The sequence below is a fragment of the Kaistia algarum genome, from assembly GCF_026343945.1.
GTDB classification, from domain to species: Bacteria; Pseudomonadota; Alphaproteobacteria; order Rhizobiales; family Kaistiaceae; genus Kaistia; species Kaistia algarum.
In genome coordinates this window covers 225,203-278,902 of record NZ_JAPKNJ010000001.1, presented here as the reverse complement: position 1 = coordinate 278,902, position 53,700 = coordinate 225,203, and the positions used below count along the sequence as shown (strand labels likewise).

Genomic DNA, 53,700 nt, shown 5'->3' with positions numbered 1-53,700 from the left:
AGCGGTAGCGATCCTCCCAGTCATCGAGAAAGGCGAAATCCTCGAGGATCTGGTCGATGGGCGGGGTGGCGGCACGTGGGTCCATGGCAGTCATATAGCGTCGTCGGACGGCAATCGGAACCACAAGCAGAAAAACGCCGTGGACGAGGGCAGGACCCGTCGACGGCGCCCTGCGAAGTGCCGCTGGGAAGCGTGCAACTGCTGTCAGGCCTTGCCCCCGACCGCCGGCGCGCGCCAGGTTGGGCCGAGATCTTCCTGCCGAAGCGTTCCGCGCGCCGCCTCGTGGGCCGGATCGGCTTCCTGCCCCGGGTTGCCTGCGAGCTTGCTGTTGATGACGCCGTAGATCAGCGAGACCCCTTCGCGTGCCTTGCTGCCGAAGGTCGCGAGCGCAGCGCCGCCGTTCGAGCAGACCTCCGGCTGGCGCGTGCACATGCCGGCCATGTCGATGATGGCGCCGCGTGCTGCGACGATCGCATCGAACGCGTTGGCGCCAGGTCCGGACGAACCGTCCTTGGAGTCGAGGGGGAGGAGAAAGACGACGAGGGTGAGCCAGAAGGCGGCGCGAAACAGGAACATTACAAGCCCTTCGGTACGCACGATCGAACCACAACGTCACGGTTTTCCGTGATCTTGATGCCGTTGTACAGGTGCCGGTTGAAGGGCCGGTTCAACAGAAGGTCTGTATTCGATTCAAATTGTATCGATCCCGGAAACCTCCCCTTGTCCCGTTCGGTACCCTTCAGCGTTCCTTAAGCCCGCACCGCCACAATGGGTGCATTCCGGAGATCAACTTCCGGCGTGTTGCCGTAGGCCGGAACTGGGCGTTGCCTGTCGTGTTGCGTATGACGTTTTCCCCCGAACCGGTGCTGCGGATCCTGGACGGCATGGTCCACGAATCGGTGGGCAGTGACATGCAGAGAGCCTCGCGGCACCGCGCCTTTCTCGCTGGACATCTGCTCGCCGGGCTGCTCGCGCTGCTGGCGCCGACGCTGTTCCTGGCAGTCGCCGGACGGCCCCAGCCGGAAACGGCCGTCGCCTTCCTCTGGCTGCTGGCACCGCTGCCGATCGCCGCGTTTCTGTCACGGACTGGCCGTCTCGAAGCGGCGCATCTCCTGTCGAGCGGCGCCTTCGCCGGCTTCCTGGCCTATCTGGCCGTGCTGACGGGCGGTATCCTCTCGCCGGTTCTCATCTGGCTCGCCGTCGTGCCGGCAGAGGCCGCCCTTTCCGGATCGAGGCGAATCACCATCGCCGGCTCGGCGCTCGCGGCCCTGGCGCTGCTCGCCGTCGCCGCGATTGATTTCCTCGGGCCGATCCACGTTCCCATCCTGCCGGACCGCGCGCTCGCCATCACCGTCCTTGGCGGGGCGATCCTCTATGCCGGTGGCCTCGCGCTTCGCATCCAACGTATTCACGCACGGGCCGAGAAGAAGGCGCGGGAGGGCGCGGGGCGCTACCGCCTGCTGGCTGACAACGCCACCGACCTCATCACGCGTCACGGCGTTTCCGGCGATGTCGAATTCGCTTCGCCTGCCGCCCGCGCCATCGTTGGCTGCGCATCGGCCGATCTGATGGGCGACGGGCTCTTCAACCGCGTCCACGTCGCCGATCGGCCCAAGTTCCTGCAGGCACTGTCGGAGGCCGACCGTACGGGCAAGGCCGTCTCCGCCGAGTTCCGCCTTCGCCGCGGCGACCTTGCTTCACGGCCTGAATTCATCTGGCTCGAAATGCGCTGCCGCCCGGCGATCGACCCGGCGGATGCCGGCCGGACGTTGGTTGCCGTCACCCGCGACGTCACGGTGCGCAAGGAGTACGAGGCGGCGTTTGAGGACGCGCGCGCCGAGGCGGAGCAGGCGAGCCACGCTAAGGGCCAGTTCCTTGCCAATATGAGCCACGAACTGCGCACGCCGCTGAATGCCATCATCGGCTTCTCCGACATGTTGCAGCAGGACATGGCCGGAAAGTTCGATGCAGCCCGCAAGCGCGAATATGCGCGCCTCATTCATGCTTCCGGCGAGCACCTGCTCGAAGTCGTCAACAGCATCCTCGACATGTCGAAGATCGAGGCCGGGCGGTTCGAGGTAGCCAGGGAGAGCTTTGCGCTGGGCCCGGTCGTCGATGCCTCACTGGAGATGGTGTCGCATCAAGCATCCGTCCGCAGCTTGACGCTGGTCCGCGATGTGCAGGCCGATCTGCCGGAGATTGTCGCCGATCGCCGCGCCTGTCGTCAGATTCTTGTAAATCTCCTCTCCAATGCCGTGAAATTCACGGAAGCCGGTGGCCGCGTGAGCGTGGTGGTGCGTCTGGAGCGCAACCATTTCGTCATCGAGGTTTCCGACAACGGTATCGGCATATCCGCCGCCGACCTGCCGCGGATTGGAACGCCCTTCCTGCAGGCCGACGCCAACTACGACCGCCGCTATGAGGGCACCGGCCTCGGCCTCTCCGTCGTCAAGGGCCTCGTCGCCCTGCATGGCGGCAGCCTCTCGATCACCAGTGTGCTCGGTCGCGGCACGACGGTCAGCATCCGCCTGCCGGCGGGCGTTGTCGCGATCGACCGGGCTCCCGTGGACCGGATCCAAGTGAGGGAGCGCAAGATTGCCTGAACCCTCCCGCCGCAACCGCCCGCTCGCCCGCCACCGGGATGTCTATACCGAGGCCGACGGCCTTTTCGGCCGACTGGCCGATCTCGTGATCGAGAATCCTGTCCGCTCCGGTGGCTTTGTCATTATCGCGCTCATGTCCGGCGCGATCATCACCAACGCCGCCTTTTTCCAGACGGCGCGGCATCCCGATCCGTTTTTCGTCACGCGGCCGGAGCCCTCGGCGAGCGCTCCGGCACCAGCGGCTGTTCCGGCCGCCGCTCCGTCTGCTGGTGCCGCGACCCCGGCTCCCGCTGCCGGACCGTCGGCGACGCTCGTCCAGCCTGCCGAAATGCCCGCGCAGCCGCAAGATCCCGCGCCCGCGGCACTTCATCAATCGGCCAATGGAACGCAGCCTCCCGTCCGGCCGAAGGCGAAACCCGTTGCATCGGCCCCGAACAGCACAGGGGTCTCCAAGCTGGCGGCTGCCCCCGAGGTGTCCGATCCAGCCGCCATCGCCGGTCTCGTCGGCGACACGCAGCGCGCGCTTGCTGCCTCGAATTTCTATGATGGGCCGGTGGATGGCCGGCTCGGGCCACAGACCCGCGCTGCCATATCGAGCTTCGAAATGAAGATCGGCCTCATCCCGACCGGCCAGCCGACGCCGCGCTTGCTGCAACAGATCCGCCGCGGCTATCCGCCTGTCGCCGAACCTGCATCCACGGGGTCGATCGGAGCCGCGGATCCGAGGCTGAAGCGCATCCAGCGCGCGCTGAACGAGATTGGCTATGGACCGATCCCGGAAGATGGCCGTGACGGCGCGAAGACTGCAGCAGCGATCCGCCGCTTCGAGACCGACAACCGTCTGCCGCCGACCGGCCGCGCTAGCGACGCTCTCGCTGCCAAGCTGGTGCTGATCGGCGCCATGCCGTCGGCCTGATGACCATGTCGGCGCGAGTCACCTCGGCATTCTGGATGTCCGCCTATGTTCGGCGCGTCTTCGTCGAAGGCGCGTTCGCGGCCGTGGTTCGCCGCGGCTCCGAGGAGGCAGGTGCCATCTTCGTCATCGTCGACCGTCTCGACGGCACGGCCGATCTCTATAGCCAGGCGCCACAGTCGGCGTTTGGCGATCAACGGCCGCGGGACCGCCTGTTCATGCGAGTAATGGAAGCGGCCGAGCGGCCGGACCTTTCCAAGCGCATCGAATCGGAGCTGCGCTTCGATCCGGATCTCTGGCTGGTCGAGATCGAAGAGCGTACGGGTCGCAGCTTCCTCGAGACCATCGATCCGGACAAGCTCTGAGGCCGTTGGGCTTTCGCCGAGCGTGGTCTGTTCCCGTCTCGATCAAAGGCGCCTTAACCCGCCGTCCGCCTCTCCGCCGCGGGCTCTTCCGGGCGCCGCAATGTCTCGGCGCGCAGCGTGCTTCGAAGAGGCAGATCGGCGAACATAGGTTGATGCGCCCGCGCTCGCGGTTGACCAGATTCCTCACGCCAACCGCCGACAATGCGACCGGCCGCCTCCCGGCCCACTTCGCCAGTGAGGCGCGCGAGACGGAAGAACGCATCGACCGCGCTCGATATCACGGGATTGGCGAATAGAAGGATCTGATGCGTTTCGGCGTCGGAGAGGCCGATCGCGCGAAGCAGCACCACAAGCGCCTCGCCGGAAGGATCGTCGGCGATCGCGGCGACATCGTCCGCGCCCAGCTTCAGTCCCGTCGCAAGGGTGCGAAGCAGGGCATCCCGTTGGCGCTGGCGGGCGAATTGTGAAACGCGGGCGCTGCTGAGCGCGATGCGGAATGCCTTGTCGGCATCCAGAATGGTCAGCCCTGGATCCGCCGGCCCGACGCGGCCGCAAAGGCGGGCGAGCGCTTCCGTGCGGCCCCGCGCATCGAGCGACAGAAACTCGGCGAGGCGGACTGAGTTCGTATCCGCCGGTGCCGGTTCCACCGGCTCGGCTTCCGCTGGCGCGGGCTCGGCGGCTTCTGCGGCCGGCCGGTCTATCTCGGTACTCGCCTCAACGAGCGATGGCGGCTCATCTACCGTGCCGTCGAGGTCGACCGCCGGCTCGGCGGTATCGCTTTCGGGCGCTACGATGGTTGTTGCCACGGCAGGCTCGACGACCGCTTCCCGCTTCGGGATTGGCCGCAAGGCCGAGAAGCTCGCCATTTCGAGGCTGAGAGCAGCCGTCATCGCTCGCGCGGCCGCGAATACCTCCCGCGCCTCGGGCGTGCGCACCGCGGCAGGGGGCAGGGTCGGCTCAGCAGCGACAGGTGCAAGTCTTGGCGCGGGAGCAGGCGGCGCTGCGGGGACGGCCGGAACCGCCATAGCGGGCGCTGTCGGAGCAACGTCTTGGCGGGCTGCAATGGGGCTTTCGGGATAGTGGCGCAGCAATTCGATCGTCTCGGCGTCACCGACGAGCCGCAAGGCGCCGACCACCGGTGCCGGCAACTCTGGTCGCTGCGCGATCTGGCGGTGATGCGCCGGGCCGGTCGAGGAAAGAATCGAGAGCAGGTCGATCTCAGAGACCGTCTCCGAGCGGCGGAGGATAGGGGAGGCGATCTCGATCAGGTCCTTGCCAAGCATGCGAAGCACGGAGGCGGGCGCATCCTTGGTCTTGGACAAGCGCTCGGCGACGAACGCCCGGTCGCCGGCCGAAACCTTGCCGAGGAAATGGGTCGCCAGTTCCTCGAAGCGCCGTATCTCGTCCGGGTCGTGCCGGGACGCAAGCGAGAACAGCTCGGTCGTCGCCCGCAGCAAGGCTGCATCTCGGCTCTGTTGATTGGAAACGGCCATGGCCATGAGACCATCCGAGGGAAAGGAAGGATGCATGATTACGCGGGTACCGGAGAGCGTCGGGCTCGGTAGTCATTCTGGACGCCAAGTCGTTAGCGGACTGTTAACCTTGCTCGGAGGTAAATGAATTGTAGACAGATGCGAGAGACCGCCGGACAGTTGGGGCGTCGATCCAGTCAGACGGATCTCCGAAGGAGGTCGTATGGCAGTGATACTTCCATTCGCGCCGGAGAAGCGGCGAAGGTTCAGCCCGGCTCGGCCGGGAGAGCGGCGCGGCGAGATCGTCATATTTCACGGCGTCCGCATCGACCGGCTCCCGACGGACAAGCAGGAAACGCCGGAACCGGGACAGCGCAGGCCGAACCCCGGAATTCGAAGCTGATGAATGCGACACGCCAACGCCGCGAGCTAAGGCTGTGTGGGCAGCGCTGGAGCCGGGGCGGCAGGAGGCGGGGATAGGTCGGCCGCGCATTGTGCCGCCGCCAGCGCCGCGTGGACGCGCGCGGAATCCGCCGCGTCCTCGATGAACGCTCGTATCAGCACGAAGCCCCGGCTCGCCGGAACTTCGATCACGATCGACTGGTCCAGCGTGCTGATCGGGTTTTCGCGCAGCTTGGTGAGCTGCAGCGATGTCGCGATCACGAGGTCGATGTCGGTCCGCTCCGCCGTCCGGTCGTTGAGGCTGTAGATATTGCTGCCGCGCCGGTCGAACACGGCAAGCGACCAGAACGCGTCCGGCATGGTGGCGCGGATGCGGATGGGGTCCTTGTCGAGTGAGAAGCGGCAGACGGCATGCGCCATGCGTGGATCGAGATAGGGCAGCGGCTCGGTGCCGGGCTCCGATAATGGCAGCACATGAAAGGCGCCGTCGGCGCCAAAGCGGCCCATGGATGTCCAGGCGTCGCGATTGGCGAAGTCGGGGATGAACAGGACCACGGCGATATGAATGATGCCAGCGAGCAGGACGCCGCCTACGACGAAGAGGATCGTGCGGATCATCGGCACGGCCCCCGCTTAATCGCCGGCAGCGCCGCGTCCCCGATCCCCGAACTGGTCAGTGGCGTATCGTAGAGCCGCAGCACGAGCCGCAGATCGGCATCGCTCGCCACCGGCAGCCAGTTGCCGGGTTGGACTTCGCTCGATACTGCGATTGCGAAGCTGCCATCCTCCCGGCGCAGGATCTCGCGCGAGGTGAACGACGTGCGCCCGGCCGGGTTGGCCATGAGGTGCCCCTCGCGATCATAGACGGTGAGTGTCCACAGCCGTGCCAGCGGCGTCTGCCCATCGATGCGATAGAGGCAGCGGCCGGACAGCCGCCGCCCTTGGGCATCGTGATCGGCGATGAAGGCTAGGCCTTCGCCATTGCCGAGCGGCACCTCGCCCGAGCGGGCGAGGATCGCCTCGCTGTAGGGATCGGCGTTGGGGCTGCCTGACTCGGGCCAGGCCGTCCATTCGCCGCGCGTCACCGCCCCGAAGAGACTGTCGCGGTCGAGCACCAGCATCACCGAGCCGAAGCCGAGGACGGCAGCGACGGCGATGGCGATGGCAAGGTCGATCAGCAGCCGCAAGGAGCGCCTCGAATAAAGAGCCGCACGCCGCGCGGCTGATCTGCGGCGCCATGGAAAGCTGGGGGATGGCCGCGCGTCAATGGGTTCCGCGTCGCTTCTTCAGCCATAGACGGCGCGGGTGATCGCCTTCGGATAGTCGCCGATGCAACCTTCGACCGCCGTATTGGTGAAGGAGATCACGGTCAGGCGGCGCGCGGGATCGACCAGCCAGTCATGGCCATAGACACCGCCCCAGCGCCACGAGCCGACCGAGGCAGGCGTCTCCGCCAGCGCGGGATCGAGCACGATCGACCATCCATGGGTGAAGCCGACGCCGGGGCGGCCCATGTCGATGTCGCCGAGCGCGTTGCTCGACAGGAGGGCGAGGCTGGCGTCCGACAGGATCGGCGCGCCGCCTTTGCGGATGGCCTCCAGGAAAGTGAGAAAGTCGCCGGCCGTTCCCGCCATGCCGGCGCCGCCGGAGGGGAAGGAGGCAGGATCGAGGATACGGTCCGGCGCGAAGCCGAAGGCGATATCGTCGCGGGCGACCACTTGGAACGGCGCCATGACGACCGGCGGCGTACCATCGGCATAGGCCTTGGCGAGGCGCGAGCGGTCGGCGACGGAGAACGCCGTATCGGCCATGCCGAGGGGGCCGGTCACCTTGTCTGCCACGATCTCGGGAAGGCTCTTGCCGGCGGCTTTCTCCAGCAAGCCGCCGAGGACGTCGATCGAAACTGAATAGTTCCAGGCACTGCCCGGCGCGAATGCTAGCGGATGCGCGCCGATCTTGGCGAGGTTTTCCGCCATGCCGCGGCCCGGCTTGTCGAGTCCTTCGGAAATATCGGCCTCAGGCGGATAGCCATAGATGAGGCCGCTGGTATGCGTCAGCAGATTGCGGATCGTGATGACGGCCTCGCTTCCGTCCGCAAGCTTCGGCCGGAAATCGGGCAGGAACCGCGTCACCGGATCGTTGAGCGAGAGGACGCCTGCCTCGGCGAGCGCCAGCGTCGCCGCGGCAACCATGGGCTTGGTAACCGAGGCGAGGCGGAAGATCGTGTCGAGGCGAGCCGGGATACCGGCTTCCCGGTCGGCAAAGCCGGCGGTCCGGGCATAGACCAGCTCGCCATCCTCGGCGACCAGCACCACCGTACCGACAATGCCGCCGCCGTCGATCGCCGCGTCGATCACCCGATCGAGCCGTCCGGAGGCTTCACTCCGAGCTGTCGCGGTGATGTCCATCATGATAGGCCTCTTGCAAAGACGAGAGAATTCAATGTTTTGCGGAAATATTCCGATTCAGTTCGGCAGGCTCGCGGGCGTCCGTTGGCCGGGCACCTCGCCGAGGTCGGCAAGGCCTGACGAGATCGCGGCGTCGAGCGAGACCGTCTTCAGCGGCTTGATCGGCGGCGCCGCCTCGAAGATCTTCTGCAACGCCATGAGCTGGGCAGTGGTCTTCGAGGAGAGCAACAGCGGCTGCTGGTTGGCGCCGTCATTGGAAGCGATGGCCGGAGCGGGGCGGTCGCCATCCTGCGGGCCGACGTCGAGATAGGGAATCGGCTTCAGCTCGATGCCGTTATGAGCATAGGTCATGACACGGTTCCAAGTCTGCGCCGGCAGGGAGCCACCCGTCATATTGTTCGTCGAAGTAAAATCATCATTGCCGAACCAGACGCCGCCGACATAATTGCCGGTGAAGCCCATGAACCAGGCATCGCGATAAGCATTGGTTGTTCCGGTCTTGCCGGCGGTCTTGATGCCCTGGAGCTTGGCGGCCCGGCCGGTGCCGCGCTCGGGAACCTGGCTCAGCATGTAGTTCATCATCCCGACCGTCTTCTCGTCGAGCACCTGCTCCGGCGGGCCGACATTGCGCTTGCGATCGAACACGACCTTGCCCTCCGAATTGACAATCTGCGTGAAGGCATAGGGCTTCGCCCGGAAGCCGCCATTGGCGAAAACCGCATAGGCGCCGGTCATGTCGACGACGTTGACCTCGGTCGCGCCGAGGGGCAGCGACTTCGAGTTCACGATATTGGTGGTGATGCCCATCTTGTGGGCGAGTGCGATGATCGTTTCGCGGCCGACCGCTCCGGCGAGCCGAACCGCGACCGTATTCAGCGAATGGATCAGCGCGGTGGTGAGCTGGATGTTGCCCATATATTTGCCGCCGTAATTTTTCGGCGACCAGTTGCCGATCGAGATCGGCGCATCCTTGACGATCGATTGCGGCGTGTAGCCCTTCAGCACCGCGGCGGTATAGACGAAGGGCTTGAACGACGAACCGGGCTGGCGCAGTGCATCAGTCGCGCGGTTGAACTGGCTGTCGCCATAGTCGCGACCGCCGACCATGGCCCGCACGGCACCATCCGGCTCGGCGACGACCATCGCCGCCTGGCTGACGCGGTAGCGCTCGCCGGATTCGCGCAGCGCATTCTCCACAGCGTCGTCCGCCACTTGCTGCAGGTTCATGTCGACCGTTGAACGGACGACCAGCGTGCGGTCACCGTCCGGCACCTGCTTCTTCACTTCCGTGAAGGCCCAGTCGAGGAAGAAGTCTGGCGAGGTATCAGCGGCGGCGCGCACCACGTCGGCCGGCTTCCGCCTGGCGCCCAGCACCTGGCCCTCGGTCATGAAGCCGGCCTGGACCATGTTGGTCAGCACTTCATTGGCACGGGCGCGGGCGGCCGGCAGATTGATGTGCGGCGCATATTTGGTAGGCGCCTTGTAGAGCCCGGCGAGCATCGCCGATTCGGCCAGGTTCAGATCGGTGACCTTCTTGCCGAAATAGAACTCCGACGCCGCCGCCGCGCCGAAATTGCCACCGCCCATATAGGCGCGGTCGAGATAGAGCTGCAGAATATCGTGCTTGGAGAGATTGCTCTCCAGCCAGAGGGCGAGAAACGCTTCCTTGATCTTGCGGTCGATGGTCCGCTCGTTCGAGAGAAACAGGTTCTTGGCCAGCTGCTGGGTGATCGACGAGCCGCCTTGCACCACGGCATTGGAGCGCAGATTCTCGAACAGCGCGCGGAACGTGCCGAACACGTCTATGCCGAAATGGGTGTAGAAGCGCCGGTCCTCGGTCGCGAGCGTCGCCTTGATCAGGCTGTCCGGCATTTCCTCCAGCGGGACGGCTTCGGAATGGCGCACGCCACGCTTGCCGATCTCGACGCCGTTCTTGTCGAGAAAGGTGACGGCATAGTCCTGCTGCGCCAGCCAATCCTGCTTGGTGGCGTCAAAGGCGGGCAGCGCCAGCATCAGCATGACGATGCCGCCGGCCGCGCCGATCGTCAGTCCGTCGCCCAGAAGCTCGACCGGAACGCGCGCCAGCCCCGTGAAGCGAAACCGCCGCGTGAAGCGCGACAGCGCCTCGGCGCCGGCCGCGAGCGCGGTCCAGGCGGCGAAGAGCGTCGAATCGATCAAGGCGTCGACTTCGATGAGCCGGAGCTTCTGACGCGGCGCCGCCGCCTTTGTCGGATTGGGCGCCGCGGGAACAGCACCCGGCGCCGGCGCGATGACGGCCGGCTGGCTCATCTCGCCGACCGGCGGCGCGGCTGTTTCCTCGGCGGGCGCAGCGCTTGGCTCCCTCCAGAGACGGCGACGCACCAGCGCCATGTCCGGCGCCGACCCGCGCCTCCAGGGCACGAGTCGCGCGAACCCGTCCAAAAGCTGCCGGCGAAGAATGCGAAGACGTTCCAAAACCTGCCTTCCGGAGGAAGCCGTCAGACGAGACCTGTTCCAAAGAGGCGCCAAAGCCTGCTAGGACGGAGGTCTTCTCAGCGATTTCGCAAGGATACGCAACTTCAATGCCCGTGCAAAGAGACGCAGGCCCCGCCGCGCCGGCCGACGCGCTTCCCTCCAGCGAAGCGCTGCCGTTCTGGAAGGTGAAATCGCTTGAGGAAATGACGACGAGCGAATGGGAATCGCTCTGCGACGGCTGCGCGCGCTGCTGCTTGAACAAGCTTGAGGATTGGGACACGGGCGAGATCGTCTGGACGGCGATCGCCTGCGAACTACTCGACGACGACAGCTGCCGCTGCGGGGATTATCCAAACCGCACGACCCGCGTCCCCGACTGCATCCCCCTCGATCCGCACGCTGTCCGCACGCTGACCTGGCTCCCCGCCACCTGCGGCTACCGCCTGGTCGCCGAAGGCCGCGACCTCTACTGGTGGCACCCCCTCGTCTCCGGCGACGCCGAGACGATCCACGAAGCCGGCATCTCGGTCTCAGGCCGGACCGTCAGCGAGGCGGATATCCCGGTCGAGGAATATGAGGATTTTGTTGTTACGTGGCCGGGGGAATTGCCGGAGGGGTAGCGGGCGATCGGCATTCGGCCTATGTCGGACTGCAAAGGGTCGGCGAAACGCACGGCAGCGACCGAGCCCCGCACTCCGCCGTCATTCCGTGCTTGATACGGGACAAATTCAGCCGAAGCGCGAGACGGCGGGGCCGAAGCGACAGGCCGGCCTGCGCCGCGGTCGCATGAATTCCGGCATTCGTGGCGTTCGACGAGGAGGCTGAACTGTTTCATGGCGAAGTGATCCATCTGCGCGACGTGATCACCTTCCAGGGCGCAACCGTGCAGGAGCTGATGCAGGCCTTCGTCGGGTCGGTCGAGGACGATCTGGCCTTCTGCAAGGAACGCGGCGAACAGCCTCGTCCTTGAACCCGCCCTCCGGAGGCGGGTTCAAGGGGAGATCGTGGCGGGCTTCGTGATCGGTCCGCCGACGCTTTTCGCCTCAACCGGCAATCACCGCACCCAACAACGAATGAACCTCCTCCCCAAACGGGTTCACGACCGTCACGCCGCCCCAGGTGAACCCATCCTGCATATCCTCGGTAAGCAGCAGGCAACATCCGGTGCGGGAGGCGGCGGAGAGGATCACCGCGTCCCAGATTGCGAACTGGTGATCGGCCGCGAGATCGGTGGCTGCCACGAGCCCGTCGGACGAGGTCTCTATGATTTTGTAACTTTCCTGCCAGGCGAGGACGGCGTCGCGCGCTTCAACCCGAGTCCGCACAGCCTTGCGCAAGAGGACGTTGAACAATTCGCCCAGCATCTGCGCCGGAACGATAACGTCTTCCGTCCGTAGCTTCTGGAGCAGACTGATGGCGAGGTCGCGACGCTCACCTTGCCCGCGGAGCAGCCGACCTGTAGCAATAATCATAGACTATCTTCATCCGTTGCCTGGGAGGACTGGATTCATGTCTCGCTTTGCAAGAATTTCGACGCTTGTCGGCGGTGTTTGGGTCGCTGCGTGTCTTGCATCTTCGTTGGCGGGCGCGGCGGAACATAAGATGTTCAAGATCCGCCAGGATGCGCCGACGCTCACCCAGGTCGATGTTGGTCAGTCGGGTGCCTCGCATGGTGATATGCTGGCCTTCGAGGCCGGCCTTACCCTGGAGGATGGCAGCAAGGGCCTCATGTCCGGCATCCTGATCACGGTCGATCTGCCAGACGGGGCGGATCTCTTCGAGGACCGCGTGGGCCAGATCGTCTTCAATGTCGGGTCCGGCAATGAGATCGTCGTGGCCGGCATATCCAACTACGCCAAGGACGCCGCGGAAATGAACGCCGGCCAGCCGCAGGTCCGCGCCGTGATCGGCGGCACCGGCCAGTATATCGGCGCCAGGGGCCAGGTGACGACCCGCCGCAATCCGGATGGCAGCTATGAGCATGCCTTCGAACTGATCGACGACTAGGCGGCGGCGCCCGGCCGTCGCCGTACCATCGCCCTGAGCACCAGCGTCAACACCCCCGCGATCGCCACGGCTGCCGCCAGCGCTTCGAAGCCGGCGGTGAAGCCGCCCGTCTGGCCCTTGATCCACCCGACGAGATACGGCCCCACGAAGCCGCCGAGATTGCCGATCGAATTGATGAGGGCGATGCCGGCGGCCGCTGCCGTGCCGCGCAGGAAGAGGGGCGGGACCGACCAGAAGGGGCCGAGCGCGGAATAGATGCCGATCGACGCGACGGTCACAGCGGCGATCGCCAATAGCGGCGAGGGCGCGTGGACGCTGGCGAGCAATCCGGCGGCGGCGAGGAAGGCCGAGGCGGCGACATGCAGCGAGCGCTCCTTCGTCCAGTCGCTGTGCCGGCCCCAGGCGAGCATGGCGAGCGCGCTCAGCCCATAAGGGACGATCAGCACGAGGCCGATCTGGCCGGTGGAATAGCCCATCGCCTGGATCACCTGCGGCAGCCAGAGGCCGATGCCGTAGAGCCCGACGACGATGCCGAAATAGATCAGGCCCATCAGCAGCACGCGCGGATCGCTGAGCGCCGGCCAGAGCGCGTGATGCGTGGCGCCGGCCTCACTGGGGTGGTCGGCGGCAAGGCGGGTGGCGATCGCCTGCCGTTCCGCCGGGGTGAGCCAGCGCGCGGTCTGCGGTCCGTCGGGCAGGTGGAACCAGACAACGAAGCCGAGGACGCAGGCGGGGATGCCTTCAAGGATGAACAGCCACTGCCAGCCGGCGAGGCCGAGAAAGCCATGTGTCTGCATCACCAGCGCCGAGAGCGGCGAGCCGACGGCGCTGGCGATCGGCACGGCGGCCATGAACAGCGCGACATAGCGGGCGCGGACGGAGAGCGGGAACCAGTAGCCGAGATAGAGGATCATGCCCGGCAGGAAGCCCGCTTCCGCGGCGCCGAGCAGAAAGCGCAGGATGAAGAAGCTGGTCGAGCCGGTAACGAAGGCCGTCGCCGCCGAGATCAGCCCCCATGTCACCATGATGCGGAAAATCCAGAAGCGCGCGCCGACTTTTTCGAGCACGAGGTTGCTCGGCACCTCGAACAGGAAATAGCCGATGAAGAAGATGCCGGCGCCCCAGCCATAGATCTCGGGAGAGAAGCCGAGATCGGTATTCATGGTGAGCGCCGCGAAGCCGACATTGACCCGGTCGAGGAACGACACGAGGTAGAGCAACATCATCAGCGGGATCAGCCGCCGCACCACCTTCGCAAAGGCGCGTGCTTCCGCGTTTGCCGCCTCGTTCGTCATGGTGATTTCCTCCCATCCCACGCCAGCTTTTGCGGAGGGAAGGGCGCGGGGTCAAGCCGGTCTGCTCTGGAACATGGCCGCCCCGGTACCTATGTCCGCTCTTACCCACTTCCCCAAGGACCTGCCCCATGCCAGCTCAGCCCTCCGCCGCTCCCTCCGGCTCCTTCACCCTCGGGGATATTCCCGTCACGCGGCTTGGCTTCGGCGCCATGCGCATTACCGGACCGGGCATATGGGGCGAGCCCAAGGATGTCGCCGAGGCGAAGCGAACGCTCGCGCGCGTGCCGGAGCTTGGCATCGATCTGATCGATACAGCCGACAGCTACGGCCCCTATGTCAGCGAGGACCTGATCGCCGAGGTGCTTTCGCCCTACAAGGGCCTCGTGGTCGCCACCAAGGGGGCGCTGACGCGGCATGGGCCGGATGTCTGGCGCGTGCTCGGCCGGCCGGAATATCTGCGCCAATGCGTGTTGATGAGCCTCCGCCGTCTCAGGGTCGAGCGGATCGATCTCTGGCAATTGCACCGGATCGACCCCAAGGTGCCGCGCGAGGATCAGTTCGGCGTCATCGCCGATATGCAGAAGGAAGGCCTCATCCGCCATGTCGGCCTCTCCGAGGTGACGATCGAGGAGATCCAGGCGGCGGAGAAGTTCTTCCCGGTCGTCTCGGTGCAGAACCAGTATAATCTCGTCGATCGCAAGAGCGAAACGGTGCTCGATTATTGCACCAACAAGAAGATCGGTTTCATCCCCTGGGCGCCGCTCGCCTCAGGGCGGCTCGCGGCGCCGGGCTCGGTGCTGACGAAGATCGCCGACAAGCTCGGCGCCACGCCGGGCCAGGTGGCGCTCGCCTGGCTCTTGAAGCGCTCGCCGGTGATGCTACCGATCCCGGGAACGGGCAGCGTCGCGCATCTGGAAGAGAATGTCGCGGCGGCGGCGCTGGCGCTCTCGGACGAGGATTTCGCCGCCCTCGACAAGGAAGGCAAAGAGGCGGCGTAAGGCCGCTTCACCGCCTCGTGACGGCCGGACGGGTAGGAGCGGCGAGCGGGACGCGCTAACATCGGGGCCCCACCTTCCGCGAGGTTACCGCATCATGGAATATACCCGTCTCGGCCGCACGGGCCTTGAAGTCTCGCGCCTTTGTCTCGGCTGCATGTCCTATGGCGACCCGGCGCGCGGCAGCCATAGCTGGACGCTGCCGGAGCAGGCGAGCCGGCCCTTCATCAGGAAGGCGCTCGATCTAGGCATCAATTTCTTCGACACGGCGAATGTCTATTCCGACGGCTCCAGCGAAGAGATCGTCGGCAGGGCGCTGCTCGATTTCGTGCCGCGCGAAGAGGTCGTGATCGCGACCAAGGTCCATGGCCGCATGCGCCCGGGCCCGAACGGCGCCGGCTTGTCGCGCAAGGCCATCCTCGCGGAGATCGACGCCAGCCTCGACCGCCTCGGAACCGATTATGTCGATCTCTACCAGATCCACCGCTTCGATTATCTGACCCCGATCGAGGAGACGCTAGACGCGCTCGACGAGGTCGTACGCTCCGGTCGCGCCCGCTACATCGGCGCTTCGTCGATGTATGCCTGGCAGTTCGCGAAATTGCTCGCCGTGCAGGAGCGCGAAGGCTTCGCCCGCTTCGTCTCGATGCAGGACTATGTGAACCTGCTCTACCGCGAGGAGGAGCGCGAGATGCTGCCGCTCTGCGCGTCCGAGGGCATCGGCGTCATCCCGTGGAGCCCGCTCGCCCGTGGCCGCCTGACCCGCGATTGGGATACGACGACGGCGCGGGTCGAAACCGACGAGTTCGGCAAGACGCTCTATGCCCATACGGCCGAAGCCGATCGGAAGGTCGTCGAGGCGGTGGCGCATGTCGCGAGCGAACGCGGATTGCCGCGGGCGCAGATCGCGCTGGCTTGGGTGCTTTCCAAAAGCGTTGTCACGGCACCGATCGTCGGGGCGACCAAGGTCGAGCATCTCGACGATGCGGCCGGGGCGCTTTCCGTGCGCCTCGACCCGACCGAGATCGGCCTGCTGGAGGCGCCCTACGTTCCGCACGCCGTCGCTGGCTTCGCCTGAGGCTGACGTGTCCCCGATGCCCATGCCGGAAATTTCCGGCGTGGGCGGAAACTTTTTTCCATCTGATATGTTGCCGGCCACATAATCGCTTCCCATATTTATGTGGTCGGCCACACGAATCGCCCCGTCGGCCGACCGGGCGGGCGCCCTTGCGCTGTCCGTGGAGCGGCGATCCGAATTCGGAAGTGGACGGGACATGACAAGCCATTGGGATCCGATCGAACTGGGCGGCGTCCAGCTGCCGCACCGCCTGGCGCTTGCGCCGATGACGCGCAGCCGCGCCCGTGCCGACGGCACGCCGGGGCCGCTGACGGCCGAGTACTATGCCCAGCGTGCCTCCCTCGGCCTGCTGATCACCGAGGGCACCCAGCCTTCGGCCGACGGGCAGGGCTATATGGCGACGCCGGGGATCTACACGGCGGAGCATGAGGCCGGCTGGCGGCAGGTCGCCGACGCGGTGCATGCCAAGGGCGGCAAGCTCTTCATCCAGCTGATGCATGCCGGCCGCATTTCTCATCCCGACAACACCCCGCATCACCGCCAGCCGGTGGCCCCTTCGGCGATCGCGCCGGGTCAGCCGATCTTCACGCCGACCGGCCCGCAGGATTCGCCGGTGCCGCGCGCGCTGACCACCGAGGAAATTCGCGACACGATCGCCGATTTCCGCGCCGCCGCGGCGAGCGCGATCCGCGCCGGCGCCGATGGTGTGGAACTGCATGGCGCCAACGGCTATCTGCTCAACCAGTTTCTGGCGCCGAACGCCAATGTCCGCCTCGACGAATATGGCGGCTCGATCGAGAATCGCGCCCGCTTCGTCATCGAGGTCGCGGCGGCCGTCGCGGCGGAGATCGGGCCGGAGCGCACGGGCATCCGCCTGTCGCCGGGCTTTGCCGTCGGCGGCCTCGACGAGGGTCCCGAAGGCCCGGCGCTCTATCGCTACCTCATCGGCGAACTGGCGAAGCTCGATCTTGCCTATCTGCACCTGTTCTATTTCGGCGACGAGGCGCTGTTGAAGGACATCCGGGCGATCTGGCCGAATGCACTGCTTCTCGTTCGTCCAGGCCGCACGCGAGACCAGATCGGCCAGGAAGTCGCCGCCGGCATTGCCGATATCGAGCCGATCGGCACCTTCGCCCTCGCCAATCCCGATCTGGTCGATCGGTTGAAGTCGGGCGCCGAACTCAATACAGCAGATAAGGCGACATTCTTCGGCGGCAGCGCGGCCGGGTATACGGACTATCCCCGGCTCGATGAGCGCGAAGCCGCCGAATAGGAGGCACGATGCACGACGAAGCCGTCGCGGATCCCTGCGAAACGGCAAAGAATGGCTGCGAGGCGGCGGAAGCCGGCCTCGCCGCCGACTTCCCGGTGAGCTGCGCCATCGCCGCGCTCACCCGTTCGCATCGCGCCCTGGCGGCGTCGCTTCTCGCCGATCTCGGCCTCCATCCTGGCCAGGAACTGACGCTGATGCGCCTCTGGGACGAGGATGGCCAATCGCAGAAGGCGCTCTGCGACGCGCTGCGCCTCGACCATTCGACCATCGCGAAGTCGCTGCGCCGCCTGGAGGAAACCGGCTTGCTGACGCGGTGCAAATCCGGCGACGACGCCCGCGTCCAGCTGGTGCACCTGACGGAGGCCGGCCGCGCGCTGCGCGAGCGCACCCGCGCCGCCTGGGCCGAACTGGAACGCCGCACGGTGGCCGGGCTGAGCGAGGCGGACCAGGCCGCTTTCGTGGCGCTCGCCCGCCAGATCGCCAGCGGCATCCACCACACGCCGGATTGATCGCGATCAATTCACGCCGGCCGCTTGTCGCCTAACCTTCTGGCAATTCAGAGGTTGGGCGGCTTCGTGGCCAAGAAGATCGTGATCATCGAGGGGCATCCGGACCCGGCCGGCGGGCATCTTTGCGGGGCGCTGGCCGACGCCTATGCCGAGGGCGCCATGGAGGCGGGGCATGCAGTGCGGCGCATCCGCATCGCCTCGCTCGAATTCGCGCTGCTGCGCAGCCAGGCGGACTTTCAGCATGGTGAAGTCCCCGACAGCCTGAAGCCGGCCAGCGAGGCGGTGCTCGCCGCCGACCATATCGTCTTCATCTTCCCGCTCTGGCTCGGCACGATGCCGGCTCTGGTGAAGGGCTTTCTCGAACAGATATTCCGCCCCGGTATCGCCTTCGCCTATGGCCATGGCGGCTTCCCGAAGAAGCTGCTCGCCGGCAAATCGGCGCGCCTCGTCGTCACCATGGGCATGCCGGCCTTCCTCTATCGCTGGTATTTCGGCGCCCATGCGCTGCGCGGAATGGAGCGCAACATCCTGAATTTCGTCGGCATCAAGCCGGTGCGCGAAACGCTGCTCGGCAATGTCGAGGGCGTCGATGAAAGCGTGCGCAAGGGCTGGATCCAGGCGATGCGCGAACTGGGCGGGAGGGCCGACTAGGGCCCTTTCGCGAAGAGGGGCAACCGGTTCGCGCCACCCGAGCAGGGGCCGGAACCAGAGACAGCCGGACGGCGACACGCCGAAAGGCGAGGACGAACGCCTTCGGGGCCGGTGGAGGGCCGGCACCGGAGAGCCGCCCGGGAGGGCGGGCCGGGGCAGGGCGCGGGCAAGGGGCTGTGGGGGCTCCAACCCCGCGCTTGCCCCGGTCGGGCGGCGCGTACAGCCGATTTCCTACCAGGTGAATCCTGCCTCTGCCTTGCCATCGAACAGCGGCGCCGCCGCCTCGACGAGGGCGCGGGGGAAGCTTCTCAGGGCGTCGGGATCGAAGGGCAGATGCGGCATATGGGCGGTGACGAGGGGTAACACCTTGAAAAGGCGGGGTTCCAACAGTCGAGTTGGAGATGGGGTAGAGGTGTTGGAAACGTCCCGTGCTCGGGGTCAGTTCTGAGGGGCAGCGGCGGCGGAGGCCGGCTCCTTGGCTACGGGCTGCGCTGACGGTTTCACGGCTGTGGCAGGGCTTGCCGGCAGCGCCGAGGATTGCGGGGGCGTCGGGACGACCTTGGCCTGCGGAGGCGCCGGCTTGGGCGCACCGGCTGCCGTCGCCGCAGGGCCGCCCTTGAAGCTTATGTCGCAATGCTTGGCGATCGACGCCTGTTCGACAGCCTGCATCTCGCCCTTGAGCCGCGCAACCTCGGCGGCCTTCGCATTATCGCCCTTGATCAGGAAAAGCGCCGGCCAGAACACCACCACGGCAATGGTCGTGGCGACGGCGTCGTTGCTGGCCTGCTGGTTCTGCGCCCCGGCGGCGACCGCCGCGCTCGCCGAGACACGCTGCGCCTCGGCGGCAAGCTGCTGGCAATCGAGCTGCTGGTAGGGCAGGGGCGAGACATAGGCCGCCGCGATGTCATCCGGCCGCGAAGCGCACGCGCCAAGCATCAACGCGGCCAACAGCGCCGCGACACGCGTCTTCGTCTTCATAGTGGCCCCCGGTCCGAATTGGTATCATTAGTTGTGTTTATTATTTCGTCAACTATGGAGGGCAATTGAGATGAGGGGATATGGGGAAGGAAAGAGGCCTATGGCCCTTCCCGCCGAATGCGATCCGATCCCGTGCAGCCGCGGTGCGATCCCTGTATCACGGCATGATACGTAGTGCTTGCAGGCCCCGAGGTATCATATCATGATACAAGGATGGAGCCGGCGGGATGATCCGTTCTTATCGCGACAAGCTGACGGAGAGCGTCGCGAGCGGACGGGCCGCGAAGGGCTTTCCGGCTGACCTGGTGCGAAGCGCAGTTCGCAGGCTGACTTTGCTCGACAACGCGGCCGCGCTTTCGGATTTGCGATCGCCACCGGGGAACCGTCTTGAGGCATTGGCGGGCGATCGGAAGGGGCAGTTTTCGATCCGGATCAACGACCAGTATCGGATCTGCTTCGAGTGGACTGACGCAGGCCCGGTGAACGTCGAGATCGCCGACTACCATCCATGAATCCGGTCCATTCCAAGGAGGGAAAGGCCATGTTGTCTATTTTGCCCCCGGTCCATCCCGGAGAAATCCTGCGGGAGGAATATCTGTCGCCCTATGGCATGAGCGCTGGAGCCCTTGCCCGCAAGATCGGCGTCCCGCGCACCCGGATCGAGCGCCTCGCGGCCGAACAGACTTCCGTTACCCCGGACACGGCGCTGCGCCTCGCCAAGGCCTTGGGCACAACGCCGCAGCTCTGGATGAACCTGCAGACCAGCTATGATCTCAAGATTGAGGCCGAACGACTGGGGCAAGAGATTGCCGCGATCGAGCCGGTGGCGGCTTAGAGTCGTTCATGCTTTGATGGAAGCACGGTCGGCGCAACAAACTCTGCCGTCATCCCGGCGAAAGCCGGGATCCATACAGCCGAATTGTTGGGTATTCCAATAAACAGCAGCACGGCTGAATGGATCCCGGGTCAAGAGCCCGGGATGACGGAGTTTTGCTTGGGCGCGCCGGTAATCGACCCCGATTCCGACGAGACATGAACCGCTCTCGGGGAGGGGCCGGGCTGCCGCGCCTACGGCGTCCGATAGAAGCCTAGGATGTTGGCGTCCGAGAACCGCCGGTCCTTTTCGACTTTGATCGTGATGTCGACGCCCTGCGCGCGCTTGATGTCGAGGACGCTGCGATAGACGCCCTTGTCTGCATCCCAAGACCACCGCGTCGTGTGCGTTTGCAGGAACTCTTCGATTTTCTCCGGGGTCGAGCCGGGCGGCAGCGCCTCGGCAATCTCCCGGCGCAGGCGCCATGCCTCCATCCGGGCGGACAGGCAAGCCTACGCCAGGAAGCCAAGGCAAATAACAACGGCTGACGTGAAGATCAGGCGCAGAAGCATCGGCGCTTCATGCCCATGATGCTAGAGGCAGCTACAGCCGGTAGAAATGTGAGCCCGCACAAATCGCCGGTGCTTGTCGACGTCGATCTGGATACTAACGCTTTCGCTGGACTCAAGGCGAATGATGCCCTCATAGCGATCCTGTGCGTCATCCCACGACCAGTAACCGACATTTCGGCTGAGGAATCGCTCGATTTCCTTGGCGGACGAGCCAACCTGCAATTCCGTATCGACCGCGCGCTGTAGCGAACGGCTTGGTCCGATCGCCGTCATGCCACAGCCGGCAACCGCAGCCGAAAGCAACATCACGATGGCGGTTCGCGGCATCGAGTCTTGAAATGTCAGCATTTGGCTAGCCCCCTGATTTGGCCGTCGCGGATCGTCGATTGACGCGAAGAACCGCAAACCTATGCCGATCTTCGGTTGTGCCGATCCATTCGTCAATCTGACGACAGAGTCATCGGGGGACCGTCCAGAGGATGAGAGGGCGAAGCCGGAACTCGGGACGCGTCCTCCCTACTCATAGGAATAAAATCCTTGACAGCGCCACGCTGGTTCGGTACCTTTACGTCATAGTCCGACAGTTGCGTTCGGCCGCCGGGATCGCCATATGGTTTGAACCTGTTGCGTCCTGGCGCGTTGGTCTCCTGTCCAACGGCCTCATCTTGACGAAACGGGGCGGAAAGTGGTTATCTTTCTGACCCTTGATAGGCAGACTGCCATGTCTCTATCCAGTTTCAGCATTGCCGATCGTCAGCGCGAGAAGAACGAGTCTCGCCTGCGCGACGAGGCGCGTCTGGCGGAAGGGGATGCGGCGGCGCGGGAAGTGGGCGAGGAGAACGGCTTGTTCTCCGCCTTCGATCCGTCGCGGGCCAGGGTCGTGGCGCGGCGCATTCGCTTTCAGGCCGTGTGACCATCGATCGCCGGCTCGGCGCTGAAGACGTCATTCGTATCGCATCGAAGTTGACTGTCGACGATGAGACCTTTGTCATCGGCGGGCAGGCTGTGAATTTGTGGGCTTGGCTCTATCGCGAACGCCACCCCTATCTGAGGCAGAACGGCCCGTTCACCAGCCAGGACATCGACTATTTCGGCAGCGCCGCCGCTGCCGACCGCTTTGCTGACGCTGTCGGCGGCGTTGTCCGCCGGCCGGACGGCAACGACATGAACACGCCGCAGACGGCGATCGTCCAGATCGATATCGGCGGCCGCGCCATTACGATCGACTTTCTGAACGCCATTCTCGGCGTAGCCCATGCGGATCTCGCAGCCGGCGTTTCGCTGCTGGCGCTGGCGGCGGAGATGGATGGCCGTTCCGTCGAGATCGAAGTGCCCGTTCTGCATCCGGTGCTCTGCCTGCAGAGCCGGATCGGCAACATGCTGAGCCCAGCCACGCTGCGCCGCGACGACTTCGCCTGGCGGCAGCTTCACGCGGCGATTGCCGTGATCGAGGTGTTTCTGGAGGATGCGCTGGATGCCGATGACCGCAGGGAAGTGAAGCGCTCGCTTCGAGCGCTCTTCGCCTATCTGCGCTCGCATCCATTCGGCCGTGTCGCCGACCGGGAACTCGGCGTCGACGCGCTCGATATTGTTCGTCGCCTGGCGGGGGACGAGCAGCTCGATCCTCGATTTCGCGACCATCAGCTTGGCGGGATGATCCGCGAGATCGAAAAACGGGGCGCCGCGCGCGATCGTGACTAGTCCAAGGCCCGCTCCGGCGGGCTTTTTCTTTGCCCTTTTCATCGTTGGTGACTTCCGACCCCGGCCCGTCCTCCCCGGGCCGGCCGGCGATTCCGTCCCGCTTCGGCTGTTGTGCTGCGTCGGCCAGGCGAGGCGGAATCGCCGGGTTTTTGGGGTTCGCAATCTTTGTGTTTGTGGAAGAAAGACCCTCACCCCAGCCCTCTCCAGCGAGGCGGGAGAGGGAGTTCCACCTGCAGCTGCGTCGGGGGCCGTCACCGATCGTTGGCGCCCCCTCTCCCGCTTGCGGGAGAGGGTTGGGGTGAGGGCCTTTCCCTGAACGATCCGCCCCAAAAGGAGCCCGCCATGCCGCCTCATTCCGCCGAGAAGATCGCCGAGGCGCGGCGGCTTTGGGAGGCGGGGGAATTGAACGAGGTCGAGATCGGGCTGCGCACCGGCATGTCGAGCGGTGGCATCCGCGGCCGGGCGAAGCGCGAGGGCTGGACGCGGCCGCGTGCTCCCGGCCGCGACGCGGCGCTGCGGGCCGCCGACCGCGTCTCGCTGGTGACGCGGCTATTCCGCTCCTTCGAGCGCCAGATCACCGATCTGGAGAAGCGCTTTGCCAGCGCCGAGGGCGGGGCCGACGAGAAGGATGCGCGCATGCTCGCCGTGCTCGCCAAGACCTTCGAGACGCTGAACGGCCTCAAGGCCGAGGAGGATCGGAAAAACGATGTCGCCGTCGATCTCGATCAGCTCCGCCAGGCGCTTGCGAAACGGCTGGAACGCCTCGATCCGGGCGGGGCAGAGCCCGGCGGCGGCGATCGCGCGGCTGACGCCGGCTGAGATCGATGCATTTTCGAAGGACTGGGATTTCTGGGCCCGCGACGACCAGCTGCCGCCGGAAGGCGACTGGCTCACCTGGCTGATGATCGGCGGGCGCGGCGCCGGCAAGACGCGGGCCGGCGCCGAATGGGTGCGCGGCATGGCCACGGGGAGATCCGGCTATGCTTCCGCCCCGGCTGGACGGATCGCGCTGGTCGGCGAGACTTTGGCCGATGTGCGCGACGTGATGATCGAGGGCGTTTCGGGCCTGCTCGCCGTGCATCGGCGCGACGAGCGGCCTTTGTGGCAGCCCTCGCGGCGTCGGCTCGAATGGCCGAACGGCGCCTATGCGCTCTGTTTCTCGTCGGAGGACCCGGAAAGCCTGCGCGGGCCGCAATTCGAGGCCGCCTGGGCCGACGAGCTCGGTAAATGGCGTCATGGCGAGGCGACGTGGGACATGCTGCAATTCGGCCTCCGCCTCGGCGATCTGCCGCGCCAATTGGTGACCACGACGCCGCGCACGACGAAATTGATGAAGCGGCTGCTGGCCGCCGAGCGGACGGTGGTGACGCGCGCCGGGACGGCGGCCAATCTCGGCAATCTGGCGCCGGGCTTCCTGGAGCGCGTGCTCGGTCGTTACAAGGGCACGCGGCTGGGACGGCAGGAGATCGACGGCGAACTGATCGAGGATCGCGCCGACGCGCTGTGGAACCGCGACGCGATCGAGGCGCTACGGATCGACAAGGCGCCGGAATTGGTGCGCATCGCGGTGGCGGTCGACCCGCCGGCTTCGCGGCGGCGCGGCGCGGATGCCTGCGGCATCGTCGCCTGCGGCCTCGCCGAAGATGGCACCGGCTATGTGCTGGCGGATCGCTCGCTCGCCGAGGTCAAGCCGGCGAGCTGGGCGGCGGCGGCGGTCGGGCTCTATCATGCGCTCGACGCCGACATGCTGGTCGCCGAGGTCAACCAGGGCGGCGACATGGTGGCGAGCGTCATCAACGAGATCGATCCGGGCGTGCCGGTGACGAGCGTGCGGGCGACGCGCGGCAAATATCTGCGCGCCGAACCGGTCGCCGCGCTCTATGCGCAAGGCCGCGTCCGCCATGCGGGGACGTTCCCGCAGCTCGAAGACGAACTGGCCGATTTCGGCCCGGAAGGCCTCAGTAACGGCCGCTCGCCGGATAGGCTCGACGCGCTGGCCTGGGCGCTGACGGCGCTGATGCTGAAGACGGGCGGCGAGCCACGGGTGCGGGTGGTGTGAGGGAAGCAAGACCCTCACCCCAACCCTCTCCCGCCAGCGGGAGAGGGGGCGCTCACGACCGGCGGCATCGTCGGCGAAGAGGGTCTCACGACTGCGATAAAATACACCGTCCGAACTCCCTCGCCCGCTTGGGGGAGAGGGCTGGGGTGAGGGCCTTCCTTCCCTGAACGACATCGAAGACGCAGGAATCCCCATGAAACCGAACCTCCTCTCCCGCCTCCTCGGGCGGCGTATCGCCGTGCCCGAGGCGAAGGCGTCTCGGACCGGGCCGCTCCTGGCGCTGCAGGGGCAGGGGCGTCCGCAATGGACGCCGCGTGATCTCGCGGCACTGGCCCGCGAGGGCTACATGAAGAACGCCGTCGTCTATCGCGCGGTGACGATGATCGCGGAAGCCGCCGCCAGTGTGCCGATCCTGGCCTATCAGGGCGAGGCCGAGGTGCCGGATCATCCGCTGCTGGCGCTGCTGGCCCGGCCGAACCGCCGTCAGGGCGGGGCGGAATTCCTCGAAACGCTGTATGCGAACCTCCTCGTCGCCGGCAACGCCTATGCCGAGTTGGTCCGCCTTGGCGCTGATCCCGCGGAATTGCATGCGCTCCGGCCCGACCGGGTGCGCGTCGTGCCGGGGGCGGAGGGCTGGCCCGAGGCGTATGAATATGTGGTCGGCGGCCGGAAGATCCGTTTCGCCGATCCCGGCGACGGCGAGATCGCGCCGATCCTGCATCTGCGGCTCTTCCATCCGCTGGACGATCATTACGGCTTCTCGCCGCTGGAAGCGGCGGCGGTGGCTCTCGACATCCACAATGCCGCCGGCGCCTGGAACAAGGCGCTGCTCGACAATTCCGCCCGTCCCTCCGGCGCGCTGGTCTATCGCGGCGAGGGCGGCGCCAACCTGTCGCAGGACCAGTTCGAGCGGCTGAAGCGCGAACTGGAGGCGAATTACACCGGCGCGCTTTCGGCCGGAAGGCCATTGCTGCTCGAAGGCGGGCTCGACTGGACGTCGATGGCGCTCACCCCGCGCGACATGGATTTCATGGAGGCAAAGAACGGTGCGGCGCGCGAGATCGCCTTCGCCTTCGGCGTGCCGCCCATGCTGATCGGCATTCCCGGCGACAATACCTATGCGAATTATGCCGAGGCCAACCGCGCCTTCTGGCGCCAGACCGTGCTGCCGCTCGTCGGCCGCACGGCATCGGCGTTCGCCGGCTGGCTGGGGCCGGCCTATGCCGGCGCCGTCCGCCTCGGTTTCGACGCCGATGCGGTCGAGGCGCTGTCGATCGAACGTGAGGCGCTCTGGCGCCGCGTCGGCGCCGCCGATTTCCTCTCCCGAGATGAAAAGCGCCAGGCCGTCGGCTATGGCGCCGAAGGGGAGGGGGAATGGCCGGGTTGAATCGGATTGTGAGCCGGCGAGCCCAAGGGATTCGGCGGATTCGGGAAATAGCGCCCTTCTCAACTGAATTCTGAAGCCCCGTGCCCTTCAAGCCCCCTCCCTGACCCTCCCCCGCGTCGCGGGAGAGGGGATACCAGCCGTCTGCTCCAAGCCGATCGAAAGGCGCGGGCCGGCTCCCTCTCCCGCGCAGCGGGGGAGGGCTGGGGAGGGGGCCAACACACACCGACCGCGAAATCCTGACTCCCAGAATCCCAAACGCGGCCCTCGCCGCGATGGAGACCTCATGCCCCCATTGATCTCCCAGCCCTCGCTCGAAACGAAATTCGCCGCCGCCGATCTTTCCGGCATCGATGGCGAGGGCTCGTTTTCCGGCTATGCCAGCCTGTTCGGCACGGCCGATCTTTCCGGCGATATCGTCATGCCCGGCGCCTTTCGCGCCTCGCTGGCGGCGCGGCGTCCCGCCGGCATCCGCATGCTCTACCAGCATGACCCGGCCGAGCCGATCGGCGTCTGGCTCGATATCCGCGAGGACCAGCGCGGGCTCTTCGTGCGTGGCCGGCTGGCGCTCGATGTCGCCCGCGGCCGCGAGGTCGCGAGCCTGATGCGGGCCGGCGCGCTCGACGGGCTCTCGATCGGCTTCAAGACGGTGAAGGCCAAGGCCGAGCGCGCCAGCGGCCTCCGCCGCCTGACCGAGATCGACCTCTGGGAAATCTCGGTCGTCACCTTCCCCATGCAGCCCGAGGCGCGCGTCTCAAGCGTTAAATCGCGCGCTGCCACCCCCTCGCTCGCCGCGCAGATGCGCCGCGCCGCCCGCCGCATGAGCGGCCCTTCCACCCGCACTCAAAACCCGAGGACAGCGAAATGACGACCACAAGAGAGATGCGCCGCGCGCCGGAGGCGAAGGCGGCGGGGGACAAGCCCGCGCCGATGAAGCCGGGCGAGACGAAAGCGGCGGAAGGCGGTGATGTGTCGGCCGCCTTTGACGATTTCCTCTCCGCCTTCGAGGCGTTTAAGGCGACCAATGACGATCGCCTCGCCGAGATCGAGCAGAAGCTTTCCGCCGATCCGCTCACCGTCGAAAAGCTTGACCGCATCAACCGGTCGCTCGACGAGCTGACGCTGAAGAGCCGCCGCCCGCCGCTTTCGGGCGAGCGCAACGCCGATCGCCGGCCGAGCGAGCACAAGGCGGCCTTCGAGGCCTATGTGCGCGGCGGCGACGAGGATGGCCTCCGCCGTCTGGAGGCCAAGGCGCTGTCCGCCGGCTCCAATGCCGATGGCGGCTATACGGTGCCGCTCGAGACGGAGACCGAGATCGGCAAGCGCCTCGCCAATATCTCGCCGATCCGCGCCATCGCCGATGTGCGCCAGGTCTCGTCCGGCACCTATCGCCGGCCGTTCATGACGGCGGGTCCGGCGACCGGCTGGGCGGCCGAGACCGACGCCCGCAGCCAGACGACCTCGCCGACCATCGCGGCGCTCGATTTTCCCGCGATGGAACTCTACGCCATGCCGGCGGCCACCGCCGCGTTGCTGGACGACAGCGCCGTCAATATCGACGAATGGCTGGCGGCCGAGGTCGAGGGCGCCTTCGCCGCGCAGGAGGGCACGGCCTTCGTCTCCGGCGACGGCACCAACAAGCCGAAGGGCTTCCTCGCCTATACGACGGCGGCGGAGGGCTCCTGGAGCTGGGGCAAGATCGGCTATGTCGCGACCGGCGTCTCCGCCGCGCTGCCGGCCTCCAATCCCTCCGACGTGCTGATCGACCTGATCTACACGCTGAAGGCCGGCTATCGCGCCAATGCCCGCTTCGTCCTCAATCGCCGCACCCAGGCCGCGATCCGCAAGCTGAAGGATGCCGAGGGCAATTATCTCTGGCAGCCGGCGGCTGTGGCGGGCGGCGAAGCCTCGTTGCTCGGCTTCCCGGTCACCGAGGCCGAGGACATGCCCGACATCGGCGCCAATGCGCTGTCGCTGGCCTTCGGCGATTTCAAGCGCGGCTATCTCGTCGTCGACCGCCTCGGCGTCTCGGTGCTGCGCGATCCCTATTCCGCCAAGCCCTACGTGCTCTTCTACACGGTGAAGCGCGTCGGTGGCGGCGTGCAGGATTTCGACGCGATCAAGCTGCTGAAGTTCGGCACCAGCTAGGTTGCACGGATAGTTGTGCCAAGCCGGCCTGCAAATGGCCTGACCCAACTCTCCGCACAACGTGGGCGCCTGTCGCTCTCTTTCTTCCCCCTCTCCCGCAACGCGGGAGAGGGCCGGGGTGAGGGACTTTCTTCCCCCTTCTTCAAAGCAAGCAAGACCCTCACCCCAACCCTCTCCCGCAAGCGGGCGAGGGAGTTCCGCCCGTGTTCGCGGCGCCACCTCCGCCTTCCCTTACGCAGGACACCACCATGACCGCAGCACTCATCACCGGGCCGGCGCTGGAGCCGGTATCGCTCGCCGACGTCAAGGCGCATTTGAGGATCGATCTCGACGACGACGACGCCCTGCTCACCGCCGCGATCGTCTCCGCGCGCATCCATGTCGAGGCCGCGACGCGGCGCCAGCTCATCCGTCAGAACTGGCGCATCTATCTGTCGGAATGGCCAAAGGGCCGCGCCATCGAGCTGCCGGTCGCGCCGCTGATCGCGGTCAATGCCATCACCTTCTACGATATCGTCGGGGCGCCGACGCTGTGGCCGGCCGAGAACTGGCGCGTCGAGGGCGCCGCCAGCCCGCCGCGCCTGGTGGCGAAGCTGCGGCCCGCCGCCGCGCTCTATGACAATGGCATCGAGATCGACGTCACCGCCGGCTATGGCGTCTCGTCGGTCGACGTGCCGGCGCCGCTGCGGCAGGCGATCCTGATCCTCGTCACCCATTGGTACGAGCATCGCGGCATGGTCGGCCATGATTTCGCCGGCGCCATCGCCCCCGCCGGTTTCGAGGCGCTGATCGCGCCCTATAAGGTGCGCCAGCTGTGAGCATGGATTTCGACCCCGGCGGTCTGACGCACCGCGTCGCCATCGAGCGCCCGGTGCGCACGGAGGACGGGGCCGGCGGCGCGTCGATCGCCTTCGAGCCGTTTGCCACGGTCTGGGCGGCGATCGAGCCGCTTTCCGCCAACGAGGACGGCGCATCCGGCCGCCTCGCCACGCGCGTCACTCACCGCGTGACGATCCGCTGGCGCGCCGATTTGACCGGCGCCATGCGCCTTCGCCATCGCGGCCGGATTCTCCGGATCGCGAGCCTGCGCGACGCCGACGAGAGCCGGCGCTTCCTCGTCATCGAGGCCGAGGAGGAACGGATATGAGCCGCAAGCTGACGGGCGCCGCTCTGGCCGAGGTTTTGGGCAAGGCGGCGGAGGTGGCGATTGCGGGGGCGGTGCAGAACAAGGCTGTTCAATTCCAACAGGCTTTGGAGGATGTCGATGCAGGCCGCAGCGAGCCCTCTCTCCCCGAAGGGGGGAGAGTTGGAGAGGGGGCCGTCGCCAAGGGCGTCGGTCTTTCTGTTCCCGGACCGATGCTGGACGTGCCGACTGGCCCCCTCCCTTACCCTCCCCCCTTCGGGGAGAGGGGGGCGGCGACGCCTCGGCTCGCGATCACGGGTCGCGCCCACTCGGGCAGGCGTTCCGCCACCCTGACCCTCTCCGCCCCGAACCTCTTCGCCCGCGAATACGGTGCGCTGAACACGCCCGCCGATCCTGTCCTCGCCCCCGCGATCGACGCCATCCGACGGAGGCCCGCATGAATCCCGCCGCCCTCGACCTGCAAGCCGCCATCGCCGCCGCTCTTCTCGTCGATGCCGATCTCGTCGCGCTGCTGGGCGGGCCGCGGATTCATGACGGCGCGCCGCGTGGAACGGAATTTCCGTTCCTGACCATCGGCGATGGGGCGCAGAGCGACTGGTCGGATGGCGATACGCCGGGCGGGCAGGTGCGCGTCACGCTGCATGTCTGGTCGCGCGCGGCGGGCAAACGCGAGGCCTGGACGATCCTCGGACGGCTGATGAGCCTGCTGCACGAGGCCGAACTGACGCTGGCCGATCATGCGCTGGTGCTACTGCGTGCCGAATTCGCCGAAGTCCGGACGGACCCGGACGGGCTGACGGAGCACGGCGTGTTGCGGCTCGGGGCACTGGTCGAGGGGTAGGAAGCAAGACCCTCACCCCGGCCCTCTCCCGCTAGGCGGGAGAGGGGGCGCCAACGACCGGGCGCTCGCCTTATGAAGGGCAGTGTCGGCCCCCTCGCCCGCTTGCGGGAGAGGGCGGGGGTGAGGGCCTTCCTTGCCTGCTTGTCTATCCCCGCCGCGCCTCCCATTCCGGCCGTAGCATCGCCATCACCATCTCGTCGCGATGCTCGCCCTCGAAGAACACGCGGCCGCGCGCAATGCCCTCGGGAACGAAGCCGGACGCTTCATAACAGCGGCGGGCGCGCTCGTTGGCCGGAAACAGGCCGATCTCCAGGCGCCAGGCTTCGGTCTGGAGAAAGACCCGATCGACGACGGCCGAGAGCATGGCACGGCCGATGCCGCGACCGGGCTCGGCCACCGCTACCCGCTTCATCAGGCTGACGCCGTCCCATGAATTCCAGTCGCGCACGATGACGAAACCGGCGGGGGAGCCCGCCGCCTCGGCGATGAAATAGGCGTGGCGGTCATCGGCCAGGTACGCCTCGTGCTGCGCCGGCGTCGAGCGGCCGACGAGGTGCTCATAGCCGGGCAATCGCTCGGTCGCGATGACGAAATGCAGATCGGCCGCCTCAGCGGGCCGCACCAGAAATTCCGAACCGGACACGCTTTCAAACCCTCACGGCGCCCCGCGCCCTTTCGAGCGAGGAGACATCATGACCGCACAGAAGGGCAAGGACCCTCTTCTGAAGATCGACACCAGCGGCGCCGGCTCATTCGCCACCGTCGCCGGGCTCCGCACCCGCCGTATCGCCTTCAATGCCGAGACGGTGGATATCACCGACACCGATTCCGCCGGCCGCTGGCGCGAGCTTCTGGCCGGCGCGGGCGTGCGCCGCGCCTCGATCTCCGGCGCCGGCATCTTCCGCGACCAGGCGAGCGACGCCGCCATGCGCACCGTTTTCTTCGACGGTTTGATCCGCGACTACCAGCTCGTCGTGCCGGATTTCGGCACGCTGCAGGGGGCGTTCCAGATCACGGCGCTCGATTATGCCGGCGAGCATGACGGCGCGATCACCTATGAGATCGCGCTCGAATCCGCCGGCCCCATCAGCTTCACGGCCGCCTGATGGCCAACCGCAGGCGAGGCGAGATCGAGGCGGTCCTCGACGGCGAGGCCCGCGTACTCGTCCTGACGCTGGGCGCGCTGGCCGAACTGGAGGCCGCCTTCGGCGCCGAGGATCTCTCGGCGCTGGCCACACGCTTTTCGCAAGGCCGCCTCTCGGCCCGCGACGCGGCGCGGATTATCGGTGCGGGCCTGCGCGGTGCCGGCGCGGATATTTCCGACGACGAGGTTGCCGCGATGCGGGCTGAAGGCGGCGCCGCCGGCTTCGCTTCTATCGTCGCCGAACTGCTGGCCGTCACCTTCGGCGGCGAACCGTGAGCGCCGAGCCTTTTCCCTGGCGCGAGGCCATGGCGATCGGCTTCGGCGTCCTGCGCCTGTCCAGTCGCGAATTTTGGGCCTTGACGCCAAGGGAACTCGCCAGCGCGATCGAAGGGCTGACGGGAAGGACGAGCGCGCCGATGGACCGGGAACGGCTGGAGGAATTGGCGAGACGGTTTCCGGATTGAGGGGCTATGATTTGTTCTTCGGCTTCCTCAAGATGGCCTGAAGTTCCGCGTCCTTTGCCCAGGCTGACCACATCTTGCCCGAAAAGCCTTTGAAGTGATCCGCTATTGCCTGACTCTCGAAGGCCGTCACTCGCTTGTTCTTGTCAACGATCTGGCGGCCAATCGGTGACGTGTAGAACTCGTACATGGCCGAAATCTCGGCATCGCTGAACGTCGCGCGATAGAACGTCAGATATTTGGATCGGAAGTCAGGAAAGTCGAGGGCGACCAGGCCCTTTGCAATTTCAAGCATCCGAGCCGCAGCTTCTGGCGGTTGCCCGCTTAGATCTCTTTTGAGACTTGGAGCCATCGCGGCAAAGAGGGCTTCACTGTCGGTCGTCGCGCAACCCTTCAAGAGATATTCCACCTTCTCGTCGATCGTCGGCTCGACTGCATGAGCGGCCGGCAGCGCGCTCGCCGTGAAGAACAGAACAACGGCCAGTCTGACGAGCTTCATTGCTACCTCCGATAGAGCAGGCGCTATCGGTAGCAGCAAAGACGTGTCGATGTGAAGACACGATCCTGACGAAACGGCGTGCCTTCCTTCCCCCTCTCCCGCGAAGCGGGGGAGGGCCGGGGAGGGGGTCCTTCGATCGACTGGCAACGCCATCGCAAGCGATCCGCGCCTCGGCGGTTCGCCCCCTCCCAACCCTCCCCCGCAAGCGGGAGAGGGCTCAGCGTCTCGGCGTCCGACGATTCGCGCACCACTCCCCAGTACCGCTCGCGCGGTTTTGAGCCTCCCGCAACGGGAGGCTTCGAGAAAGGCTCTCCATGCCCACCGTCGTCGACGAACTCTCGGTCACCATTTCAGCCGACACCACCGCCTTCCGCGCTTCGCTGGATGATCTGTCCAAGCGCGCCAATTCCTTCTCTTTCGCGATCACCAGTGCCTTTTCGAGCGCCGTCATCGGCGGCAAGGATCTCGACGACGTCTTGAAGAACCTGGCGCTGCGGTTTTCGACGATCGCGCTCAACGCGGCGCTGAAGCCGCTCGAGAGCGGGATCGGCGGCGTGCTGTCGAGCGTGCTTTCGTCCTTCGGCGTCAGCGGCTTTGCCAAGGGTGGAATCGTGCCGTTCGCCTCCGGCGGCGTCGTGGCGAGCCCGACCTATTTTCCGCTGGGGCGAGGTCTCGGCCTGATGGGCGAGGCCGGTGCCGAAGCCGTGATGCCGCTGTCACGCGGGCCGGACGGCCGCCTCGGCGTCGCTGGTGGCGGGCAGGCCGGCGTCACGGTCAATGTCGCGATCCAGACCCAGGACGCGGCGAGCTTCAGGAAATCCGAGGCCCAGGTCGCGGCGACGCTCGCCCGCGCGGTCGGCCGGGGCCGGCGGGGGCTGTGAGCGCGGACTCTGCTGCCGATGAAGCGCGACGGCCGGCCCTCTCCCCCCTTGTGGGGGAGAGCTGGAGAGGGGGGCTTCGTTGGGCGTCGATCTCTGTCTTCGACGACCCGACTCGTGGATAGAGACCCCCCTCCCGGCCTCCCCCACAAGGGGGGAGGAGAAGAAAGAGCGTCGCATCATCGGCGAGGAGAACCCCCATGCCCCTGATCCCATCCTTCCACGAAATCCGCTTTCCGACCGGCATCGCCTTTCGCTCCTCGGGCGGGCCGGAGCGCAAGACCGAGGTGGTGACGCTCGGCTCGGGGCGCGAGACGCGCAACCAGCGCTGGGCGGATTCGCGACGGCGCTATGATGCCGGCTATGGCGTGCGCTCGCTGGTCGACATGAATGCGGTCATCGAGTTCTTCGAGGAGCGGCGCGGCAAGCTGTTCGGCTTCCGCTGGCGCGACCGCACCGACGACGGCTCCGTGCCGCCCGGCAGCGAGCCGGGTCCGCTCGACCAGGCGATCGGCACGGGCGACGGGGTCAAGACCGTGTTCCAGCTCGCCAAAACCTATGGTTCAGTCCATGCGCCCTATGTCCGGCAGATCGCCAAGCCCGTGGAGGGCAGCGTGCGCGTCGCCGTCGCCGGCACGGAAATGGCGGAGGGCATCGCCGTCGCCGTCGACCCGGCGAGCGGCCTCGTCACCTTTCTGCCCGGACATATTCCTCCTGACGGCGCAGCGATCACGGCCGGCTTCCGCTTCGACGTGCCGGTGCGCTTCGATCTCGACCAGCTCGCGATCGATCTTTCCGCCTTCGAGGCCGGTGCGATCCCGTCGATCCCGCTGGTGGAGATCCTGCCATGAGGACGCTGCCGACCGATCTCGCGGCGCATCTGACCGGCGAAGCCACAACCATGTGCCGCTGCTGGAAGCTGACGCGCAAGGACGGCGCGGTGCTCGGTTTCACCGACCATGACCGCGACCTCGCCTTTGACGGCGTCACCTTCGAGGCGGCGAGCGGGCTTTCCGCCAGCGAGGCCAATGCCGGGACCGGCTTTTCGACGGGCGGCATGGAGGTCGCCGGCGCGCTCTCGTCGGATCGCATTGCCGAGGCCGATCTCGCCGCCGGGCTCTATGACCATGCGAGGATCGAGACTTTCGCCGTCAATTGGCAGGCGCCAGCCGAACGGCTGCTGCTGCGGACCGGCCATGTCGGCGAGGTGCTGCGAGAGGACGGCGCCTTTCGCGTCGAGATCCGCGGCCTCGCTGCCGCGCTCGACCAGCCGCAAGGGCGATCGTTCCGCGCCGCCTGCGACGCCGAGCTCGGCGATGTGCGCTGCAAGGTCGATCTCACGGCGGGCGCCTTGCGCGGCTTTGCGACGGTGGTCGCGAGCGAGGACGGCAAATATCTGACGCTCTCCGGCCTCGATGCCTTCGCGGTCGGCTGGTTCGAACGCGGCCGGGCGATGTTCACCTCCGGCGCCAATACTGGCCGCGCCGGTGTCGTGCGCTCGCACCGGATCGTCGATAGCGCGCTGCGGGTTGAACTCTGGACAGCGATGAGCGGGCTGGTCGCGGCGGGCGACACGCTGACCGTCACGGCCGGCTGCGACAAGCGCTTTTCGACCTGCCGCGCCAAATTCGCCAACACGCTGAACTTCCGCGGCTTTCCGCACATGCCGGGCAATGATTTCAGCCTGGGCTATGCGAGGAGCGGCAGCCAGAACGATGGCGGCGCGATCGTGATGTGACGTGCCTTTCTTCTCTTTTCCCTCCCCCTCGCGGGGAGGGCCAGGGTGGGGGTCGGCGGGCCGCTGGAACCACTGGCGAGCCAAGCGACCTCTCGGATGGACCCCCTCCCTAGCCCTCCCCCGCTTCGCGGGAGAGGGGACGACCCGCATGGCGATCGACGTTGTGATGGTGGCTCTACGGCCGGCGAGTAAGACCCTCACCCCAGCCCTCTCCCGCAGGCGGGAGAGGGAGTTCGGCCGGTGTCCTTCACAGGCTCCGCAGCCCATCGTTGGCGCCCCCTCGCCCGCTTGCGGGAGAGGGCGGGGGTGAGGGCCTTTCTTCCAGAACGGAGCACCCTCATGCCCATCTCCCGCGACGCCATCGCCGTCGCCGCACTGTCGTGGCTCGGCACGCCGTACCGCCATCAGGCCTCGCTGAAGGGCGTCGGCTGCGATTGCCTTGGCCTCGTGCGTGGCGTCTGGCGCGAGCTTTATGGCGAGGAACCGGAGGCGCCGCCGCGCTATACGGCGGATTGGGCCGAGGCGCAGGGCCGCGAGACCTTGGCCGAGGCGGCCGGCCGCCATCTGACGCCTGTGGACCCGGCCGAGGCGCAAACCGGCGACGTCTTGCTGTTTCGCTGGCGTCCCGGCCTGCCGGCCAAGCATGCCGGCATCCTGATCGCGCCCGATCGCTTCATCCACGCCCATGACGGCGCCGCCGTCGCGCCGGCCGATTTAGTGCCCTGGTGGCGCCGCCGTGTCGCCTTCGCCTTTGCTTTTCCCGGAGTGATCTGATGGCGACGCTGGTTCTTCAGGTGGCGGGCGCGGCGCTTGGTGGCGTCCTGGGCCCGCTCGGCGCGACGATTGGTGCGGCCGCCGGTGCGCTCGCCGGCTATGCGGTCGATCAATATCTGTTCGGCTCGACGGTCGAGGGCGCTCGGCTTTCGGATCTGAACGTCCAGCGTTCGGAGGAGGGCGCGGCGATCCCGCGCGTCTATGGCAAGGCGCGGCTCTCGGGCCAGGTGATCTGGGCGACGCGCTTCGAGGAGGTGAAGAGCGAGGAGGGCGGCAAGGGCGGCGCCTCCGTCATCAACTATTCCTACTATGCCAATTTCGCGATCGGCCTTTGCGAGGGACCGATCGCCCGCATCGGCCGCTGCTGGGCCGATGGCGACGAGATCGATCTCTCGACGATCTATCACCGCGTCCATATCGGCGGTGAGAGCCAGGGCACCGACAGCCTGATCGTCGCCAAGCAGGGAACGGCCGGCACGCCGGCCTATCGCGGCACGGCCGTGGTCGTGTTCGAGCGGCTACCGATCACCGATTATGGCAACCGCCTGCCGCAGCTCGCCTTCGAAGTCTTCCGCCCCGCAGGCGGGCTGGAGGACGAGATCCGCTCGGTGGTGATCATCCCGGCCGCTTCCGAATTCGCCTATGACCCGAACCCGGTCTATCGCGACGGCGAAATCGGCAGCCGCGAGACGATCAATCGCCACATCGACGGCTCGTTGACCGATTGGCAGGCCTCGCTCGACGAGCTTCAGTCGCTCTGCCCGAACCTCGATCGTGCTGCGCTCGCCGTGAGCTGGTTCGGCAGCGATCTGCGCGCCGATCATTGCACGGTGACGCCGCGCGTCGAAGCCTATGGAACCGCGACAAGCCCGACCGAATGGAGCGTCTCGGGGCTGAATCGGGCCAGCGCCGGGCTCGTCAGCCAGATTGGTGGCCGGCCCGCTTATGGCGGCACGCCGTCCGATGCCAGCGTGCTGCGCGCCATCGTCGATCTGAAGCTTCGGGGCCTCGCCGTCACCTATTACCCATTCCTGATGATGGATGTGCCGGCCGGCAATGCCCTCACCGATCCCTATGGCTGGGGCACGCAGCCGGCCTATCCCTGGCGCGGCCGCATCACGTCGTCCTGGGCGCCGGGGATGAGCGGTTCGCCCGACAAGACGACTGCCGTGGAGGCCGAGATCGCCGCGTTCATGGGTACGGCGGCGCGGACGGATTTCGCCATGTCCGGCGTCAGCGTCGTCTATTCCGGCCCGGCCGAATGGTCCTACCGGCGCATGGTGCTGCATTCGGCCTGGCTTTGCGTGATTGCCGGCGGCGTCGATGCCTTCATCATCGGCTCGGAACTGCGCGGGCTGACGACGCTCCGCTCCGCCGGCAACGCCTACCCCTTCGTCGCCGCCTTGAAGACGCTCGCCGCCGATGTCCGCGCCATCCTCGGGACCGGATGTAAGATCACCTATGCCGCCGACTGGAGCGAATATTTCGGCCACCAGCCGGGCGATGGGTCCGGCGATGCCTTCTTCCATCTCGATCCGCTCTGGAGCGACAGCGCCATCGATGCGGTCGGCGTCGACTCCTATGTTCCGCTCTCCGATTGGCGCGACGGCGCCGATCATCTGGATGCGGCCATCGCCGATAGCGGCCGCGATATCGCCTATCTGCGCTCCAACATCGCCGGCGGCGAGGGCTTCGACTGGTACTATGGCTCGGACGCCGATCGCGCCGCGCAGATCCGCTCGCCGATCACCGATGGCGGCTATGGCAAGCCCTGGGTCTATCGCTATAAGGATCTGAAGTCCTGGTGGAGCCAGCCGCACTATGACCGCGTCGGCTATGTCGAGCAGGCGAGCCCGACATCCTGGGTGCCGGAGGGCAAGCCGATCTGGTTCACGGAGATCGGCTGCCCGGCGATCGACAAAGGCGCCAACGAACCCAACGTCTTCCCCGATCCGAAAGTCGGCGGTGCGCGCCTGCCGCATTTTTCTAATGGCTCGCGCGATGCGCTGATGCAGGAGCGGGCGCTGTCGGCACTGCTATCCTATTGGGATCCCGCCTCGCCAGCGTTCTCGGCGGCCTCCAATCCGGTTTCCGCCGTCTATGGCGGGCGGATGGTCGATATCGGCCGCACCTATGTCTGGTCCTGGGATGCGCGACCCTATCCGGCCTTTCCGTTTCGCACTGATGTCTGGTCGGACGGCGGCAACTGGCAGACGGGCCACTGGCTGAACGGCCGGCTTGGCACGCTGCCGGCAATCCGCCTCGTCGAGCGCATCCTTAAGGACTACGGCTTTGCCGACTATGAGATCGGCGATCTCGCCGGCATGGTCGACGGCTATGTCATTGGCAGCGTCGGTTCGGCGCGGCAGGCGCTCCAGCCGCTCGCCGAGGCGCTCGGCTTTACCGCCGCCGAATCGGCCGATGTCATCCGCTTCGTGCGCTCCAGCCTGCCGAAGCTGGCGATTTCCGAAAGCACGCTGGCCGAGGGGGAGGGGACGCCGCTGGTCAGCCTCCGCCGCGCGCAGGAGACCGAGCTGCCGGCCGAGTTCGGCCTGGGCTTCATCGATCCGCTCAACGATTATCGCTCACGCACCGTTGCCTCGCGGCGGCTGGAGACGGCAAGCCGGCGCCAGGCGTCTTCGTCCACTTCCATCGTCATGGATGACGGCGTCGCCACGGCGCTCGCCGATGACCGGTTGCAGGATCTCTGGGAGGGGCGCGAGACGGTGTCGCTGGCTCTCGATCCCCGTCGGCTGGATATCGAGCCGGCCGATGTGCTGAGGCTGGAGCGGAACGGCGAGAGCGTCGTCTTCCGGGTTACCCGCATCGAGGACGGGCTGGCGCGGCGCGTCGAAGGATCGTCGATCGCCCCGCCAACGGCCTCGACGCCACTTGCCGACGCGACGGCGACGCTGCCGGGCTGGACCGGCGATCCGGGACCACCGGACGTCGTCATCCTCGATCTGCCATCCGAGGATGCGGATGCAACCGGCGCCGCCGCGCGGATCGCGCTCTTCGCCGACCCGTGGAACGGCCCGTTCGGCATTTCGGTCGGCTCGGCCGATGCCGGCTATGCGCTTCGCCAGTCGGTCGCGCAACGCGCCACGCTCGGCACGATCGCCGCCGCGATCCCACCGGGGCCGATCGCGCGCTTCGACGAAGCGACGGAGATCGAGGTGCGGCTTCGCGCCGGCTCGCTCGCCGCGCTGCCGGACGAAGCCGTGCTGAATGGCGGCAATCTCGCGGCGATCGGCACCGAAGCTTCGGGTTTCGAGGTTATCCAGTATCGTAACGCCGAGCTGGTCGGCGCCAATCTCTGGCGTCTGTCGGGATTGCTGCGCGGCCAGGGCGGCACGAGCGATCTCGCCGACGTGGGCCACGCGGCCGGAGCGCGTTTCGTCCGGCTCGATGGCGCGACCCCTCGGCTCGAACTGGACAGCACCGAGATCGGCCTCGTCCGCTCGCTCCGCGCCGGCCCGCTCAGCCTCGCCTATGACCCGGACAAGTTCGCGGAGCGCGGCTTCTCTGTGGCGGGAATAGCGCTGCGCTGCCTCGCGCCCGTTCATCTTCAGGGGGCGAGAGATTCGTCCGGCGATGTCGCTCTGCGCTGGATCCGCCAGACCCGGATCGGCGGCGATGGCTGGGACCAGGTCGAGGTGCCGCTCGGCGAGGCGACCGAGGCCTACCGGGTCGAGCTGCTGGAGGCAACGACGCTTCGCGCCAGCCTGACCAGTGCCGCGCCATCGCTGACGCTGACCGCCACGGCGCTGGCCGCCGTGCTTTCCACCCCCTCGGCACCCTTCACCGTCCGCGTCGCGCAGTTGAGCGCGACACGCGGCGCTGGCCTTTCCACGGAGATCCTGATCGATGGCTGATCCGCTTGAGACGTCTTCGCTGAAGCTGCCCTATATCGCGGCGGCCCAGGCGCAGAAGCATGTCACCCATAACGAGGCGCTGAAACGCCTTGACGGCATCGTCCAGCTCGCGGTCGAGGCGAGCGGCGCGACCGCACCGCCCGGCTCGCCGGCGGAAGGCGATCGCTACCTCCTCGGCACGACGCCGACGGGCGCATGGTCCGGGCAGGGCGGCAATCTCGCCGTCTATGCCGACGGGGCATGGTGGTTTGCGGTGCCGGCGACCGGCTGGCTCGCCTTCGATCGCAATGCGGATCAATTGCTGGTGTTGAAGAGCGGTGGCTGGAGCCCCGTCTAAGGCCACTCGACGCTCGGTCCCAAAATAAGAGCCCGCCGTCGGGGGGACGCGGCGGGCTCTCCGGGTTAGGACCGGCTAGGAAGCGCTTTCGCGCTCCCTATCGAAACAATGCGCGTGCTCCGCCACGGTTCCGTCCGTTTCCAAAAAAGTTTCAGGATCAGATCGACAGCACTTCGCCGACAAGGACGGCCGTCGAGCCGACCGTGTCGAGCAGGGCAAAAGCGCCGAGATCCGCCACCGGCTTCCAATGATGGCGCACGGCCTCATAGGTCGTCTCGGTGCTGACCAATCCGATGAGCAGCAGCAGCGCCCACCAGCCATTGCGCACCCAATGCCCGGACAACATGCCGCCAAGCGCGGCGATAACGACCGCTTTCCACATTGATGATGGCTCCACCGGCCCCCAGCGGAATTCCTACGCTGCATCGCAAAAGCGGCAAAGCCATGGCGGGCCTTCAGGTGACTTTCAACAAATCTTAAGCATGAGAGGAATGCCGCCATGCCACGAACGAGTACCGCGGGCCTCGCGCAGCTTGCAGCGGAGGAGGGTGAATCGCTTCGCGCCTACCGCGACGTTGCCGGGGTCTGGACGATCGGTGTCGGGCTCACCAAGGCGTCCGGCGTCATCGCGCCGAAGGCCGGCATGATCATCAGCCGCGAGGAGAGCCGCCAACTTCTCGCCAAGGCGCTGGAGACGCGCTACGAGCCCGCCGTCGCCGCGGCGATGCCGGGTGCCGCCGCCCACGAATTCGACGGCGCCGTCTCGTTCCATTTCAATACAGGCGCCATTGGCCGTGCTGGCTGGATCAAAGCCTGGCGGGGTGGCGATCGCGCGGGCGTGCGCTCGGGCCTCCTGCTGTGGAGCAAGGCCGGGGGCCGTTCGATCGAGGGGCTGCGCCGCCGCCGCGCTCGCGAAGCCGATCTCATCCTCGACGCCCGCTATGCCGGTGCCGAAGCCGGCGGCCTGACCGATCCGGCGCTCCGCCGCGCCGCCCAGGGCGAGGCGGTTGCCGAATTGCAGGAGAAACTGGCCCGGCTCGGCCTGCTGCAAGGGCCACCCGACGGCCGCTTCGGCGCGGCGACGGAGGCAGCGGTCCGCACCTTCCAGTCGGCGCATCCCCAGCTCACCGTCGACGGCATCGCCGGCCCCGCGACGCGCGCGCAGATCGAGCGGGTGCTGGCTGTACGCGGCAAGACGGCCGCCACCAGCGTTGGCGCCGTCCTCGTGGCCGGCGCGGCGGCAGCCGCTCATCCGGCGCTCCCCGAAGCGGCCGAGGTCTCTCTCGTCCTGCCCGCCGCGATCGCCGGCACGCTGTTGCTGGCCGCTCTCGCGCTGACGCTCTGGCGCTATCGCGACGAGATCCGCACGCTGTTCTTCATGGAAAGGAAAGATTGATCATGGCCAAGCCCGCTTCGTTCGACATTCTCCTCGGCGCCCTCGACGGCGCCCTCACCCGCGTCGCGGCCCGTGACGACAATCCCGTGACGCCGGACCTCGTCCCGGCCATCTCGGCGGCGGTCGCGGCGGAGGCGGCGCAGGATCCCGCGCTGCGGCATGTCACCAATGCCGAGCCTTGGTACGCGTCCCGCGTCACCTGGGGTGCAATCATCGCCGCCCTGGCGCCGATCCTGGGCCTTGTCCTCGGCCGCACAGTCAGCGTCGCGGATCAGGCGTCGATCGTCGAAATCGGCACCGCTGCCGGCACGCTCGCCGGCGCCGGCCTCGCGCTTTATGGGCGCTGGGTGGCTAAGACGCCGATCGGCTCCAAATAGCGATGCCTCGCGCGAAGATTGCCGAGGCGGTCGCGTAGCGCTACCCATTCAGTGGGCGTTCATTTGGCACCTGCTAGAGGGGAAGCATGTCGAAGCCCTTCCTCAAAGCCGCCGCGATCCTGTGCTGCCTGGCTTCCATGAGCCAGCCGGCCTTCGCGGATGGCTGCCTGTCGCAGAGCGAGGCGCGGCAGGCCGTGCAGAGCGGCCAGGCGGTTTCGCTGAGCCAGCTGCGCTCCGGCATTCCAGGCGAGGTATTGTCGGCGCAGCTCTGCCGTTCCGGCGGCGGTCTCGTCTATGTGGTGAGCGTGCTGGCCGATGGCGGCGCGGTGAAGCGGCTTCGCGTCGATGCGCAGAGCGGCGCGGTAAGCGGGAACTGAAGCGATGCGCATCCTTGTCGTAGAAGACGATCTCGACCTGAACCGTCAGTTGGCCGATGCTTTCAAGGCGGCCGGCTATGTCGTCGATACGGCGCGCGACGGCGAGGAGGGTCACTTTCTCGGCGATACGGAGCCTTATGACGCCGTCGTGCTCGATATCGGCTTGCCGCGCATGGACGGCATCAGCGTGCTCGAGGCCTGGCGGCGCGATGGCCGCAAGATGCCGGTCCTGATCCTCACCGCGCGCGACCGCTGGAGCGACAAGGTCCAGGGCATCGATGCCGGCGCGGATGACTACGTCGCCAAGCCCTTCCATATCGAGGAAGTGCTGGCCCGCATCCGTGCGCTGGTCCGCCGCGCCGCCGGCCACGCCACCAACGATATCGAGATCGGCCCGGTCCGGATCGACACCAAGTCCGGCCGCGTCACCGTCGACGGCAATCCCGTCAAGCTCACGGCGCATGAGTACAAGGTTCTGGAATATCTGATGCACCATCGTGATCGCGTGGTGTCTCGGACGGAGCTCACCGAGCATCTCTACGATCAGGATTTCGACCGTGATTCCAACACGATCGAGGTCTTCGTCGGGAGATTGCGCAAGAAGGTGTCGCCGGATCTGATCGACACGGTTCGCGGCCTCGGCTACCGGATCATCACGCCGGGCGGCTCATGAGGGTTCGTGTCGACTCGCTCGCCTTTCGCCTGATCGCCGGTGCGACGGTCTGGGCGGCGATCGCGCTCGTCGCGGCCGGGTTCATCCTCTCCTCGCTCTATCGCGATACTGCGGAGCGCGCCTTCGACGCGCGCCTCAGCGTCTATCTGAAGACGCTGGTCGGCAATCTCGCCTCCCAGTCGCCGGGCGAGCTTCACGATCCCGGCAATCTCGGCGAACAGCGCTTCGAGCTTATCTATTCCGGCTGGTACTGGCAGGTTGGCCGCGCCAGCGGCCCCGTGCTCATGGCATCGCGTTCGCTCGCCACCGACACGCTGGACATGGCCCGGGCCGAGGTGCTCGGCACCGTCGACGGGATCGAATCGGCGACGTTGACCGGCCCCGATGGCCAGGAGCTGCGGCTGTTGCGCCGCACCTTCACCTTCGACGCCGATCATCGCTACGACGTCGTCGTCGCCGGCAATGTCAGCGATCTGAAGACGGAAATCCGCCGTTTCCAGACCAGCGTCGCATTGACTTTGTCGGTATTCGGCGTGGGGCTGATCGCGGCGATCTGGGTGCTGATGCGCTGGGCGCTGCAGCCGCTGGACCGGGTGCGCCACGGACTCGCCGAACTCCGGTCGGGCCGCGAGCAGCGCTTCGAAGGTCCGTTCCCCGCCGAACTGGAGCCGCTGGCCCGCGAACTCAATGCCCTCATCAACTCCAACCAGGCGATCATCGAACGGGCCCGCACCCATGTCGGCAATCTGGCGCATGCGCTGAAGACGCCGCTCAGCGTCATCACCAACGAGGCGCGCGCTTCGCAAGGTCCGCTGGCCGACAAGGTCGCCGAACAGGCGGAACTGATGCGTGTCCAGATCCACCACCATCTGGAGCGGGCGCGGATCGCGGCGCGCTCCAAGGTGATCGGCGTGGTGACGGATGTCGAGCCGATCGTTGCGCGCCTGCTGCGCGCCATGCGGCGCATCCATGGCGACCGCGACCTCTCCATCGAGGCCGAGGTTCCGGACGGCGTAAAGTTCCGGGGCGAGCAGCAGGATTTCGAGGAGATGATCGGCAATCTCGTCGACAATGCCTGCAAATGGTCGAAGAGTAAGGTTCGCGTGACCGTCGCGCTCGGCGCCGTCGTCGATGAGGAGCGCTGGCTGACGATCGCGATCGACGACGACGGCCCAGGCCTTTCTGACGCGGACATCGTCGAGGCGACGCGTCGCGGTCGCCGGCTTGACGAGACCAAGCCGGGCTCAGGGCTCGGGCTTTCGATCGTTACCGATCTTGCCGAGATCTATGGCGGCACCTTCGTCTTGCGAGCCTCGCCCCTTGGCGGATTGCGGGCCGAACTGAGCCTGCCAGCTGCTTGAAGCCCATGCCGGCTGTCGCTAAACCCCATTTCCGCCATGGTGCTGCTGCATGGGACCCGCGATCGGACGTGTCGGTCCGGGCCGGCGAAAGGCTCGAGAGGAACAATGAGGCTCATTTCCCTGATCGTCGTCGGCACGACCGGACTGATGCTGTCTGCCTGCCAGTCTCCGACCAACCAGCAGGTGGGCATCGTCGGCGGCTCGGCGGCCGGCGCGCTCATCGGCAACCAGTTCGGCTCGGGGTCCGGCAAAGTCGCGGCGACGGTGGCTGGCGGTCTCATCGGGGCCTTTGTCGGCAATGCCATTGGTGTCAGCCTGGACGCGCAGGCCGAGCAGCAGGCCGCTCAGGCGCAGATGCAGGCGCTTGAGAATGGCCGTCCCGGCACACCTGTCGCGTGGAATTCCGGCAGCACGCGCGGCGAGGTGATTCCGGGCCCGCGCTACAACGTCAATGCCTATGAGTGCCGCGACTATACGCATGAAATCTGGATCGACGGCCAGCCGCAGACGGCGCGCGGCACGGCTTGCCGCCAGCCCGACGGAACGTGGCGGGCGGTCGACTGACGGTAATTTGAGCGGGCGCAAACGCGCCTGTGACAGATTGCGCTATGCGGACGGTCGCCCGAATGGCTAGAGGCTATTCGGGGCCCTGAATGCGCGAGGCGCCGCTTGGGGCGCCGCCAGCCTGCAGGGCATTGGAGACCGATGCTGCTTTGGATCGCCATGGCCGTTCTGACGGCCGCCGCTTCGCTCGCGATACTCGTTCCTCTGGGACGTTCGCGGGCAGGGGCCGTTTCCGCCGACCCATCGGCGCGCGCGATCTATCGCGACCAGCTCACGGAGCTGGATCGCGACCGCGAGCGCGGCCTCATCGGCGAGGCGGAAACCGACGCCGCCCGCCTCGAAATCTCCCGCCGCCTGCTGAAGACCGATGAGGCGAGCGCGGCAGATCCAGCGGGATCGTCCCCTGTCCGGGCTCTTGCGACCTTCGCGGCCGTCATCGCCATTCCGCTCATTGCGGTTGGCACCTATCTGGCGCTGGGCTCCCCCAATCTGATCGACCAGCCGATCGCCGAACGGCGCGCGGCTGCGGCTGACCCCGAGCTGGAAAGCCTGGTGCTCAAGGTCGAGACGCATCTCGCCCAGGATCCGGAAGACGGCAAGGGCTGGGAGGTTCTGGGACCGGTCTATATGCGCGTCGGCCGCTTCGACGACGCCGCCCGCGCCTTCGACAATTCGCGCCGCATACTTGGCGCGACGCCGGAGCGCGACGCCTTCTTCGGCGAGGCGGTGACGCGCGCCCATGGCGGCCTGGTCACGGAAGAGGCGAGGACCGCCTTCGAGCGGGCGCTTCAGGGCGATCCCGGCAATGCCCGCGCGCGCTTCTATCTCGCCGTCGCGCTCAGCCAGTCGGGCCGCAAGGACGAGGCGATCGCGGCGTGGAACGGGCTGATCGCCGATTCGCCCGCCGATGCGCCATGGCTGCCGGTCGCGAAGGCCGAGCTGGAAAAGGTGCAGGGCGGCTCGGCTGGACCGGTTGCGACGGGACCGATGGCTTCCAGTCAGGCCGCACCCGGGCCGACCGCCGCCGATGTCGCCGCGGCGTCCCAGCAGACGCCGGCCGCGCGCCAGCAGATGATCGAGGGAATGGTCGCGGGCCTCGCCGCGCGTCTCGATGCCTCGCCGGACGACGCCGAGGGGTGGGCGCGGCTGTTTCGTGCCTATATCGTGCTGGGGCGTCCGGCCGATGCGCAAGCCGCCCTCGACAAGGCGCGCAAGGCGCTGGCCGGCAACAGCACGGTCCTGGCTGCCGTCGAGAAGGCGGCCGCGGACAACGGCGTCGGCACGGCGCCATGAGAACGAAGAACGGGACGGCATCGCGATCATGACGAGGAAGCAACGGCGTCTCAGCCTCATCGGCGTAGCGGGAGCGGTTCTCGTCTTCGCCGTCGGGCTCGTGCTCTACGCGATGTCGGATGGCATCGCCTTCTTCGCGACACCGTCCGAGATCGCCACCAGCCCGCCGGGACCCGAGCGGCGCCTGCGCCTCGGCGGCCTTGTCGAGACCGGCAGCCTCGTCAAGGAGGATGGCGGCGCCGTGCGCTTCGCCGTGACTGATGGCAAGGCGGCGGTTACGATCCACTATGTCGGCATCCTGCCCGATCTCTTCCGCGAGGGGCAGGGCGTCGTGGCGGAGGGCCGGGTCGATCCGGCCGGCTTCTTCGCCGCCGATACGATCCTCGCCAAGCATGACGAGACCTACATGCCCAAGGAAGTGGTCGAGGCGCTGAAGAAGAGCGGCGAGTGGCGGCCCGAGACCGCCGCCGAAGGCCCGGCGCCGAGGGCGATCCAATGATTGTCGAACTCGGCCATTACGCGCTGGTGCTGGCCCTGGCGCTCGCGATCGTCGGCTCCGTCCTGCCGCTGGTCGGCGCGCTGCGCCATGACGGCCCGCTGATGGCGGTGGCGCCGGCCGCCGCGATCGCGCAATTCGTCTTCGTCGCAGCGAGCTTCGCGGCGTTGACCCACGCCTATCTCGTCTCGGATTTCTCGGTCGTCAACGTCGTCGAGAATTCGCATTCGATGAAGCCGCTCATCTTCAAGATCAGCGGCGTCTGGGGAAACCACGAAGGCTCCATGCTGCTCTGGGTCTTGATCCTGGCGCTGTTCGGCGCGCTGGTCGCCCTCTTCGGCAACAACCTTCCCATGCGGCTGAAGGCGCTGGTTCTCGCCATTCAGTCCCTGATCGGCACCGCCTTTCTCCTGTTCATCCTGGCGACCTCCAACCCGTTCCTGCGGCTCAATCCGGCCCCGGCCGAGGGCCATGATCTCAATCCGGTGCTGCAGGATATCGGCCTCGCCATCCATCCGCCGCTGCTCTATCTCGGTTATGTCGGCTGCTCGATCTCGTTCTCCTTTGCTATCGCCGCGCTGATCGACGGCCGGATCGATGCGGCATGGGCGCGCTGGGTTCGGCCCTGGACGCTGGCTGCCTGGCTGTTCCTGACGCTCGGCATCGCGATGGGATCCTACTGGGCCTATTACGAGCTCGGCTGGGGCGGGTGGTGGTTCTGGGATCCGGTCGAGAACGCCAGCTTCATGCCGTGGCTGTCGGCGACGGCCTTGCTGCACTCCGCTGTCGTCATGGAAAAGCGCGACGCGCTGAAGATCTGGACGATCCTGCTCGCCGTGCTGACCTTCTCGCTGTCCCTGCTCGGCACCTTCCTCGTCCGCTCCGGCGTCCTGACTTCGGTCCACGCCTTTGCGAGCGACCCGACGCGCGGCGTTTTCATCCTCTGCATCCTCTGCCTTTTCATCGGCGGGGGACTGACCCTGTTCGCGGCGCGAGCCGGCTCGCTCACGCCCGGCGGTGTCTTCTCGCCCATCAGCCGCGAGGGCGCGCTCGTCTTCAACAATCTGATCCTGACGGCGGCCTGCGCCACGGTCCTGACCGGCACGCTCTATCCGCTGGTTCTCGAAGCCCTGACCGGCGGGAAGATCTCGGTCGGCGCGCCGTTCTTCAACATGACGTTCGGGCCCTTGATGGTGCCGCTGCTGATTGCCGTCCCGTTCGGGCCGTTTCTGGCCTGGAAGCGCGGCGATATCCTCGCTGCCAGCCAAAGGCTTTTCGTGGCGTTCCTCGCGGCGCTCGCGGTCGTGCTCGTCGGGCTCATCGCCTCGGGCCTGTCCTCGGCGCTCGCCTTCCTCGGTGTCGCACTTGCCGTTTGGCTGATGGTTGGCTCGCTTTCGGAAGTGGCCTTCCGAATCCGCCTTTTCCGCGCCCCGCTGGCCGAGAGCCTGCGCCGCGGCGTCGGCCTTCCCCGTTCGGCCTGGGGCACGACGGTGGCGCATTTCGGCGTCGGGATGACCGTGCTCGGCATCGTCGCCTCGACCGCCTGGAACAGCGAAACCATCACGACCATGAAGCTGGGCGACAGCGTCACGATCGGCTCGCGCACGCTGACCATGGACCGCTTCCTGCCGGTCGCCGGCGGCACCTACACGGGCACGGCCGTGCGCTTCACCATTCGCGAGGGCGGCTCGACGGTGGGCACGCTGGCGCCCGAGAAGCGGCTCTATCAGGTGCAGAACATGCCGACGACCGAGTCGGCGATCCGGACTTTCGGCTTCTCGCAGCTCTATGTTTCGCTCGGCGATATCAAGTCTGACGGCTCGACGACGGTCCGTGTCTATTGGAAGCGGCTGATCACGCTGATCTGGCTCGGAACGCTGGTGATGGCCGCGGGCGGTCTGCTCTCGCTTTCGGACCGCCGCCTCCGCGTCGGCGCACCAAAGCCGGCCCGCCGGGCCGTTGCCGTAGCGGCGGAGTGAGCATGCGCGCTCTCTTCGCCCTGATGCTTTTCCTTCTGTCAGCCGTTCCCGCGGCAGCCGTCCAGCCCGACGAGGTCCTGCCGGATCCGACGCTGGAGGCACGCGCCCGTTCGCTTTCGGAGGAGCTGCGCTGCCTCATCTGCCAGAGCCAGTCGATCGACGATTCCGATGCGACGATCGCGCGCGATCTGCGTCTCCTGATCCGCGAGCGGCTGAAGGCCGGGGACAGCGACGCGGCGGTCAAGGCGTTCCTCGTCGATCGCTACGGCGAATATGTCCTGCTGCGGCCGGCTTTCGCCTGGCATAATGCCCTGCTATGGGGCGCGGCACCGCTGGCGATCCTTGTTGGCGGCGGCCTTTTCCTCCTGCTGTATCGCCGTTCGGGACGCTCGCCGCCGGCGGCTTTGAGTGCCGAAGAGGAAGCACGGCTTAAGGCGCTCGTCGCCGAGGACGAAGCGCGCTGACATTACCAAGAATTCACATCGGTGACAGGCGACCGTAAGGTCCGACCCTCCATGGTGTTTCCATGAGATGCAGCCCCCGCAAGGCTCTCATCGTGAAATTCAGGTGGAGATAGCGATGCCCGAACTGAACACCTCGCCCAAGACCGCTCGCCGCATCCGTAGCCGTGTCCTTCTCGGTACGGCGCTCGCCGCCGTCATCGTTGGCGGCGTTGCGGGTGAAGCCGTGCTCGGCAACCGCACGCCGGCCTATGCCGATGCGGTCCGCATCCAGGCCCCGGCGGTGATCCCCGATTTTGCCGATCTGGTCGACAAGGTGAAGCCGGCGGTCGTCAGTGTCCGCGTCAAGGCCGACATCGCCGATGCTTCGGACGAAGATTCGGGCAATGGTTTCCCGAACCCGGGGCAGTTCCCGCCCGGCTCGCCGATGGAGCGTTTCTTCAAGCAGTTCCAGGACCAGCAGAACGGCCAAGGCGGCCAGAACGGTCCGAACCGTTGGAAGAATTCGCCCAGCCATAAGGCCGTTGGCCTCGGTTCCGGCTTCTTCATCTCCGAGGACGGCTATGTCGTCACTAACAATCACGTCGTCGACGGCTCGACCGACTTCACCGTCACCGACGCGGCCGGCAAGGAATATACCGCTCGCCTGATCGGCAAGGATCCGAAGACTGATCTCGCCCTGCTCAAGGTCGACGACAGTAGCCAGAAGTTTACCTTCGTCGAGTTCGCTCCGGGCGAAGTGCGCGTCGGCCAGTGGGTGGTCGCGGTCGGCAACCCGTTCGGCCTCGGCGGCACGGTCACGGCGGGCATCGTCTCGGCCTTGGGCCGCGACATCGGCTCGTCGAGCTATGACGACTTCATCCAGATCGACGCCTCGGTCAACAAGGGCAATTCCGGTGGCCCGACCTTCAACATGAACGGCCAGGTCATCGGCATCAACACGGCGATCTACTCGCCGTCGGGTGGCAGCGTCGGCATCGCCTTCGACATTCCGGCCGCGACCGCCCAGCGCGTCATTGCCGACCTGAAGGAACATGGCGAAGTCGTCCGTGGCTGGCTCGGCGTACAGATCCAGCCGGTGACCAAGGACATTGCCGACAGCCTGAAGCTCGCCGATGCCAAGGGCGCTCTGGTCGCCGAGCCGCAGGATGGCAGCCCGGCCACGCTCGCCGGCATCAAGTCGGGCGACGCGATCCTCACCGTGGACGGCAAGAAGATCGACGATGCCCGCAACCTGTCGCAGGTCATCGGCGGCTATGCGCCGGGCGCGACCGTCAAGCTCGGCATCTGGCGCGATGGCAAGGACCAGACGGTCGAAGTCAAGCTCGGCAAGATGCCGGTAGAGCAGAAGGTCGCCGCGGCGCAGGAGGACGTGAAGCCGTCCTCGGTTGCCGATCTCGGCCTCGCCTTGTCGGCCTCGCCGGATGACAAGGGCGTCGTCGTCTCGGACGTCGATCCCAATGGCGCGGCGGCCGAGCAGGGCATCCAGGCCGGCGACATCATCCTCGCGGTCGGCGGCAGCGAAGTTTCGCGTCCTGGCGATGTCGAGCGCGAGGTGGTCGATGCCAAGAAAGCTGGCATGAAGGCCGTCCTGATCCGTATCAAGTCGGGCGACCAGACCCGCTTCGTCGCCCTGCCGTTCGGCAAGGCCTGACCCAACCTGCATAGATCCGACTTCCGCCCGGCGTAATTTTCCTAGGCGGAAGTCGGAAACCCCGGCAGGCGGGTCCTATGACCCGCCTGCCGTTTTTGTTGGGTCCGCTTGCGGGCTCCTGCTTCCGTCTCCAATCGGTTAAGCTATCGCCATGCGAATCCTTCTCGTCGAAGACGATCGTGAAACGGCCGCCTACCTCACCAAAGCGTTGAAGGAGGCCGGCCATGTGCCCGACCACGCCGCCGATGGCGAGGAGGGGGCGTTTCTGGCCGAGTCCAATCGCTATGACGTGCTGGTCGTCGACCGCATGCTTCCGAAGAAGGACGGTCTCTCACTGGTTTCGGAAGCGAGGGCCAAGGGCAACGACACGCCCGTCCTCATCCTGTCGGCGCTAGGCCAGGTCGATGATCGCGTCACCGGGCTGCGCGCTGGCGGCGACGATTATCTCGCCAAGCCCTACGCGTTCTCGGAACTTCTGGCGCGCGTCGAGGTCCTGGCTCGCCGCCGCAAGCCCGGCGAAGCGGAGACGATCCTGCGCGTCGGCGATTTGGAGCTTGACCGGCTGAGCCACACGGTTCGCCGCGGCAGCGCCGCCATTGCGCTCCAGCCGCGCGAGTTCCGCCTGCTTGAATATCTCATGAAGCACGCAGGGCAGGTCGTGACGCGGACCATGCTGCTGGAGAACGTCTGGGACTATCATTTCGATCCGCAGACCAACGTCATCGACGTTCACATCTCTCGACTGCGCTCCAAGGTCGACAAGGGCTATCCCGACCAACTCGTCCATACGGTTCGGGGCGCAGGATACATGATCCGTGACGGCGCTCGGTAAAGTCGTCCGCACCACCGCCTTCAAGCTTTCCGCGATCTATTTCGTGGTCTTTACGCTGTTCGCCGTAGTCTTTGTCGGCTGGATCTCGCGCGAGACTGACCGCATCCTGACGCAGCAGGTGAAGGATTCGATCGAGGCGGAGATCGGCGTCCTCGCCGATGAGGGGCTGAGTCGCGGCCTGACCGGCATCGTGGCTGCGATCGACCAGCGCAGCCGCGTCCCCGGCGCCAGCCTCTATGTCATCGCCGATTCGCAAGGTCGCGTCGTCGCCGGCAATGTGACCGAGGTCCCTCCCGCGCTACTGCAGCGTGGCGGGCTCGACCCAATCATCATTCCCTATAAGAGCCTCGACGATGAGAATGGGCCCAAGACCGCCATGGTTCAGGTCCTGCCGCTGCCGAACGGCCTGCGCCTGCTGGTCGGGCGCGATATCAGCGATATCGACCGCGTGCGCATGGTGGTCGCCAAGGCGATGTTCCTCGGCGTCGGCCTGTTGATCGTGCTGGCACTCGGGTCGTGGTTCTTCGTCAGCCGTCGTGTCTTGAAGCGGATCGATTCGATTTCGGCAGCTGGTCGTCAGATCATGGCAGGCGATCTTTCAGGCCGCCTCGAGGTGACCGGCAGCGGCGACGAATTCGACCGTCTGGCGCAGAGCCTCAATGCGATGCTCGATCGTATGGAGCATCTCTTCTACGGGCTGAAGGACGTTTCCGACAATATTGCCCATGATCTGAAAACGCCGCTGACGCGGTTGCGCACCCGGGTCGAGGCCACCCTCGCGGGGCCTGGGAACACCGAGGCCTATCGCGCGGCGCTCGAAGCGACGATCGACGAATCGGACCAGCTCATCCGCACCTTCAACGCACTCCTGATGATCGCGCGGATTGAAGCCGGTTCGCCCGACGGCGCCATGGGACCGATCGACCTTTCGCCGATCCTCGCCGATGTCGCCGAGTTCTATGAGCCGGTGGCCGAGGAATCCGAAGTGTTCCTCGCTCTGTCGCTGGAGGATCCGTTGCCGATCGCGGGAAATCGCGAACTGATCAGCCAGGCCATCGGCAATCTGGTCGACAATGCCATCAAATATGTTCGTAGCGGCGCCGCGCCCCCGACGTCGCCGCGCGTCGCGATCGCGGCCCGGCGGGAAGGCGACTGGATCGTCGTCACGGTGGCGGATAATGGCCCCGGCATCGCCGCCGAGGACCGGGAGCGTGTGCTTCAGCGTTTCGTGCGCCTCGAGAAAAGCCGCACCATGCCGGGAAGCGGTCTCGGCCTCAGTCTCGTCGACGCCGTGACAAGGCTCCATCATGGTGTCATATCGCTGGGAGATGCGAATCCCGGCCTTGTCGTGAACTTGAGGTTCCCGGTCCTGGCCTGAACCAAGCAGGGTGGCGATGCCGAGCCGCACCAAGTCGCGGGTCGCCGAAAGCGGCACAGTTCTGGCGGCGTTGATCGCTGCCGAGGTCCGGCCGCCGCGGGCGGTCCGGTTGAAGGCCGCCCTCAGCGCCATCCATGAAGCGGTGAAAGAGGCCGGCCGCCTTGCCGAATGGGAGGCGCTTGCCGCGCGCCATGCCGAGATTGCGCCATTCCTCGCCTCCGTCTTCGACGCTTCGCCCTTCCTGCGGGATACGGCGCTTGTCGATGTCGAACGGCTGCTGGCGGTCCTCGAAACGGATCCGGACCGCCGGTTCAGCGAACTCTGCGAGCGCGTCGCCGGGCTTTGGCGCGAAGGCGATGCTGAAGGTCTGATGGCGAGTCTCCGTAAGGCGCGGGCCGAGACGGCGCTCCTCGTCGGTCTCGCCGATCTTGGTGGCGTCTGGGACGTCGACCGGGTGACGGATGCGTTGACGCGGTTTGCCGAAGTCGCGGTGTCGTCCGCGGTGAACTTCCTCCTCGCGGAAGCCCACCAGGCTGGCGCCATCCACCTTCCGGATCCCGAGCGGCCCGCCGAGGGCTCAGGATGGATCCTGCTCGGCATGGGCAAGTTCGGCGCTGGCGAGCTGAATTATTCCAGCGATATCGATTTGATCGTCCTGTTCGATCCGGAGATCGCGCAGCTTGCCGACCCGAGCGAGTCGGTCAGCTTTTTCGTCAAGCTAACGCGGCGCTTGGTGAAGATACTCCAGGAGCGAACCGCGGACGGCTACGTCTTCCGAACGGATCTCCGGTTGCGCCCAGATCCCGGCTCCACTCCGCTCGCCGTCTCGACGCCGGCTGCCTTCCAGTACTACGAGGGCAGCGGCCAGAACTGGGAACGAGCGGCGATGATCAAGGCGGCACCGGTGGCTGGCGACATCGCGGCTGGCGAGGCTTTCTTGCACGAGCTCTCGCCGTTTATATGGCGCAAATATCTGGACTACGCGGCGATCGCCGACATCCATTCGATCAAGCGCCAGATCCACGATCATCGCGGTCACGAGACGATCGCGATTGCTGGACATAATATCAAGCTAGGGCGCGGCGGC

63 protein-coding genes (2 of these 63 only partly in view) are annotated in these 53,700 nt (G+C 66.6%); 47 read left to right on the top strand and 16 right to left on the bottom strand.

Translation table 11 applies throughout. The annotated features are described in order from the left end of the window. Positions 1–94: the 5' end (the start) of a SufE family protein gene (locus OSH05_RS01395; RefSeq protein WP_266352014.1), read on the bottom strand. Its footprint begins 350 nt before the window's first position; 94 of the gene's 444 nt are visible here — the first part of the coding sequence; the start codon lies at positions 92–94; its stop codon lies beyond the left edge, outside the window. 110 nt (positions 95–204) lie between these two features. Beyond that, the gene (locus tag OSH05_RS01390; RefSeq protein ID WP_104218480.1) at positions 205–576 is read right to left on the bottom strand and encodes a DUF5330 domain-containing protein; all 372 of its coding nucleotides are present in this window, start codon (positions 574–576) and stop codon (positions 205–207) included. 266 nt (positions 577–842) lie between these two features. On the opposite strand from OSH05_RS01390, the gene OSH05_RS01385 reads away from it, so the two are divergent. From OSH05_RS01385 to OSH05_RS01375, 3 genes are read left to right on the top strand one after another with little or no spacing between them, the layout of a single operon-like run. Further along, the gene (locus OSH05_RS01385; protein WP_104218479.1) at positions 843–2,603 is read left to right on the top strand and encodes a PAS domain-containing sensor histidine kinase; all 1,761 of its coding nucleotides are present in this window, start codon (positions 843–845) and stop codon (positions 2,601–2,603) included. Further along, the gene (locus OSH05_RS01380; RefSeq protein ID WP_104218478.1) at positions 2,596–3,519 is read left to right on the top strand and encodes a peptidoglycan-binding domain-containing protein; all 924 of its coding nucleotides are present in this window, start codon (positions 2,596–2,598) and stop codon (positions 3,517–3,519) included. Before OSH05_RS01385 ends, OSH05_RS01380 begins: the two co-directional genes overlap by 8 nt. Next, complete coding sequence (locus OSH05_RS01375; RefSeq protein WP_323181328.1) at positions 3,519–3,881, top strand: DUF1491 family protein; 363 nt, start codon at positions 3,519–3,521, stop codon at positions 3,879–3,881. Before OSH05_RS01380 ends, OSH05_RS01375 begins: the two co-directional genes overlap by 1 nt. A gap of 53 nt (positions 3,882–3,934) precedes the next feature. Here OSH05_RS01375 and OSH05_RS01370 read toward each other — a convergent pair whose 3' ends face one another. From OSH05_RS01370 to OSH05_RS01350, 5 genes are all read right to left on the bottom strand, one after another. Next, positions 3,935–5,380: a DUF2336 domain-containing protein gene (locus OSH05_RS01370; RefSeq protein WP_165801542.1), complete on the bottom strand. Its 1,446-nt coding sequence runs from the start codon at positions 5,378–5,380 to the stop codon at positions 3,935–3,937. A 402-nt stretch (positions 5,381–5,782) separates the two neighbouring features. Further along, positions 5,783–6,373 carry a DUF1254 domain-containing protein gene (locus tag OSH05_RS01365; RefSeq protein ID WP_104218476.1) on the bottom strand — a complete coding sequence of 197 codons (591 nt, stop codon included), beginning with the start codon at positions 6,371–6,373 and terminating at the stop codon, positions 5,783–5,785. Continuing rightward, positions 6,370–6,942 (bottom strand): DUF1214 domain-containing protein, encoded by a 573-nt coding sequence (locus OSH05_RS01360; protein WP_104218475.1) that lies wholly within the window; start codon positions 6,940–6,942, stop codon positions 6,370–6,372. Before OSH05_RS01360 ends, OSH05_RS01365 begins: the two co-directional genes overlap by 4 nt. 99 nt (positions 6,943–7,041) lie before the next feature. Then, on the bottom strand, positions 7,042–8,166 hold the full coding sequence (locus OSH05_RS01355) for a serine hydrolase domain-containing protein (protein ID WP_104218474.1): 1,125 nt from the start codon (positions 8,164–8,166) through the stop codon (positions 7,042–7,044). A gap of 54 nt (positions 8,167–8,220) precedes the next feature. Further along, complete coding sequence (locus tag OSH05_RS01350; RefSeq protein WP_104218815.1) at positions 8,221–10,452, bottom strand: transglycosylase domain-containing protein; 2,232 nt, start codon at positions 10,450–10,452, stop codon at positions 8,221–8,223. Between the two features lie 272 nt (positions 10,453–10,724). Here OSH05_RS01350 and OSH05_RS01345 point away from each other — a divergent pair, with 272 nt between their 5' ends. Continuing rightward, positions 10,725–11,237: a YcgN family cysteine cluster protein gene (locus OSH05_RS01345; protein ID WP_104218473.1), complete on the top strand. Its 513-nt coding sequence runs from the start codon at positions 10,725–10,727 to the stop codon at positions 11,235–11,237. Positions 11,238–11,419: 182 nt separating this feature from the next. Continuing rightward, positions 11,420–11,587, top strand: a complete 168-nt coding sequence (locus OSH05_RS01340) for a hypothetical protein (RefSeq protein ID WP_207778725.1) — start codon at positions 11,420–11,422, stop codon at positions 11,585–11,587. A gap of 73 nt (positions 11,588–11,660) precedes the next feature. Here OSH05_RS01340 and OSH05_RS01335 read toward each other — a convergent pair whose 3' ends face one another. Next, a complete protein-coding gene (locus OSH05_RS01335) occupies positions 11,661–12,089 on the bottom strand; it encodes a PIN domain-containing protein (RefSeq protein ID WP_104218472.1) in 429 nt (142 codons plus the stop codon). 130 nt (positions 12,090–12,219) lie between these two features. Here OSH05_RS01335 and OSH05_RS01330 point away from each other — a divergent pair, with 130 nt between their 5' ends. Beyond that, positions 12,220–12,624 (top strand): hypothetical protein, encoded by a 405-nt coding sequence (locus tag OSH05_RS01330; RefSeq protein WP_104218471.1) that lies wholly within the window; start codon positions 12,220–12,222, stop codon positions 12,622–12,624. Here the strand turns inward: OSH05_RS01330 and OSH05_RS01325 are convergent. Then, positions 12,621–13,919, bottom strand: a complete 1,299-nt coding sequence (locus OSH05_RS01325; protein ID WP_104218470.1) for an MFS transporter — start codon at positions 13,917–13,919, stop codon at positions 12,621–12,623. The genes OSH05_RS01330 and OSH05_RS01325 overlap by 4 nt on opposite strands. Before the next feature lie 128 nt (positions 13,920–14,047). Between OSH05_RS01325 and OSH05_RS01320 the strand changes: the two genes are divergently transcribed. The 5 genes from OSH05_RS01320 to OSH05_RS01300 all read left to right on the top strand — a co-directional run bounded on the left by OSH05_RS01320 (position 14,048) and on the right by OSH05_RS01300 (position 18,425). Beyond that, positions 14,048–14,917 carry an aldo/keto reductase gene (locus tag OSH05_RS01320; protein ID WP_104218469.1) on the top strand — a complete coding sequence of 290 codons (870 nt, stop codon included), beginning with the start codon at positions 14,048–14,050 and terminating at the stop codon, positions 14,915–14,917. A gap of 94 nt (positions 14,918–15,011) precedes the next feature. Further along, complete coding sequence (locus OSH05_RS01315; RefSeq protein WP_104218468.1) at positions 15,012–15,992, top strand: aldo/keto reductase; 981 nt, start codon at positions 15,012–15,014, stop codon at positions 15,990–15,992. A 196-nt stretch (positions 15,993–16,188) separates the two neighbouring features. Beyond that, positions 16,189–17,265 carry an alkene reductase gene (locus tag OSH05_RS01310; RefSeq protein ID WP_104218467.1) on the top strand — a complete coding sequence of 359 codons (1,077 nt, stop codon included), beginning with the start codon at positions 16,189–16,191 and terminating at the stop codon, positions 17,263–17,265. 8 nt (positions 17,266–17,273) lie between these two features. Beyond that, positions 17,274–17,774, top strand: coding sequence for a MarR family winged helix-turn-helix transcriptional regulator (locus tag OSH05_RS01305; protein ID WP_207778724.1), 501 nt, complete (start codon positions 17,274–17,276; stop codon positions 17,772–17,774). A 66-nt stretch (positions 17,775–17,840) separates the two neighbouring features. Further along, positions 17,841–18,425: an NAD(P)H-dependent oxidoreductase gene (locus tag OSH05_RS01300; RefSeq protein WP_104218813.1), complete on the top strand. Its 585-nt coding sequence runs from the start codon at positions 17,841–17,843 to the stop codon at positions 18,423–18,425. A 231-nt stretch (positions 18,426–18,656) separates the two neighbouring features. Here OSH05_RS01300 and OSH05_RS01295 read toward each other — a convergent pair whose 3' ends face one another. Both OSH05_RS01295 and OSH05_RS01290 read right to left on the bottom strand, forming a co-directional pair. Then, entirely contained in the window at positions 18,657–18,791 is a 135-nt protein-coding gene (locus tag OSH05_RS01295) for a hypothetical protein (protein WP_266352012.1), read from the bottom strand. Positions 18,792–18,863: 72 nt separating this feature from the next. Then, positions 18,864–19,403, bottom strand: coding sequence for a hypothetical protein (locus OSH05_RS01290; RefSeq protein WP_266352011.1), 540 nt, complete (start codon positions 19,401–19,403; stop codon positions 18,864–18,866). A 227-nt stretch (positions 19,404–19,630) separates the two neighbouring features. Here OSH05_RS01290 and OSH05_RS01285 point away from each other — a divergent pair, with 227 nt between their 5' ends. After that, on the top strand, positions 19,631–19,915 hold the full coding sequence (locus OSH05_RS01285) for a type II toxin-antitoxin system RelE/ParE family toxin (RefSeq protein ID WP_104218466.1): 285 nt from the start codon (positions 19,631–19,633) through the stop codon (positions 19,913–19,915). Between the two features lie 29 nt (positions 19,916–19,944). Further along, positions 19,945–20,238, top strand: a complete 294-nt coding sequence (locus OSH05_RS01280) for a HigA family addiction module antitoxin (protein WP_104218812.1) — start codon at positions 19,945–19,947, stop codon at positions 20,236–20,238. 233 nt (positions 20,239–20,471) lie between these two features. On the opposite strand, the gene OSH05_RS01275 is transcribed toward OSH05_RS01280, so the two are convergent. Both OSH05_RS01275 and OSH05_RS01270 read right to left on the bottom strand, forming a co-directional pair. After that, positions 20,472–20,711 carry a hypothetical protein gene (locus OSH05_RS01275; RefSeq protein WP_104218465.1) on the bottom strand — a complete coding sequence of 80 codons (240 nt, stop codon included), beginning with the start codon at positions 20,709–20,711 and terminating at the stop codon, positions 20,472–20,474. Between the two features lie 99 nt (positions 20,712–20,810). After that, on the bottom strand, positions 20,811–21,116 hold the full coding sequence (locus tag OSH05_RS01270) for a hypothetical protein (protein WP_266352010.1): 306 nt from the start codon (positions 21,114–21,116) through the stop codon (positions 20,811–20,813). A gap of 358 nt (positions 21,117–21,474) precedes the next feature. On the opposite strand from OSH05_RS01270, the gene OSH05_RS01265 reads away from it, so the two are divergent. The 11 genes from OSH05_RS01265 (at position 21,475) to OSH05_RS01215 (ending at position 30,066) form a co-directional block, all read left to right on the top strand. After that, positions 21,475–21,702 carry a hypothetical protein gene (locus OSH05_RS01265; RefSeq protein ID WP_104218463.1) on the top strand — a complete coding sequence of 76 codons (228 nt, stop codon included), beginning with the start codon at positions 21,475–21,477 and terminating at the stop codon, positions 21,700–21,702. Further along, complete coding sequence (locus tag OSH05_RS01260) at positions 21,699–22,490, top strand: hypothetical protein (protein ID WP_104218462.1); 792 nt, start codon at positions 21,699–21,701, stop codon at positions 22,488–22,490. Before OSH05_RS01265 ends, OSH05_RS01260 begins: the two co-directional genes overlap by 4 nt. Positions 22,491–22,832: 342 nt before the next feature. Beyond that, positions 22,833–23,309, top strand: coding sequence for a hypothetical protein (locus tag OSH05_RS01255; RefSeq protein ID WP_104218461.1), 477 nt, complete (start codon positions 22,833–22,835; stop codon positions 23,307–23,309). Beyond that, positions 23,287–24,549 carry a DNA-packaging protein gene (locus tag OSH05_RS01250; protein ID WP_456077688.1) on the top strand — a complete coding sequence of 421 codons (1,263 nt, stop codon included), beginning with the start codon at positions 23,287–23,289 and terminating at the stop codon, positions 24,547–24,549. Before OSH05_RS01255 ends, OSH05_RS01250 begins: the two co-directional genes overlap by 23 nt. Before the next feature lie 193 nt (positions 24,550–24,742). Next, positions 24,743–25,936 carry a phage portal protein gene (locus tag OSH05_RS01245; protein WP_104218459.1) on the top strand — a complete coding sequence of 398 codons (1,194 nt, stop codon included), beginning with the start codon at positions 24,743–24,745 and terminating at the stop codon, positions 25,934–25,936. A gap of 283 nt (positions 25,937–26,219) precedes the next feature. Beyond that, complete coding sequence (locus OSH05_RS01240) at positions 26,220–26,801, top strand: HK97 family phage prohead protease (protein ID WP_104218458.1); 582 nt, start codon at positions 26,220–26,222, stop codon at positions 26,799–26,801. 62 nt (positions 26,802–26,863) lie between these two features. Beyond that, on the top strand, positions 26,864–28,081 hold the full coding sequence (locus tag OSH05_RS01235; RefSeq protein WP_104218811.1) for a phage major capsid protein: 1,218 nt from the start codon (positions 26,864–26,866) through the stop codon (positions 28,079–28,081). 248 nt (positions 28,082–28,329) lie between these two features. Further along, positions 28,330–28,899 (top strand): head-tail connector protein, encoded by a 570-nt coding sequence (locus tag OSH05_RS01230; RefSeq protein ID WP_104218457.1) that lies wholly within the window; start codon positions 28,330–28,332, stop codon positions 28,897–28,899. A gap of 2 nt (positions 28,900–28,901) precedes the next feature. Beyond that, a complete protein-coding gene (locus OSH05_RS01225) occupies positions 28,902–29,228 on the top strand; it encodes a phage head closure protein (protein ID WP_104218456.1) in 327 nt (108 codons plus the stop codon). Continuing rightward, the gene (locus OSH05_RS01220; RefSeq protein WP_104218455.1) at positions 29,225–29,665 is read left to right on the top strand and encodes a hypothetical protein; all 441 of its coding nucleotides are present in this window, start codon (positions 29,225–29,227) and stop codon (positions 29,663–29,665) included. The genes OSH05_RS01225 and OSH05_RS01220 overlap by 4 nt, the downstream gene beginning before the upstream one ends. Then, positions 29,662–30,066 carry a DUF3168 domain-containing protein gene (locus OSH05_RS01215; protein WP_104218454.1) on the top strand — a complete coding sequence of 135 codons (405 nt, stop codon included), beginning with the start codon at positions 29,662–29,664 and terminating at the stop codon, positions 30,064–30,066. Before OSH05_RS01220 ends, OSH05_RS01215 begins: the two co-directional genes overlap by 4 nt. Positions 30,067–30,211: 145 nt before the next feature. On the opposite strand, the gene OSH05_RS01210 is transcribed toward OSH05_RS01215, so the two are convergent. Continuing rightward, positions 30,212–30,709: a GNAT family N-acetyltransferase gene (locus OSH05_RS01210; protein WP_266352009.1), complete on the bottom strand. Its 498-nt coding sequence runs from the start codon at positions 30,707–30,709 to the stop codon at positions 30,212–30,214. A gap of 49 nt (positions 30,710–30,758) precedes the next feature. On the opposite strand from OSH05_RS01210, the gene OSH05_RS01205 reads away from it, so the two are divergent. From OSH05_RS01205 to OSH05_RS01195, 3 genes are read left to right on the top strand one after another with little or no spacing between them, the layout of a single operon-like run. Further along, positions 30,759–31,172: a phage major tail protein, TP901-1 family gene (locus OSH05_RS01205; RefSeq protein ID WP_104218453.1), complete on the top strand. Its 414-nt coding sequence runs from the start codon at positions 30,759–30,761 to the stop codon at positions 31,170–31,172. Further along, entirely contained in the window at positions 31,172–31,486 is a 315-nt protein-coding gene (locus OSH05_RS01200) for a gene transfer agent family protein (RefSeq protein WP_104218452.1), read from the top strand. The genes OSH05_RS01205 and OSH05_RS01200 overlap by 1 nt, the downstream gene beginning before the upstream one ends. Next, the gene (locus OSH05_RS01195; protein WP_266352008.1) at positions 31,483–31,674 is read left to right on the top strand and encodes a rcc01693 family protein; all 192 of its coding nucleotides are present in this window, start codon (positions 31,483–31,485) and stop codon (positions 31,672–31,674) included. Before OSH05_RS01200 ends, OSH05_RS01195 begins: the two co-directional genes overlap by 4 nt. Before the next feature lie 4 nt (positions 31,675–31,678). Here OSH05_RS01195 and OSH05_RS01190 read toward each other — a convergent pair whose 3' ends face one another. Then, positions 31,679–32,170 carry a DUF2059 domain-containing protein gene (locus OSH05_RS01190; RefSeq protein WP_165801541.1) on the bottom strand — a complete coding sequence of 164 codons (492 nt, stop codon included), beginning with the start codon at positions 32,168–32,170 and terminating at the stop codon, positions 31,679–31,681. 314 nt (positions 32,171–32,484) lie between these two features. On the opposite strand from OSH05_RS01190, the gene OSH05_RS01185 reads away from it, so the two are divergent. From OSH05_RS01185 to OSH05_RS01160, 6 genes are all read left to right on the top strand, one after another. After that, the gene (locus OSH05_RS01185; protein WP_104218450.1) at positions 32,485–33,051 is read left to right on the top strand and encodes a phage tail tape measure protein; all 567 of its coding nucleotides are present in this window, start codon (positions 32,485–32,487) and stop codon (positions 33,049–33,051) included. Between the two features lie 197 nt (positions 33,052–33,248). Further along, on the top strand, positions 33,249–33,899 hold the full coding sequence (locus OSH05_RS01180) for a DUF2460 domain-containing protein (protein WP_104218449.1): 651 nt from the start codon (positions 33,249–33,251) through the stop codon (positions 33,897–33,899). Then, entirely contained in the window at positions 33,896–34,786 is an 891-nt protein-coding gene (locus OSH05_RS01175; protein WP_104218448.1) for a DUF2163 domain-containing protein, read from the top strand. The genes OSH05_RS01180 and OSH05_RS01175 overlap by 4 nt, the downstream gene beginning before the upstream one ends. 339 nt (positions 34,787–35,125) lie before the next feature. Beyond that, a complete protein-coding gene (locus OSH05_RS01170; RefSeq protein ID WP_104218447.1) occupies positions 35,126–35,560 on the top strand; it encodes a DUF6950 family protein in 435 nt (144 codons plus the stop codon). Then, a complete protein-coding gene (locus tag OSH05_RS01165) occupies positions 35,560–39,435 on the top strand; it encodes a baseplate multidomain protein megatron (RefSeq protein WP_104218446.1) in 3,876 nt (1,291 codons plus the stop codon). Before OSH05_RS01170 ends, OSH05_RS01165 begins: the two co-directional genes overlap by 1 nt. Continuing rightward, on the top strand, positions 39,428–39,772 hold the full coding sequence (locus tag OSH05_RS01160; RefSeq protein WP_104218445.1) for a DUF2793 domain-containing protein: 345 nt from the start codon (positions 39,428–39,430) through the stop codon (positions 39,770–39,772). Before OSH05_RS01165 ends, OSH05_RS01160 begins: the two co-directional genes overlap by 8 nt. Before the next feature lie 157 nt (positions 39,773–39,929). On the opposite strand, the gene OSH05_RS01155 is transcribed toward OSH05_RS01160, so the two are convergent. Further along, complete coding sequence (locus OSH05_RS01155; protein WP_104218444.1) at positions 39,930–40,154, bottom strand: hypothetical protein; 225 nt, start codon at positions 40,152–40,154, stop codon at positions 39,930–39,932. Positions 40,155–40,271: 117 nt separating this feature from the next. Between OSH05_RS01155 and OSH05_RS01150 the strand changes: the two genes are divergently transcribed. The 14 genes from OSH05_RS01150 to OSH05_RS01085 all read left to right on the top strand — a co-directional run. Further along, on the top strand, positions 40,272–41,168 hold the full coding sequence (locus tag OSH05_RS01150; protein WP_104218443.1) for a glycoside hydrolase family protein: 897 nt from the start codon (positions 40,272–40,274) through the stop codon (positions 41,166–41,168). A gap of 2 nt (positions 41,169–41,170) precedes the next feature. Continuing rightward, positions 41,171–41,545 (top strand): hypothetical protein, encoded by a 375-nt coding sequence (locus tag OSH05_RS01145; protein ID WP_266352007.1) that lies wholly within the window; start codon positions 41,171–41,173, stop codon positions 41,543–41,545. A gap of 86 nt (positions 41,546–41,631) precedes the next feature. Continuing rightward, on the top strand, positions 41,632–41,922 hold the full coding sequence (locus tag OSH05_RS01140; protein WP_104218442.1) for a PepSY domain-containing protein: 291 nt from the start codon (positions 41,632–41,634) through the stop codon (positions 41,920–41,922). Positions 41,923–41,926: 4 nt separating this feature from the next. Beyond that, on the top strand, positions 41,927–42,595 hold the full coding sequence (locus tag OSH05_RS01135) for a response regulator transcription factor (protein ID WP_104218441.1): 669 nt from the start codon (positions 41,927–41,929) through the stop codon (positions 42,593–42,595). Beyond that, positions 42,592–43,956 carry an ATP-binding protein gene (locus tag OSH05_RS01130; protein ID WP_104218440.1) on the top strand — a complete coding sequence of 455 codons (1,365 nt, stop codon included), beginning with the start codon at positions 42,592–42,594 and terminating at the stop codon, positions 43,954–43,956. Before OSH05_RS01135 ends, OSH05_RS01130 begins: the two co-directional genes overlap by 4 nt. 105 nt (positions 43,957–44,061) lie before the next feature. Next, positions 44,062–44,520 (top strand): glycine zipper 2TM domain-containing protein, encoded by a 459-nt coding sequence (locus OSH05_RS01125; protein WP_207778722.1) that lies wholly within the window; start codon positions 44,062–44,064, stop codon positions 44,518–44,520. Between the two features lie 141 nt (positions 44,521–44,661). Beyond that, on the top strand, positions 44,662–45,813 hold the full coding sequence (ccmI, locus tag OSH05_RS01120; protein WP_104218439.1) for a c-type cytochrome biogenesis protein CcmI: 1,152 nt from the start codon (positions 44,662–44,664) through the stop codon (positions 45,811–45,813). A 28-nt stretch (positions 45,814–45,841) separates the two neighbouring features. Continuing rightward, entirely contained in the window at positions 45,842–46,312 is a 471-nt protein-coding gene (gene ccmE, locus OSH05_RS01115) for a cytochrome c maturation protein CcmE (protein WP_104218438.1), read from the top strand. Beyond that, on the top strand, positions 46,309–48,288 hold the full coding sequence (locus OSH05_RS01110) for a heme lyase CcmF/NrfE family subunit (RefSeq protein WP_104218437.1): 1,980 nt from the start codon (positions 46,309–46,311) through the stop codon (positions 48,286–48,288). Before ccmE ends, OSH05_RS01110 begins: the two co-directional genes overlap by 4 nt. Positions 48,289–48,290: 2 nt before the next feature. Next, on the top strand, positions 48,291–48,752 hold the full coding sequence (locus tag OSH05_RS01105) for a cytochrome c-type biogenesis protein (protein ID WP_104218436.1): 462 nt from the start codon (positions 48,291–48,293) through the stop codon (positions 48,750–48,752). A gap of 115 nt (positions 48,753–48,867) precedes the next feature. Beyond that, positions 48,868–50,403, top strand: a complete 1,536-nt coding sequence (locus OSH05_RS01100) for a Do family serine endopeptidase (RefSeq protein ID WP_104218435.1) — start codon at positions 48,868–48,870, stop codon at positions 50,401–50,403. Between the two features lie 151 nt (positions 50,404–50,554). After that, positions 50,555–51,235: a response regulator transcription factor gene (locus OSH05_RS01095; protein ID WP_104218434.1), complete on the top strand. Its 681-nt coding sequence runs from the start codon at positions 50,555–50,557 to the stop codon at positions 51,233–51,235. After that, positions 51,219–52,613, top strand: a complete 1,395-nt coding sequence (locus OSH05_RS01090) for a sensor histidine kinase (protein WP_104218433.1) — start codon at positions 51,219–51,221, stop codon at positions 52,611–52,613. Before OSH05_RS01095 ends, OSH05_RS01090 begins: the two co-directional genes overlap by 17 nt. A gap of 16 nt (positions 52,614–52,629) precedes the next feature. Continuing rightward, positions 52,630–53,700, top strand: the 5' portion of a protein-coding gene (locus OSH05_RS01085) for a bifunctional [glutamine synthetase] adenylyltransferase/[glutamine synthetase]-adenylyl-L-tyrosine phosphorylase (RefSeq protein ID WP_104218805.1). The gene runs 1,917 nt beyond the window's last position; only the first 1,071 of its 2,988 coding nucleotides appear in the window; it begins with the start codon at positions 52,630–52,632; its stop codon lies beyond the right edge, outside the window.

Coding starts and splice junctions, on each gene's coding strand:
- ccmI (WP_104218439.1), top strand. CDS start 44,662: ATGCTGCTTTGGATCGCCATGGCCGTTCTGACGGCCGCCGCTTCGCTC.
- OSH05_RS01175 (WP_104218448.1), top strand. CDS start 33,896: ATGAGGACGCTGCCGACCGATCTCGCGGCGCATCTGACCGGCGAAGCC.
- OSH05_RS01305 (WP_207778724.1), top strand. CDS start 17,274: ATGCACGACGAAGCCGTCGCGGATCCCTGCGAAACGGCAAAGAATGGC.
- OSH05_RS01140 (WP_104218442.1), top strand. CDS start 41,632: ATGTCGAAGCCCTTCCTCAAAGCCGCCGCGATCCTGTGCTGCCTGGCT.
- OSH05_RS01150 (WP_104218443.1), top strand. CDS start 40,272: ATGCCACGAACGAGTACCGCGGGCCTCGCGCAGCTTGCAGCGGAGGAG.
- OSH05_RS01235 (WP_104218811.1), top strand. CDS start 26,864: ATGAAGCCGGGCGAGACGAAAGCGGCGGAAGGCGGTGATGTGTCGGCC.
- OSH05_RS01105 (WP_104218436.1), top strand. CDS start 48,291: ATGCGCGCTCTCTTCGCCCTGATGCTTTTCCTTCTGTCAGCCGTTCCC.
- OSH05_RS01215 (WP_104218454.1), top strand. CDS start 29,662: ATGAATCCCGCCGCCCTCGACCTGCAAGCCGCCATCGCCGCCGCTCTT.
- OSH05_RS01365 (WP_104218476.1), bottom strand. CDS start 6,373: ATGATCCGCACGATCCTCTTCGTCGTAGGCGGCGTCCTGCTCGCTGGC.
- OSH05_RS01320 (WP_104218469.1), top strand. CDS start 14,048: ATGCCAGCTCAGCCCTCCGCCGCTCCCTCCGGCTCCTTCACCCTCGGG.
- OSH05_RS01330 (WP_104218471.1), top strand. CDS start 12,220: ATGTTCAAGATCCGCCAGGATGCGCCGACGCTCACCCAGGTCGATGTT.
- OSH05_RS01315 (WP_104218468.1), top strand. CDS start 15,012: ATGGAATATACCCGTCTCGGCCGCACGGGCCTTGAAGTCTCGCGCCTT.
- OSH05_RS01190 (WP_165801541.1), bottom strand. CDS start 32,170: ATGAAGCTCGTCAGACTGGCCGTTGTTCTGTTCTTCACGGCGAGCGCG.
- OSH05_RS01375 (WP_323181328.1), top strand. CDS start 3,519: ATGACCATGTCGGCGCGAGTCACCTCGGCATTCTGGATGTCCGCCTAT.
- OSH05_RS01370 (WP_165801542.1), bottom strand. CDS start 5,380: ATGGCCATGGCCGTTTCCAATCAACAGAGCCGAGATGCAGCCTTGCTG.
- OSH05_RS01285 (WP_104218466.1), top strand. CDS start 19,631: ATGATCCGTTCTTATCGCGACAAGCTGACGGAGAGCGTCGCGAGCGGA.
- OSH05_RS01240 (WP_104218458.1), top strand. CDS start 26,220: ATGCCCCCATTGATCTCCCAGCCCTCGCTCGAAACGAAATTCGCCGCC.
- OSH05_RS01335 (WP_104218472.1), bottom strand. CDS start 12,089: ATGATTATTGCTACAGGTCGGCTGCTCCGCGGGCAAGGTGAGCGTCGC.
- OSH05_RS01135 (WP_104218441.1), top strand. CDS start 41,927: ATGCGCATCCTTGTCGTAGAAGACGATCTCGACCTGAACCGTCAGTTG.
- OSH05_RS01165 (WP_104218446.1), top strand. CDS start 35,560: ATGGCGACGCTGGTTCTTCAGGTGGCGGGCGCGGCGCTTGGTGGCGTC.
- OSH05_RS01100 (WP_104218435.1), top strand. CDS start 48,868: ATGCCCGAACTGAACACCTCGCCCAAGACCGCTCGCCGCATCCGTAGC.
- OSH05_RS01390 (WP_104218480.1), bottom strand. CDS start 576: ATGTTCCTGTTTCGCGCCGCCTTCTGGCTCACCCTCGTCGTCTTTCTC.
- OSH05_RS01225 (WP_104218456.1), top strand. CDS start 28,902: ATGGATTTCGACCCCGGCGGTCTGACGCACCGCGTCGCCATCGAGCGC.
- OSH05_RS01170 (WP_104218447.1), top strand. CDS start 35,126: ATGCCCATCTCCCGCGACGCCATCGCCGTCGCCGCACTGTCGTGGCTC.
- OSH05_RS01345 (WP_104218473.1), top strand. CDS start 10,725: ATGCCCGTGCAAAGAGACGCAGGCCCCGCCGCGCCGGCCGACGCGCTT.
- OSH05_RS01275 (WP_104218465.1), bottom strand. CDS start 20,711: ATGGAGGCATGGCGCCTGCGCCGGGAGATTGCCGAGGCGCTGCCGCCC.
- OSH05_RS01155 (WP_104218444.1), bottom strand. CDS start 40,154: ATGTGGAAAGCGGTCGTTATCGCCGCGCTTGGCGGCATGTTGTCCGGG.
- OSH05_RS01280 (WP_104218812.1), top strand. CDS start 19,945: ATGTTGTCTATTTTGCCCCCGGTCCATCCCGGAGAAATCCTGCGGGAG.
- OSH05_RS01145 (WP_266352007.1), top strand. CDS start 41,171: ATGGCCAAGCCCGCTTCGTTCGACATTCTCCTCGGCGCCCTCGACGGC.
- OSH05_RS01270 (WP_266352010.1), bottom strand. CDS start 21,116: ATGCCGCGAACCGCCATCGTGATGTTGCTTTCGGCTGCGGTTGCCGGC.
- OSH05_RS01230 (WP_104218457.1), top strand. CDS start 28,330: ATGACCGCAGCACTCATCACCGGGCCGGCGCTGGAGCCGGTATCGCTC.
- OSH05_RS01255 (WP_104218461.1), top strand. CDS start 22,833: ATGCCGCCTCATTCCGCCGAGAAGATCGCCGAGGCGCGGCGGCTTTGG.
- OSH05_RS01245 (WP_104218459.1), top strand. CDS start 24,743: ATGAAACCGAACCTCCTCTCCCGCCTCCTCGGGCGGCGTATCGCCGTG.
- OSH05_RS01160 (WP_104218445.1), top strand. CDS start 39,428: ATGGCTGATCCGCTTGAGACGTCTTCGCTGAAGCTGCCCTATATCGCG.
- OSH05_RS01290 (WP_266352011.1), bottom strand. CDS start 19,403: ATGAAGACGAAGACGCGTGTCGCGGCGCTGTTGGCCGCGTTGATGCTT.
- OSH05_RS01180 (WP_104218449.1), top strand. CDS start 33,249: ATGCCCCTGATCCCATCCTTCCACGAAATCCGCTTTCCGACCGGCATC.
- OSH05_RS01130 (WP_104218440.1), top strand. CDS start 42,592: ATGAGGGTTCGTGTCGACTCGCTCGCCTTTCGCCTGATCGCCGGTGCG.
- OSH05_RS01205 (WP_104218453.1), top strand. CDS start 30,759: ATGACCGCACAGAAGGGCAAGGACCCTCTTCTGAAGATCGACACCAGC.
- OSH05_RS01185 (WP_104218450.1), top strand. CDS start 32,485: ATGCCCACCGTCGTCGACGAACTCTCGGTCACCATTTCAGCCGACACC.
- OSH05_RS01310 (WP_104218467.1), top strand. CDS start 16,189: ATGACAAGCCATTGGGATCCGATCGAACTGGGCGGCGTCCAGCTGCCG.
- OSH05_RS01220 (WP_104218455.1), top strand. CDS start 29,225: ATGAGCCGCAAGCTGACGGGCGCCGCTCTGGCCGAGGTTTTGGGCAAG.
- ccmE (WP_104218438.1), top strand. CDS start 45,842: ATGACGAGGAAGCAACGGCGTCTCAGCCTCATCGGCGTAGCGGGAGCG.
- OSH05_RS01125 (WP_207778722.1), top strand. CDS start 44,062: ATGAGGCTCATTTCCCTGATCGTCGTCGGCACGACCGGACTGATGCTG.
- OSH05_RS01385 (WP_104218479.1), top strand. CDS start 843: ATGACGTTTTCCCCCGAACCGGTGCTGCGGATCCTGGACGGCATGGTC.
- OSH05_RS01355 (WP_104218474.1), bottom strand. CDS start 8,166: ATGATGGACATCACCGCGACAGCTCGGAGTGAAGCCTCCGGACGGCTC.
- OSH05_RS01095 (WP_104218434.1), top strand. CDS start 50,555: ATGCGAATCCTTCTCGTCGAAGACGATCGTGAAACGGCCGCCTACCTC.
- OSH05_RS01200 (WP_104218452.1), top strand. CDS start 31,172: ATGGCCAACCGCAGGCGAGGCGAGATCGAGGCGGTCCTCGACGGCGAG.
- OSH05_RS01350 (WP_104218815.1), bottom strand. CDS start 10,452: ATGAGCCAGCCGGCCGTCATCGCGCCGGCGCCGGGTGCTGTTCCCGCG.
- OSH05_RS01325 (WP_104218470.1), bottom strand. CDS start 13,919: ATGACGAACGAGGCGGCAAACGCGGAAGCACGCGCCTTTGCGAAGGTG.
- OSH05_RS01110 (WP_104218437.1), top strand. CDS start 46,309: ATGATTGTCGAACTCGGCCATTACGCGCTGGTGCTGGCCCTGGCGCTC.